Source organism: Streptomyces sp. NPDC096339 (assembly GCF_044762985.1).
GTDB lineage: Bacteria > Actinomycetota > Actinomycetes > Streptomycetales > Streptomycetaceae > Streptomyces.
Map to the genome: position 1 here is coordinate 1 of NZ_JBIWFI010000009.1, position 56,237 is coordinate 56,237.

Annotated in this window: 49 protein-coding genes and 6 pseudogenes; 29 read left to right on the top strand and 26 right to left on the bottom strand. The window is 69.5% G+C overall.

Features of this window, described 5'->3' with window-relative positions; genetic code table 11:
- Positions 1 to 2,939 (bottom strand): annotated as a pseudogene (locus ACIQ5Y_RS14565) (hypothetical protein); the annotation flags it as partial.
- Positions 2,940 to 3,310: 371 nt separating this feature from the next.
- Between ACIQ5Y_RS14565 and ACIQ5Y_RS14570 the strand changes: the two are divergent.
- Entirely contained in the window at positions 3,311 to 3,766 is a 456-nt protein-coding gene (locus tag ACIQ5Y_RS14570; protein WP_403879636.1) for a hypothetical protein, read from the top strand.
- Positions 3,767 to 3,795: 29 nt separating this feature from the next.
- On the opposite strand, the gene ACIQ5Y_RS14575 is transcribed toward ACIQ5Y_RS14570, so the two are convergent.
- Together ACIQ5Y_RS14575 and ACIQ5Y_RS14580 are read right to left on the bottom strand one after the other, a co-directional pair.
- Positions 3,796 to 4,104 (bottom strand): hypothetical protein, encoded by a 309-nt coding sequence (locus ACIQ5Y_RS14575; RefSeq protein WP_403879638.1) that lies wholly within the window; start codon positions 4,102 to 4,104, stop codon positions 3,796 to 3,798.
- A gap of 197 nt (positions 4,105 to 4,301) precedes the next feature.
- On the bottom strand, positions 4,302 to 4,556 hold the full coding sequence (locus ACIQ5Y_RS14580) for a hypothetical protein (RefSeq protein WP_403879640.1): 255 nt from the start codon (positions 4,554 to 4,556) through the stop codon (positions 4,302 to 4,304).
- A gap of 419 nt (positions 4,557 to 4,975) precedes the next feature.
- On the opposite strand from ACIQ5Y_RS14580, the gene ACIQ5Y_RS14585 reads away from it, so the two are divergent.
- Both ACIQ5Y_RS14585 and ACIQ5Y_RS14590 read left to right on the top strand, forming a co-directional pair.
- Positions 4,976 to 8,698 carry an NACHT domain-containing protein gene (locus ACIQ5Y_RS14585; protein ID WP_403879642.1) on the top strand — a complete coding sequence of 1,241 codons (3,723 nt, stop codon included), beginning with the start codon at positions 4,976 to 4,978 and terminating at the stop codon, positions 8,696 to 8,698.
- Positions 8,699 to 8,807: 109 nt separating this feature from the next.
- The gene (locus ACIQ5Y_RS14590; RefSeq protein WP_403879644.1) at positions 8,808 to 9,095 is read left to right on the top strand and encodes a hypothetical protein; all 288 of its coding nucleotides are present in this window, start codon (positions 8,808 to 8,810) and stop codon (positions 9,093 to 9,095) included.
- Between the two features lie 273 nt (positions 9,096 to 9,368).
- Here ACIQ5Y_RS14590 and ACIQ5Y_RS14595 read toward each other — a convergent pair whose 3' ends face one another.
- A complete protein-coding gene (locus ACIQ5Y_RS14595; RefSeq protein ID WP_403879646.1) occupies positions 9,369 to 9,989 on the bottom strand; it encodes a TetR/AcrR family transcriptional regulator in 621 nt (206 codons plus the stop codon).
- Positions 9,990 to 10,056: 67 nt separating this feature from the next.
- On the opposite strand from ACIQ5Y_RS14595, the gene ACIQ5Y_RS14600 reads away from it, so the two are divergent.
- Complete coding sequence (locus ACIQ5Y_RS14600; protein WP_403879648.1) at positions 10,057 to 11,277, top strand: amidohydrolase family protein; 1,221 nt, start codon at positions 10,057 to 10,059, stop codon at positions 11,275 to 11,277.
- Here ACIQ5Y_RS14600 and ACIQ5Y_RS14605 read toward each other — a convergent pair.
- The gene (locus ACIQ5Y_RS14605; RefSeq protein ID WP_403879650.1) at positions 11,255 to 11,692 is read right to left on the bottom strand and encodes a transposase; all 438 of its coding nucleotides are present in this window, start codon (positions 11,690 to 11,692) and stop codon (positions 11,255 to 11,257) included. The two genes, ACIQ5Y_RS14600 and ACIQ5Y_RS14605, sit on opposite strands and share 23 nt — an antisense overlap.
- On the opposite strand from ACIQ5Y_RS14605, the gene ACIQ5Y_RS14610 reads away from it, so the two are divergent.
- The 3 genes from ACIQ5Y_RS14610 to ACIQ5Y_RS14620 are packed head-to-tail and all read left to right on the top strand — an operon-like array spanning position 11,583 to position 13,201.
- Complete coding sequence (locus ACIQ5Y_RS14610; RefSeq protein ID WP_403880008.1) at positions 11,583 to 12,212, top strand: hypothetical protein; 630 nt, start codon at positions 11,583 to 11,585, stop codon at positions 12,210 to 12,212. The two genes, ACIQ5Y_RS14605 and ACIQ5Y_RS14610, sit on opposite strands and share 110 nt — an antisense overlap.
- Positions 12,213 to 12,233: 21 nt before the next feature.
- The gene (locus tag ACIQ5Y_RS14615) at positions 12,234 to 12,530 is read left to right on the top strand and encodes a DUF6087 family protein (protein ID WP_403879652.1); all 297 of its coding nucleotides are present in this window, start codon (positions 12,234 to 12,236) and stop codon (positions 12,528 to 12,530) included.
- Positions 12,527 to 13,201, top strand: a complete 675-nt coding sequence (locus ACIQ5Y_RS14620) for a pentapeptide repeat-containing protein (RefSeq protein ID WP_403879654.1) — start codon at positions 12,527 to 12,529, stop codon at positions 13,199 to 13,201. Before ACIQ5Y_RS14615 ends, ACIQ5Y_RS14620 begins: the two co-directional genes overlap by 4 nt.
- Positions 13,202 to 13,581: 380 nt before the next feature.
- On the opposite strand, the pseudogene ACIQ5Y_RS14625 reads toward ACIQ5Y_RS14620, so the two are convergent.
- Positions 13,582 to 13,746, bottom strand: a pseudogene (locus tag ACIQ5Y_RS14625) (TetR/AcrR family transcriptional regulator); the annotation flags it as partial.
- Between the two features lie 331 nt (positions 13,747 to 14,077).
- Here ACIQ5Y_RS14625 and ACIQ5Y_RS14630 point away from each other — a divergent pair.
- Entirely contained in the window at positions 14,078 to 14,629 is a 552-nt protein-coding gene (locus tag ACIQ5Y_RS14630; RefSeq protein WP_403879656.1) for a hypothetical protein, read from the top strand.
- Positions 14,630 to 15,422: 793 nt separating this feature from the next.
- Positions 15,423 to 15,836, top strand: coding sequence for a transposase family protein (locus ACIQ5Y_RS14635; protein ID WP_403879658.1), 414 nt, complete (start codon positions 15,423 to 15,425; stop codon positions 15,834 to 15,836).
- Between the two features lie 78 nt (positions 15,837 to 15,914).
- On the opposite strand, the gene ACIQ5Y_RS14640 is transcribed toward ACIQ5Y_RS14635, so the two are convergent.
- Entirely contained in the window at positions 15,915 to 16,076 is a 162-nt protein-coding gene (locus ACIQ5Y_RS14640) for a hypothetical protein (RefSeq protein ID WP_403879660.1), read from the bottom strand.
- 454 nt (positions 16,077 to 16,530) lie between these two features.
- On the opposite strand from ACIQ5Y_RS14640, the gene ACIQ5Y_RS14645 reads away from it, so the two are divergent.
- The 3 genes and pseudogenes from ACIQ5Y_RS14645 to ACIQ5Y_RS14655 all read left to right on the top strand — a co-directional run.
- Positions 16,531 to 16,881, top strand: a complete 351-nt coding sequence (locus tag ACIQ5Y_RS14645) for a hypothetical protein (protein WP_403879662.1) — start codon at positions 16,531 to 16,533, stop codon at positions 16,879 to 16,881.
- A 995-nt stretch (positions 16,882 to 17,876) separates the two neighbouring features.
- A complete protein-coding gene (locus ACIQ5Y_RS14650; RefSeq protein ID WP_403879664.1) occupies positions 17,877 to 19,139 on the top strand; it encodes a calcium-binding protein in 1,263 nt (420 codons plus the stop codon).
- Between the two features lie 198 nt (positions 19,140 to 19,337).
- Positions 19,338 to 19,814, top strand: a pseudogene (locus ACIQ5Y_RS14655) (alkene reductase); the annotation flags it as partial.
- A gap of 113 nt (positions 19,815 to 19,927) precedes the next feature.
- Here ACIQ5Y_RS14655 and ACIQ5Y_RS14660 read toward each other — a convergent pair.
- The 3 genes from ACIQ5Y_RS14660 to ACIQ5Y_RS14670 all read right to left on the bottom strand — a co-directional run bounded on the left by ACIQ5Y_RS14660 (position 19,928) and on the right by ACIQ5Y_RS14670 (position 21,022).
- Positions 19,928 to 20,335, bottom strand: a complete 408-nt coding sequence (locus tag ACIQ5Y_RS14660; RefSeq protein WP_403879994.1) for a hypothetical protein — start codon at positions 20,333 to 20,335, stop codon at positions 19,928 to 19,930.
- Between the two features lie 265 nt (positions 20,336 to 20,600).
- The gene (locus tag ACIQ5Y_RS14665) at positions 20,601 to 20,774 is read right to left on the bottom strand and encodes a hypothetical protein (RefSeq protein WP_403879666.1); all 174 of its coding nucleotides are present in this window, start codon (positions 20,772 to 20,774) and stop codon (positions 20,601 to 20,603) included.
- Entirely contained in the window at positions 20,753 to 21,022 is a 270-nt protein-coding gene (locus ACIQ5Y_RS14670) for a DUF5959 family protein (protein ID WP_403879996.1), read from the bottom strand. The genes ACIQ5Y_RS14665 and ACIQ5Y_RS14670 overlap by 22 nt, the downstream gene beginning before the upstream one ends.
- On the opposite strand from ACIQ5Y_RS14670, the gene ACIQ5Y_RS14675 reads away from it, so the two are divergent.
- The 4 genes from ACIQ5Y_RS14675 (at position 20,906) to ACIQ5Y_RS14690 (ending at position 24,547) form a co-directional block, all read left to right on the top strand.
- Entirely contained in the window at positions 20,906 to 21,733 is an 828-nt protein-coding gene (locus ACIQ5Y_RS14675; protein WP_403879668.1) for an SMI1/KNR4 family protein, read from the top strand. The genes ACIQ5Y_RS14670 and ACIQ5Y_RS14675 overlap by 117 nt on opposite strands.
- 652 nt (positions 21,734 to 22,385) lie before the next feature.
- Positions 22,386 to 23,150 carry a hypothetical protein gene (locus ACIQ5Y_RS14680; RefSeq protein WP_403879670.1) on the top strand — a complete coding sequence of 255 codons (765 nt, stop codon included), beginning with the start codon at positions 22,386 to 22,388 and terminating at the stop codon, positions 23,148 to 23,150.
- Between the two features lie 602 nt (positions 23,151 to 23,752).
- On the top strand, positions 23,753 to 23,962 hold the full coding sequence (locus ACIQ5Y_RS14685) for a hypothetical protein (protein WP_403879672.1): 210 nt from the start codon (positions 23,753 to 23,755) through the stop codon (positions 23,960 to 23,962).
- An 87-nt stretch (positions 23,963 to 24,049) separates the two neighbouring features.
- Positions 24,050 to 24,547: a DUF6069 family protein gene (locus tag ACIQ5Y_RS14690; protein WP_403879674.1), complete on the top strand. Its 498-nt coding sequence runs from the start codon at positions 24,050 to 24,052 to the stop codon at positions 24,545 to 24,547.
- A 45-nt stretch (positions 24,548 to 24,592) separates the two neighbouring features.
- On the opposite strand, the gene ACIQ5Y_RS14695 is transcribed toward ACIQ5Y_RS14690, so the two are convergent.
- Both ACIQ5Y_RS14695 and ACIQ5Y_RS14700 read right to left on the bottom strand, forming a co-directional pair.
- Positions 24,593 to 25,255 (bottom strand): response regulator, encoded by a 663-nt coding sequence (locus ACIQ5Y_RS14695; protein WP_403879676.1) that lies wholly within the window; start codon positions 25,253 to 25,255, stop codon positions 24,593 to 24,595.
- Positions 25,252 to 26,379, bottom strand: coding sequence for a sensor histidine kinase (locus ACIQ5Y_RS14700; protein ID WP_403879678.1), 1,128 nt, complete (start codon positions 26,377 to 26,379; stop codon positions 25,252 to 25,254). Before ACIQ5Y_RS14700 ends, ACIQ5Y_RS14695 begins: the two co-directional genes overlap by 4 nt.
- A 107-nt stretch (positions 26,380 to 26,486) precedes the next feature.
- Between ACIQ5Y_RS14700 and ACIQ5Y_RS14705 the strand changes: the two genes are divergently transcribed.
- Positions 26,487 to 27,026 (top strand): DUF6223 family protein, encoded by a 540-nt coding sequence (locus tag ACIQ5Y_RS14705; protein WP_403879680.1) that lies wholly within the window; start codon positions 26,487 to 26,489, stop codon positions 27,024 to 27,026.
- A gap of 41 nt (positions 27,027 to 27,067) precedes the next feature.
- A complete protein-coding gene (locus ACIQ5Y_RS14710) occupies positions 27,068 to 29,245 on the top strand; it encodes an MMPL family transporter (protein WP_403879682.1) in 2,178 nt (725 codons plus the stop codon).
- A 673-nt stretch (positions 29,246 to 29,918) separates the two neighbouring features.
- Here ACIQ5Y_RS14710 and ACIQ5Y_RS14715 read toward each other — a convergent pair.
- The 3 genes from ACIQ5Y_RS14715 to ACIQ5Y_RS14725 all read right to left on the bottom strand — a co-directional run bounded on the left by ACIQ5Y_RS14715 (position 29,919) and on the right by ACIQ5Y_RS14725 (position 32,427).
- Complete coding sequence (locus tag ACIQ5Y_RS14715; protein ID WP_403879684.1) at positions 29,919 to 30,125, bottom strand: hypothetical protein; 207 nt, start codon at positions 30,123 to 30,125, stop codon at positions 29,919 to 29,921.
- An 867-nt stretch (positions 30,126 to 30,992) separates the two neighbouring features.
- On the bottom strand, positions 30,993 to 31,622 hold the full coding sequence (locus tag ACIQ5Y_RS14720; protein WP_403879686.1) for an HAD-IA family hydrolase: 630 nt from the start codon (positions 31,620 to 31,622) through the stop codon (positions 30,993 to 30,995).
- 307 nt (positions 31,623 to 31,929) lie between these two features.
- Complete coding sequence (locus ACIQ5Y_RS14725) at positions 31,930 to 32,427, bottom strand: family 1 glycosylhydrolase (protein ID WP_403879688.1); 498 nt, start codon at positions 32,425 to 32,427, stop codon at positions 31,930 to 31,932.
- Between the two features lie 255 nt (positions 32,428 to 32,682).
- Here ACIQ5Y_RS14725 and ACIQ5Y_RS14730 point away from each other — a divergent pair, with 255 nt between their 5' ends.
- Positions 32,683 to 34,905: a helix-turn-helix domain-containing protein gene (locus tag ACIQ5Y_RS14730; protein ID WP_403879690.1), complete on the top strand. Its 2,223-nt coding sequence runs from the start codon at positions 32,683 to 32,685 to the stop codon at positions 34,903 to 34,905.
- Positions 34,906 to 35,226: 321 nt separating this feature from the next.
- Here ACIQ5Y_RS14730 and ACIQ5Y_RS14735 read toward each other — a convergent pair whose 3' ends face one another.
- Positions 35,227 to 35,643: a hypothetical protein gene (locus ACIQ5Y_RS14735; protein WP_403879692.1), complete on the bottom strand. Its 417-nt coding sequence runs from the start codon at positions 35,641 to 35,643 to the stop codon at positions 35,227 to 35,229.
- Between the two features lie 86 nt (positions 35,644 to 35,729).
- On the bottom strand, positions 35,730 to 36,143 hold the full coding sequence (locus ACIQ5Y_RS14740) for a hypothetical protein (protein WP_403879694.1): 414 nt from the start codon (positions 36,141 to 36,143) through the stop codon (positions 35,730 to 35,732).
- A gap of 1,149 nt (positions 36,144 to 37,292) precedes the next feature.
- On the opposite strand from ACIQ5Y_RS14740, the pseudogene ACIQ5Y_RS14745 reads away from it, so the two are divergent.
- A pseudogene (locus ACIQ5Y_RS14745) lies at positions 37,293 to 37,548 on the top strand (IS256 family transposase); the annotation flags it as partial.
- A 42-nt stretch (positions 37,549 to 37,590) separates the two neighbouring features.
- Positions 37,591 to 38,574, top strand: coding sequence for a GNAT family N-acetyltransferase (locus tag ACIQ5Y_RS14750; RefSeq protein WP_403879696.1), 984 nt, complete (start codon positions 37,591 to 37,593; stop codon positions 38,572 to 38,574).
- Here the strand turns inward: ACIQ5Y_RS14750 and ACIQ5Y_RS14755 are convergent.
- Positions 38,553 to 38,864: a hypothetical protein gene (locus ACIQ5Y_RS14755; protein ID WP_403880010.1), complete on the bottom strand. Its 312-nt coding sequence runs from the start codon at positions 38,862 to 38,864 to the stop codon at positions 38,553 to 38,555. The two genes, ACIQ5Y_RS14750 and ACIQ5Y_RS14755, sit on opposite strands and share 22 nt — an antisense overlap.
- 52 nt (positions 38,865 to 38,916) lie before the next feature.
- Between ACIQ5Y_RS14755 and ACIQ5Y_RS14760 the strand changes: the two are divergent.
- The 4 genes and pseudogenes from ACIQ5Y_RS14760 to ACIQ5Y_RS14775 all read left to right on the top strand — a co-directional run.
- Positions 38,917 to 39,150 (top strand): annotated as a pseudogene (locus ACIQ5Y_RS14760) (hypothetical protein); the annotation flags it as partial.
- A gap of 282 nt (positions 39,151 to 39,432) precedes the next feature.
- Positions 39,433 to 39,705, top strand: coding sequence for an acyl carrier protein (locus tag ACIQ5Y_RS14765; RefSeq protein ID WP_403879698.1), 273 nt, complete (start codon positions 39,433 to 39,435; stop codon positions 39,703 to 39,705).
- A 219-nt stretch (positions 39,706 to 39,924) separates the two neighbouring features.
- Positions 39,925 to 40,986, top strand: a complete 1,062-nt coding sequence (locus tag ACIQ5Y_RS14770) for a hypothetical protein (protein WP_403879700.1) — start codon at positions 39,925 to 39,927, stop codon at positions 40,984 to 40,986.
- Between the two features lie 57 nt (positions 40,987 to 41,043).
- A pseudogene (locus ACIQ5Y_RS14775) lies at positions 41,044 to 41,186 on the top strand (IS5/IS1182 family transposase); the annotation flags it as partial.
- Between the two features lie 680 nt (positions 41,187 to 41,866).
- Here the strand turns inward: ACIQ5Y_RS14775 and ACIQ5Y_RS14780 are convergent.
- Together ACIQ5Y_RS14780 and ACIQ5Y_RS14785 are read right to left on the bottom strand one after the other, a co-directional pair.
- Entirely contained in the window at positions 41,867 to 42,199 is a 333-nt protein-coding gene (locus ACIQ5Y_RS14780; protein ID WP_403879702.1) for a hypothetical protein, read from the bottom strand.
- A gap of 698 nt (positions 42,200 to 42,897) precedes the next feature.
- Positions 42,898 to 43,392, bottom strand: coding sequence for a hypothetical protein (locus tag ACIQ5Y_RS14785; protein WP_403879704.1), 495 nt, complete (start codon positions 43,390 to 43,392; stop codon positions 42,898 to 42,900).
- A 252-nt stretch (positions 43,393 to 43,644) separates the two neighbouring features.
- Here ACIQ5Y_RS14785 and ACIQ5Y_RS14790 point away from each other — a divergent pair, with 252 nt between their 5' ends.
- Positions 43,645 to 43,866, top strand: coding sequence for a hypothetical protein (locus tag ACIQ5Y_RS14790; protein WP_403879706.1), 222 nt, complete (start codon positions 43,645 to 43,647; stop codon positions 43,864 to 43,866).
- 323 nt (positions 43,867 to 44,189) lie between these two features.
- Here the strand turns inward: ACIQ5Y_RS14790 and ACIQ5Y_RS14795 are convergent, their stop codons facing one another.
- Positions 44,190 to 45,410: an alpha/beta hydrolase family protein gene (locus ACIQ5Y_RS14795; protein ID WP_403879708.1), complete on the bottom strand. Its 1,221-nt coding sequence runs from the start codon at positions 45,408 to 45,410 to the stop codon at positions 44,190 to 44,192.
- A 1,038-nt stretch (positions 45,411 to 46,448) separates the two neighbouring features.
- Here ACIQ5Y_RS14795 and ACIQ5Y_RS14800 point away from each other — a divergent pair.
- Positions 46,449 to 48,311 carry an ABC transporter ATP-binding protein gene (locus ACIQ5Y_RS14800; protein ID WP_403879710.1) on the top strand — a complete coding sequence of 621 codons (1,863 nt, stop codon included), beginning with the start codon at positions 46,449 to 46,451 and terminating at the stop codon, positions 48,309 to 48,311.
- Positions 48,308 to 49,216 carry a serine/threonine-protein kinase gene (locus ACIQ5Y_RS14805; RefSeq protein ID WP_403879712.1) on the top strand — a complete coding sequence of 303 codons (909 nt, stop codon included), beginning with the start codon at positions 48,308 to 48,310 and terminating at the stop codon, positions 49,214 to 49,216. The genes ACIQ5Y_RS14800 and ACIQ5Y_RS14805 overlap by 4 nt, the downstream gene beginning before the upstream one ends.
- A gap of 158 nt (positions 49,217 to 49,374) precedes the next feature.
- On the opposite strand, the gene ACIQ5Y_RS14810 is transcribed toward ACIQ5Y_RS14805, so the two are convergent.
- The 4 genes from ACIQ5Y_RS14810 to ACIQ5Y_RS14825 all read right to left on the bottom strand — a co-directional run bounded on the left by ACIQ5Y_RS14810 (position 49,375) and on the right by ACIQ5Y_RS14825 (position 52,173).
- Positions 49,375 to 50,346: an oxidoreductase gene (locus tag ACIQ5Y_RS14810; RefSeq protein WP_403879714.1), complete on the bottom strand. Its 972-nt coding sequence runs from the start codon at positions 50,344 to 50,346 to the stop codon at positions 49,375 to 49,377.
- Entirely contained in the window at positions 50,343 to 50,948 is a 606-nt protein-coding gene (locus ACIQ5Y_RS14815) for a TetR/AcrR family transcriptional regulator (protein ID WP_403879716.1), read from the bottom strand. Before ACIQ5Y_RS14815 ends, ACIQ5Y_RS14810 begins: the two co-directional genes overlap by 4 nt.
- Complete coding sequence (locus ACIQ5Y_RS14820) at positions 50,945 to 51,400, bottom strand: ester cyclase (protein WP_403879717.1); 456 nt, start codon at positions 51,398 to 51,400, stop codon at positions 50,945 to 50,947. Before ACIQ5Y_RS14820 ends, ACIQ5Y_RS14815 begins: the two co-directional genes overlap by 4 nt.
- 581 nt (positions 51,401 to 51,981) lie before the next feature.
- Positions 51,982 to 52,173 (bottom strand): hypothetical protein, encoded by a 192-nt coding sequence (locus ACIQ5Y_RS14825; protein WP_403879719.1) that lies wholly within the window; start codon positions 52,171 to 52,173, stop codon positions 51,982 to 51,984.
- Between the two features lie 322 nt (positions 52,174 to 52,495).
- Between ACIQ5Y_RS14825 and ACIQ5Y_RS14830 the strand changes: the two genes are divergently transcribed.
- Complete coding sequence (locus tag ACIQ5Y_RS14830) at positions 52,496 to 55,420, top strand: hypothetical protein (protein WP_403879721.1); 2,925 nt, start codon at positions 52,496 to 52,498, stop codon at positions 55,418 to 55,420.
- A 525-nt stretch (positions 55,421 to 55,945) separates the two neighbouring features.
- Here ACIQ5Y_RS14830 and ACIQ5Y_RS14835 read toward each other — a convergent pair.
- Positions 55,946 to 56,224: a hypothetical protein gene (locus tag ACIQ5Y_RS14835; RefSeq protein WP_403879722.1), complete on the bottom strand. Its 279-nt coding sequence runs from the start codon at positions 56,222 to 56,224 to the stop codon at positions 55,946 to 55,948.
- Positions 56,225 to 56,237: the final 13 nt, after the last annotated feature.

Consider the following 56,237-nt stretch of genomic DNA (forward strand, 5'->3'; position numbering starts at 1 on the left):
CGGCTCCATACGCCGAGCAGTGCCGCGAGCGCCTGTCGCTGCTCGTCGGGGGTGGCCGCGACGACGGTCCGCCAGGCCACGGCATCGATCCGGCCGGTCAGCACCGCCCACTCGGCGGGCGGCGCGGGCAGGGCGAGCACCCGCACCTCGTCGTCGATCTCGCCGCGCAGGTACCGGCCGTCGGCGGCGACCGAGGTGAGGAGGGCGGGCTGTGGCTGTGGCTGCCGTTCCTCGTAGGCGCGCAGCTGGGGCAGCAGGCCGTGGAGGGCCGGGACGAGCCGGTTGTCCGGCGCCGGGTCGGGCAGGTCGACGACCGGCCCGGCCCGCATGACGGTGACCCGGTGGGACAGCTCCTGGCGGCGGCGCAGTACGTCGGCGGCGAGGCGGACGGCGCGGTCGACGCCCTCCTGGACCCGCGGGTCGGTCACTCCGGGCAGGGCGCGCCCGATGCCCTGGTGCAGCAGCTCGCGCACCGCACTGTCCGTGACCGTCCGCAGAACGCGGGACGAGGGCTCGTCGCGCGGGGTGAGGAAGTGCCAGAAGGCAGGTGGCGGCACCGGCCCGGCCAGTTCGCCCAGGGTGGCCCGGCTCCGGGTCCGGTGGCGGCTGCCGGGGAAGCCCTGGACCTGCCAGAGCAGCGAGTTGTCGCCGGCGGCATGGCAGCGGATGGTGGTTCCTCCGGCCAGGACGGCGTCCTCGCCGCCGAGCGGCAGGGCGAGGATTCCCCACGGGCGTCGGCCCCAGGTGTTGCTGCGGTAGGAGGCGGTGCGTCCGTCGACGGACTCCAGCACGAACTCGCGCGGCGAGGGACCCGCGTACGGAGTGCGGTAGTCGACCCGGCAACCGGTGAGCGTGCCGTCCTGACCGAGCGGAGACGGCGGAGCACCGGGCGGCAGCGCGGCGAGGATCCGGTGGTCGGGGAAGGGCTTCGTGCCGGGCGGGGACCGGTCGGGGTCGTGGAAGGCGGGGAAGGTGCGGTCGGCGGTGGGAACGCCGGTGGCCGGGTCGATGCGGTTCCAGCCGCTGCGGTGCCCGCTGAACACCTGAGTGCTCCAGAAGGTGTGGCCGTCGTTCATCTGGTAGTCGCGGTGGCCGATGCCCTCGTGTCCGCCGGCCCGCAGGACGCGCTCGCCGTCGAACCGGCCGCCCCCGTCCGGGGTTTCGAACTGGTAGCCGAGGCCGCCCTGGATGCTGCCGCCGTAGGGGCGCAGCCCGTACGTCTGCTCCGGTTCGAACTTTTCACCGGGATGGTCGGACCAGTAGGCGGTGTCGGAAGAGTTCTCCTCGTGCTGCTCGTTCCAGGCGACGAGGAACTGGCCGCCGACCCAGTGCACGGTGTGGCCGCGTGCGCCGTCGGGGAGTTCCAGGGTGTGGTCTGCGCGGAGCCCGGCGTGGTCGACGGCGAGGGCGCGGGTCTCGCCGTACACGGTGAGCACCGGCCAGGTGCAGGTGACGTGCACGGTTTCGTCGGGCCGGAACGCGGCGAGGGCCTGGTCCAGGGCGGGCCAGCCCAGCTCCTCGGGGAGCCCGGCACGCAGGGCGCGGGCCAGCGGGCCGGTGAGGTCGAGTGCGTCGAGGGCCTCCTCGATGCCGTCCAGGGCGATGGCGGTGGGCCGGTCGAGGAGGCCGTGCAGCTCGTCGACGGCCTCGTCGGCGGCGGCGAGTCCCCCGCCGCGCAGGGCGTCGAGCAGCTTCTCGACGCGGGCGTGCACCTCGGCCGTGATGCCGGGATTGTGCGGGAGCCGGCTGATGGCGGTGCCGCTGATCGCAGCGCCGCCACGGGTGCGGAGCCCGGCGTGAACGGTGCCTTCCAGCCGGGGGCCGAACACCGGGTCGATGGCGAGTGCCTTGAGGTCGCGCTGGGAGTGCTCGCCCCAGAATTCCAGGCTGATCGCGGCACCGGGGTCGTGGACGGGTACGCCCTCGGCGAGGCAGAGGTCGAGGAGGTCGGCGTCCAGGTGCGGCCACCGGTAGCGGTCCTCGTGCAGCCGGACCGGGGTGGCGTGCGCGCGCAGCAGCGGAGCGAACCGGCCCACCAGGTCCAGGAGTTCCGCGGGCATGGGCTGGCGGGTCACTCCGCCGCCGCTGACCGTGCGGTGCGAGTATCCGGCGGCGTACCGGCGCAACCAGTCGCCGAGGCCGCCCTCCGGGGTGATCCGGCCGGCCGCGGCCGCGTCGGCGGCACCGCACGCGATGAGCAGCCGCAGCCAGGCGGCCGCGTCGTTCTTGGACTCGGGAAACAGGTCGAGGAGGGCGGTGGCCTGCTCGTCGGCGGGCGGGTGGTCGCCGAGCGGGCCGGCTGCCGCGTCGAGCAGCCGGTCGGGTACGGCCTTGCCGCGGGCCGCGGCCAGCACCCCGCCCAGCACCCGGGCCTCCTCCTCACTGCCGAGTCCGGCCGCACGGGCCGAGTCCCGGACCCGGCGGGCCAGATCGGCGGGAAGTTCGCCGGGGGACGCCGCCCAGGCGCTCAGCAGGTGGACGAACTCGTCGTGCGCTTCATCCGGTTCGAGGACACCGGCCAACCAGGCGGCCGCTCCGCTGAGTTCAGTGGCGGGCAGGGCGCCGAAGCGGGCGAACAGCAGCTGATTCGCCCTCCGCCAGTCGGGATCGACCGGCAGAGCGTGGGTGCGCTCGGCGGCGCGGGCCTGCGCGTAGGCGCGGGCGGCGGAGCGGCGGTGCGTCTCCAGCATCCAATGGCCGATGGTGTCCCAGAACCAGGGAAGGTGGGTGGCCGGCAGGCCCCGGGCCAGGCGCTCCGCGTCGTCGACGAACCGGCCGGGCTTCTCCCGGGCCCGGTGCCGGCTGCTGCCCGCCCGTTCCAGCGTGTCGCGGGCGTCGGATTCGACGCCCGGCCCCTGAGTACGTGCCCAGTCGGCGTACGACTCGGAGATGCGGTGATTGGCTGGGAGTGGAACAGGAGTTCCGGTGTTGCTGGTCATGCATGTGATCTTGCCAGGCGGTTCTGACAGCGGGCCCGGGGATTCCGGGGGGGGGAGATCTCTCGGTTTCATGTCAGTGCACCACCTGCACGAATGCCGCCCCGTGACAGTGGAATCACCCCGACCTCCCACACCCATGGCAGTGAACCGCACCCCGGAAACCGGCACTGATCTGCGCCAACACACAGACCCTCACTGTCTCTCACCCCACTGTCACAAAACCGAGAGATCGCAGGAAGCAGAGGAGGCCTCGCTGCCTGGAAACCGAGTGGTCGGTCGGCTCGACGTGCCGGTCCGCCGGCGCCACTGTCAGTGGCGGCGGTTAGGATCCGCTGTTTGTTCGAACAAGGAAAGCCGTGGGGGCGTAGGGGATGAGTGGGCAACTGAAGGACACCGCGTCGGAGTTGGCGGGTCTCCTGTGGCGGGAGCACACCGTCTACCGGGACCGTGCCGGCGGGGTCGTGATCCGCGGGGAGCACGTCCAGCGCTGGATCAGCCTGGCCGTCGGTGGCGGGCGCGACGAGGTGCTCGTGCGGGCCGGCCGGATCCTGGACGGCGGTACCACCGCCCCCGCCCGATCGGAGGCGGTCGTGGACCTGTCCGACGGGACCGCCGCACTGGCCACGGTCTGCCGCCGACTGCTGTCCGAGACCGCCGCCACCCCGACCGCCCCGCCGCACCGAGGCAGGAGCGCGGGCGGGCGACGCACGCCGCGCACGCGGGCCGCCACCCGGGGCAGACACACCAGCCTGGCGTCCTGGGCGGTCGTCGCAGCGGTGGTTGCGGTCATCGGCCTCTACGTCGCCACCACGACCGGGCGGATCTGAACCCGCCCAAGCCGTCAAGTCGACCTTGGTCATCCAGCCGCGAAGGCGGCCGGCAGGGTGTCCGCCCGGACCTCAAGTTCGGGCGTCAGGGGTCCCTTCACGGTCACCATGAGCTCGTCACCGCCGACCGCACGGGCAAGCCGAACCTCGACCTGTCGCTGCTCACCGACCAGGGGGTACGAGTACCAGCCATCGGGCCGCTCGTCGTCAGTCCCCTCAACCGCCAGTGCCACCGTCTCCCAGTCGGTGACATCGAAGCCGTGGCCCACGTAGTGCGACAGCAACTCCAGGAACGACCGCAGGTTGCGTTCCCAGATCCATCCCCCGACCTCTGCCATGACTCCCCCTCCGCGCTCGGAAGGGACAGCCTGTCATGGACCGCGATCACCCTGCCGAGGCAGGAGGGGGAACCGCGGTCACTTCATCGAAGCCGCTCAGCGGATTTGTTCAACTCGCCATGTGAAGCGCTCAGACACAGCCAGAGACGGGACGAGTCGTCCGCGGGCCCCGGCGGTCCGCGGACGACTCGTCCGCGCTATCGGCACTGGCTGACCATGTTGATGACGAAGAGCAGTACGGCCAGCAGGGGTCCGACCCAAGACACGGAGGCCATCAGTCCCTGCCGCAGTGCTTCCCAGGGCGTGTCGCCGGCGCGGTGGCTGATCCATCCGATGACGCCACCCATGATTGCTCCGGCAACGATGACGAGCAGGGCCCACGGCAGGAAGCTCAGCGCGAGGCCGGCGAGGCTGGGTGCGGTGCAGCCGCCGGCGGCGACTGCCAGGTGCATGGTGTTCAAGGTGCTCCCCCGATCGGGTGGTTGAGTTGTCGACGCCGGTTGGCGCCGACCTCGAACCTGCCCGTGTTCGGTGGTGTCCGGTGGCGTCCGGTGGGACGCTCGAGCGGAAATCTCCTGGTCAGGGGGCATGGAGAACGTGTCCGGCCGGATCCGGTGAGCGCTGGCGTGCGCAGGCGCCGGCGGGCAGTGCGGTAGAACTCCATGGGGAAGGCACGTGGGTGGGAGGAGTTCGGGACGTGATCGAGGGGACGAAGGCTGAGTTTGCGAGGCTGCTGAGGGAGCTCGTGTTCGACCTCCCTGGGCGGGCGCGCCGGCCGAAGCCGCCGCAGACACTACTGACGAAGCTGGCCGACCGGAGTACGTCGGCGGTCTCAGCGTGGTTCACCGGCGGGTCGGTTCCGTCTCCTGAGGTGCTGCGAAGGGTTCTGGACGGACTGAAGACGGACCCGTCGGTCAAGTACCCCTACTGGGGGCGTCTTGAGCAAGACCGGTTCAAGGAGATCGCCCGGCAGCTGATGCTGATCAGCAGAATCCATACCGACAACGTCACCGGGTACGGCGAGTACCTGCGGCTGTTGGAGCTGAGTGAGACCGCGCACCGGGACGCCTCGGTGGTTTCCCAGGAGGGTTTGAAGATCGGCGGCCACGTCGCGCTGGAGGACCTGTACGTGCGGCGGTCCCTCGAGCAGTCGATCCTCGAGATCGCCATGTCCAGGACGTCGGTGAGCGCCCAGCTCGTCACCGGCGAGCCGGGGTGTGGGAAGACGTCACTACTGTGGAGTCTGCACCGTCAGCTGGCGGAAGCCGACGGCGTCGAGCCGCTGTTCGTGCGGGCCAGCTACCTCATCGACGGGCTCACCCGGCCCGCGGACCCGAGTGCGGTGACCGCCGACGCCCTCGAGAGCGCGGTGGCCTGCTCCCTGCAGCTCAAGCACCGTCCAGTCGTGCTGATCGACACCCTGGACCTGCTGGTCGCGCATCCCCAAGGCGTTGCCGCAGTCCAGAAGGTGCTGGCCGCCATGGACGAGCGCGATGTCCCCGTGGTGCTCACCTGCCGCCCCGAGGAGGCCGTCGAACTGCAGTTCCCTCCTCAACCCGACGAGGATGGAGCGGAGTCAGACGCCGCAGCGGCCGAAGCGGTGGCGTTCCGTCGACCGCAGCTGGTCCTCGGCCTGTACTCGGACGACGAACGCACTCAGGCCGTCCGCCGACACGCCGCGGTGTTCTGCCCGGATTCCCAGAATGGAGCGGGCGCCGCGACGCGTCTGGCGCAAGACATCCTGGACGCCGTGTACCAGGGCCTTCCCGTCAAGGAGGTGTGTAGCAACCCGCTCTACCTGCGCCTGCTGTTCGACCTCTACACACCCAACCCGCCGTTGCAGCAGATCGACGCCGGCGGGCTGTTCGACCAGGTGCGTGTCAAGCGGGTGCTCTGCGACGACAGGGCCGGGGGTCGCGAGCACGACGAGCGGTCCGATTGGAACCTGACCGCGATCTCCCATGCCCTGGCCCGGTACATGCTCAGTGCGAACAGCATCGAATACCGGCCGCGGGAAGCAGCGGACGCCCTTGAGCGTCTTCTGCCGGGCGTCTCCCGCCGGGGCATCGACGCCGAACTGGCCGAGCTGCGTCGAAGGGGGCTGCTGGTGGACGCGCCCGCAGGCGGGCTGCGGTTCTTCCACCAGACCTTCTTCGAGTTCATGGCCGCCGAGTACCTGCGGACCGCCGGACGCGGCGCCGAGCTCGTCGCCCGCATGATCCTCCACCCGCAAGATCTGGTCCTGGCTGCGGTCGCCGGTCAGCTGATCCCCCGCGCGGATGCGGGAACCGGCGGAGCCCTACTGCGCCCTCTGCTGGAGCACGAGGTGTTGGCCGACCACGCCCTGGAGTGGTATGCCGACATGCGCGATCCCAGCGCCGACGACCTCGTTTCGGCCCGCGACGCGCTGCGCCAAGCCTCGACGCACGCCCTGAAGCGGTTCACGGAACGGCTCCCCGGTCATAAGCACTCATCGGCCCGGCGCTGGGTCGACGACCTGACGATCGTATGGGGGCGAAGCGAACAACAGCCGGCGCTCAGGCGCACGCTGTTCGCCACTGTGGGCCGTCTGGCCAGCCAACACCCCGACGAGGCCGTGCGGTTCTGCACGCGGCAGGGCGACCACGAGGCCGCGCCGCCGGACACGCAACAGCCGCGGCTGGCCTGGTGGGTGGACCAAGGACCGCAGTTCCTCAAAGCGCACAAGCTGGACTGGCTCTCCCTTTTCGCGGCCCTGTTCCCGCATGACGCCCGCCAGGCCCTCAGCTGGTTGGACCACCTCTCCCGGGCCCTGGCTGAGGCCCGCGCCTACGGCATCGTGGCCGACGCCGTCGCCCAGGTCGAGCGCAGCGTGGACCGCTCCCCCGCGAGACGACAGGCACATCTCAGGCTGCTCGCACTACCGACCTTCGAGGCCTTGCTGGACAACCGTCCCGCCAAGGTTCGGGGCGACATCTCGGACCTGGAGCAGTCGGTCGGCCGGCTGTGGGCCGGAGCCCAGCCGGAGACCGAAGACGCCGCAGCCGAACGCCTCACCGACGCCTTGGAAAAGAGCGACCGGGGATCGGGCCGGGCCCGGCTCCACGGAGCCGGTCTGCTCACCGCCGCCTTCACCGAGGAGCGAGCCCAGCAGGCTGTTGCCCAACTGCTCGACGTGCGCTCCGCCGGCGTCCAGGCGGTCCTGCTGACGCACGTGCTCGTGCCGGTCCTTCTCGGGCGGGCCACGGCCTTCCGGGACGCTCTTGCCGCAACATGCCGATCCGAGCTGGCTCGCCTTCCCCGTCCAGGCAAGGAGCCGGACGGCAGCCGCAACCGAGCCAGGTGGCTGGCGGAGGCCGTCGACAAGGCCATCGAGCAGGATCTCGCCCCAGACCGCCTCCTGGCGCTCCTCCCTTCCGAAGCGGAACCTTCGGTATGGCTCGCCCGGGACGGCCTGACCGGGCTGCTCGGCCCCGCGGCCGCCGTCGGCCACGCCTCGGCGCTGGCCGCGGTGAAGACCTGGGCTGTCTCCACTGCCACCGCCCGCGAGGCAGCCGGCTGGCCGGCCGAGGGCGTCCGCAAGAGCCTTCGCGCCCACCTGACCGACGAGGTGCTGGCGTCCCTGGTCACCGAGGCCCTCGACCAAGGGCAATGGGGCGAGCTCATCACGGTCATCGAGGCCGCCGACGCCGCCGGTCTCACCCCGCCCGCACCGGCTGCTCCCCGGCTCAAGAAGCTCACACGTACCCTCGCGGTATCCCAGCTGAAGGACCTGCCCCAGCCTCTTACCGCCTCCCGGCAGATCCAGCTATGGCGGGCCCTGATCCAGCATTGGGCCTGGACGCCGCCCACCCCCGACGAGGTGGCAAAGGCTCTGGGCGCCGACGACAGCACCTACACCAGCCTTCTGCTCCTGGTCGAGGACGCTGCCCAGCATCCAACCTGGGAGTGGCGCAACCTCGGGGATCTGGTCAAGCAGTTGCAGAAGGACATCGCGGCGCGGCCTGAACGGAAGGCCGGTGCGTCCTCGCCGCACCGCGCCCTCGCCACGCTGCTCGTGCGCCGGCACCCCCTGCCCGCCACGGAGGCCCGGACCGTGGTGGACACGATGCTCGACCTCACCCTCCCGGCAGGAGACGCCCTGGGCACGATCGACGTCTCATACGCGCGGCTGGCGACCGACCTGCTCGGCCGCCTCGCCAGTTGCAACCCTGACGAGGCCGCCCACGGGCTGGCCGAAGCAGGACGCCGACTTGGCTCGTGGCGCAACAGCATCAACGAACACTTCGCAAAGATCATCCCGCCGATCCTCGGCACGGTACTGGCACACCTGGACAAAGGCGGGCGCCAAGAGCTCGTCCTCGAGCTTGCCCACGCCGAGCCGGCAACAGGCCTCGCCGCCGTCACCGCCTTCTCCATGCTCGCCGGAACGAGCGCGCAGCCCCCATCCTGGTATCGGGACCTCGGCAGCGACACCACGCTCTCGCCGAGAGTGCGCTCCGCGGTCACCTCCCACCTCCACCGCTACGCCCGGGTTCGCTGTGGAGGTCCGTGGCCGGAGCTCCTCCGAACCGGTCCTGAGACCAGGCACTCCAGCCCGGGACGGTGCCGCTGACCGCTCCGCCAAGCGAAGCACTGTACCGGCGCCGACGCCATTGCCGGCGCCTCGCGCAGGGCCCGCACCGGGCTGACGACCTCGGCCTTCCGGAATGGCGGACTTGCACTTGAAGAACTGGACGAGCTCAGCCGACAACCTGGTCATGGGACTCGGCGGGCTCGCGCCCGCGTTCCAGCGTGACCGGGCGTGGTACGGCTCCCGCCTGGCCCACGCGTACGCGGCCGGCGGGGAGGCGGAGGCGGCCTTGGGTGCGGCGCTGCCGGTTGTGCTGGACGCTTCCGAGGTCGGCCGGCCGCACGCCTGGCAGGAGCTGCACAAGGTGGCGGGGATGCTGCTGCGGCAGCGGGCTCCGCAAGGACGCATGCTGTACGACGCACTCGCGACCCTGGACTGATCGGACCGCGTTGTGACGGCGGGCTGCCGGCCTCCCCCGCGCGGGTCCGTGTCGGCGTCACGCCGAGGTGAGCTGGTCAGTCCGCGGGCGCGTCGGGCGAATCCGTCTGCTCTTGCGTCGGCTCCCGGAGCAGCGCGATCAAGTCTGCGAACACCCATCTGTCCACAAGGTTCGGGTACGCGGAACAGTCCTCGCCGCCGCGGCAGCACCTCGCTGAAACCGAAGCGGCTGACTCCGCTCTCCCACGAGTGGCGCCACAGCCCCTCCGGTGCCTCAGCCCATGAGCCCCGCCAGCATTGCCGCCGTCGAGGTCAGCAGCTGCTCGGCGGCCGGGCCGCCCGCGGCCGTACGGGCGAGCAGGCCCTCTCGTGCGGCCAGGACCACCTCGGCAGCCTGCTCGGCCGCGGCGCCGACCGGTACCAACTCCGGCAGGACCCGCACCAGCAGAACCGCCACCGCCGCCGTCACCGTGCGGTCGTGTGCGGCAACCCGCTCGGCGAGCCCTGGCGTACGGGCGGCCAGCAGGCGGAACTCCAGGAAGAGCAGAATCCATCCGGTTTCGGCGTCCTCGACCCGCAGCAGCGCCTCGACCATGCGCCGCGCCCGCTCCCTGGGCTCCAACTGCCCGGCCACGGTGGCCAGTCGATCCAGTTCGGCCATCCGCTCGGCAGCCTGCTCGTCGAAGAGCTCCAGCAGCAGGTCTTCCTTGGTGGCGAAGTTCGAGTAGAAGGCACCGCGGGTGTAGCCGGCGGCGGTGCAGATGTCCTCGATGCTCGTGCGCGCGTACCCCGCGGACAGGAACAGCTCGCCCGCCGCAGACAGGATGCGGGCTTTCGTGTGGACGCGGCGCCGGGGAGGCCGGGGCGCGGCGGGTTCGGCTGGGAGGGAATTCACAACATCACGATACATGGTGTATTCAATACAGGTCGTATTGAAACGAGGTCGCGAAAGGACCACCCCCATGAGCCGGTTACTGATCACCGACGCCCACCTGGTCCACCCCGAGACCGGCACCCGCACCGACCCGGCCTGGATCGAGGTCGCCGACGGCAGGATCGCCGCCACCGGTACCGGGCGCCCGCCGGGCGCCGGACAGGACGTTCGGGTGCTCAGGGCAGCCGGCGCCACCGTGCTGCCCGGCCTGATCGACGCCCACGTCCACCTGCTGATCACCTCCCTCGACCTGCCCGCCATCGCCTCCTGGACGCCCGGATACCTGACCGTCCGGGCCCTCGCGGAGGCCGAACGGATGCTGCGCCGCGGCTTCACCACCGTCCGCGACGTCGGCGGCGCGGACCACGGCATGGCCCGGGCCCTGGCCGAAGGGCTGGCACTCGGCCCCCGGCTCGTCCACGGCGGAAAAGCACTCTCACAGACCGGCGGCCACGGCGACCTGCGCCCTCTGGGGGACAACTCGGCGCCGTGCTGCGAGACCCGGCCGAACTTCGCCCGGATCGCGGATGGCGTGGACGCCGTCCGCGCGGCGGCCCGGGACGAGTTCCGCAAGGGAGCCGCCCATCTGAAGGTGCTGCTCTCCGGCGGGGTGGCCTCGCCCCACGACGAGATAACGGCCGTCCAATACAGCGAGGAGGAGATCCGCACCGCCGTGGAAGAGGCGGAGAACCACAACCGGTACGTCACCGTGCACGCTTACCACCCGCGCGCCATAGACCGGGCCCTGCGGGCAGGTGTGCGCTGCGTCGAACACGGCAACCTGATCGATGACGCGACCGTCGGCCTGCTGCTGGAGCGGGACGCGTTCCTGGTGCCCACTCTGATCGCATACGAGCGGACGGCGGAGCTCGGCCGCCAGTCCGGCCTGCCCGAGTCGTCCCATCGCAAGCTCACCGAGGTCCGCGACCACGGGCTGGCCGCCCTGGAAAGAGCCCACCGGGCGGGGGCCAACCTGGTCTACGGCACCGACCTCCTCGGGCCGCTGCACTCGGCCCAGCTGGAGGAGTTCACGCTACGCGCCGAAGTCCAGCCCGCCGCGGACGTGATCCGTTCCGCCACCAGCACGGCGGCCCGCCTGCTGCGGATGGAGGGCGAGATCGGCACCCTCGCGCCGGGCGCGCACGCCGACCTTCTCGTCGTGGACGGAGACCCCCTGGCGGACCTGACCGTCCTCACACGCCCCGAGCGCCACCTCCGGCACGTGATCAAAGCCGGTGCCGTCCTCTGAGAGGTGTTCGATACCGTTTTAGGCTTGCACGAGGGGGTTTACGGGGAGGTATTGCCCGGTTCTGTTCCGGTGTGACGGTAAGTCGGGTGGTCATGGAGTTGACCATGGCCCAGTGGATCATCGAGCGTGACCGGTCGGGTACCTCTTCGTAGTCTCGGTGGAGGCGCCGGTAGCGGGACATGATTCCGAAGGTCTGCTGGACCCGCCATCGGACCGGCTGGACGCCGAAGTCTCTCTGTTCTTTGTCGCGGGCGACGATCTCAACATCGATGCGGAGGCCGACACCGTATCGGACGACACCGTTGTTGTGGGCGGCGTCGGCCCAGGCTTCCGTTGTCCTGCCGCCCCCCGACGAAGACCTCGCCGCTCTGAAACGCCGGCTTCCCCGCGCCCTGGCGCGCCTGGAGGACCCCACCGACCGTCAGGCCGTCCGCTCGTTCGCGACCTGGCATCACTTCAGGCGGCTGCGCGGGCTCGGCTCGCACGCCCTCACCACCGGCTACCAGGCCATGTCCGCCCGCACCCACGCGGCTCCGACCTTCGGCAACCCCGCCCACTGGGCGGCAGCCCTGACCGGGCGGCCACGCACGACCCGCCACCGCCCCGAGCGGATCACCGCCGCCACCGACGAGGCATTTCACCTGCGCTTCCTCGCCCAAACCGCCGTACCGTATGCCCAGATGACCACCGTCGACCAGACCGTGTTCCTGATCGACGACACCACCGGCTCCCACGCCACCCTCACCCCTGCGGGTGACACCTGGGAGGTACGCCAGGGCGGGGCCGGTTCCACTGTGGGATCGAATCGAAGCCGTCCTGATGCCTACGACATGGCGGGCTCACCCGGACCGGAATCCTTCACACTCCACGTCCACGACGGCGGTCAGCACCTGCGCGACCCGCAGATCCCCGCGATTCCGCTGCCCTTCCCCTGATGTCCTGGGACCATCGTCACCATGGCCAAGCACCGCCGCCCCGGACCTCCCAACCAGCCGTCTCGTGCTGCCCCCCGTATCGACAAGAGCGACCCTCTCGCCGCGTACGACGAGCGCCGTCGAGCCCCCATGGACGTGGCACGACGCCACCGCCCGGCCAACGGGGGCGCCGGCCACGTCCGCCCCGACGAGCCGCGCGTGCTGGAAGAGTGGGACGGCTTCGCCTACGTCGTGGTCGCCACCGCCCCCAATCTCGCGGCAGCCAAGGCGTGGCTCGCCAACCCCCAGTCGCCGGCCGAAGGAGGGAGCACCTCATGACGACGCGCGCCTTCGGCCACACCACGATCACTCTGCCCGAACTGGACGACCTCGGCCTCCACCTCTCCCGTGTCGACACCCTCGACAGCCCCCGCGGCACCGTCCGGGAGTTTACGTACGGGGACGCGGACCTGCGGTCACTCGACCTCGCGGACGCCCGGCTCGTCACCGGCCGCATCACCGGCGTGCACACCAAGCGGGCCGAGTTCGAGTCCCTCGATCTGCACCGCGTGGAGATCACCGGCAGCAACCTCGGCGCCGCCCGCTGGACCGAGGGCAAGCTGACCCGCGTCCACATCCGCGACTGCAAGCTGATGGGCGCCGCCCTGGACGGCCTGGTGCTCGATGACGTTCTCTTCGAGGGCTGCAAGTTCGACTACGCCACCTTCGAGAAGGTCCGCGCCACCGGCTCCGTCGCCTTCACCGACTGCGCGTTCACCGAGGCAGCGTTCACCGACTGCGACTTGGCCGACGCCGTGTTCTCCGAGTGCACGCTGCGTCTCACCGAGTTCGGTGCCGGCCAGTACCGGAACCTGGACCTGCGGGGCAACGACCTCTCACGAATCCGCGGCGTCGCCAACCTCACCAAGATCCGTATCGACCACGGGCAGCAGACCCAGCTGGCCGAGGCCCTCGTGGACGAACTCCAGATCGCCCTCGGCGACGAATGACCACGAGAAGCGCGTAGCCGCGTAGTGTGCTGCCCTCGCTCATCTGATCCGGCACCGTGCGCCCTACGGTCATCGACTACCCGATGACCATCGGGCCCGGATGTTCATTTGTTCCCGGCAGGGGGCCGCGCGTCCTGGCCCGCGACGAGCCGGTCATTTCGTGCGGCCAGCGGCAGCAGGTCCTCCGCTGCCACCCCGACTTCGGCCGCCGTACGGGCGGCTACACCCTCTTGTTCACCGTGTCGTCGCACAAGAAGGGACAGTGCCGCACCGGACACAACCACATCCCGTGTGCAACGGGACGCTGGGAGAGGCTTTGGATGCCGATGGGCGCTGCCCCCTCAAGTCCGAAGAGGTTCGACCGTTTGTGAGGACCGGGGTCAGTGCGTGCGTACGCCGTCGATGGCGATCGACAGCAGGAGGCCCGCCTCGGCCTGGCCGTCGGTCTCCCGCTCGGTGGCCAGTGCGATGGCGCCGACGAGCTTCAGCAGTGGGGCGATGGTGATCCCGGCGCGCACGGCACCTGCCGCTTGAGCGCACGCAAGGAGGGCATGCGTCGGCGGTGCGGCACGACAAGGCCGGTGCCTGGGTGTGGCCTACGCCTGCTCCACCTACTACAGCCCACTCTCCGGCCAGTGGGCAGTAACCCCCAGGTAGGCAGGGTAGGTTGGTACGCCACTCGGGTTCCTGCAGTCACCGGCGCAGCATCTGAGTGGCGCCACCTCCAACTCCGACTTCATCACGGGACGAGGAAGAGAAATCACCAACTCTCCACGCACTCACTTCACAGTCGCCGCAGCGTCGATGGGGTCGGGTTTGCTCCTCGGACTAATAGGCCCTGCTGCCGGGAAATTAGACAGTCCCGCCGGTGTCGCCGTGAGCACTGTTTTCTCCGGCGGCTGGTCGTGGGCATGCTACGCATTCATGGTGGGCTATCTCCGACGCTCCAAGATCGAGTCGGCCGTATTTTCGTCGCTCGGTTTGACCGTGGGCGTAGCCACGTACTATCTGTTCAAAAATATTAGCCCCGTCGTCCCGGCGGGGTTGGACGCCGGCGCCGTCGCACCCGGCGAAGGAATTCTCCAAAAAATCATCCCATGGACGATAGGGGCGTTCGTCCTCGGGGCGCCCGTCGGGCTCTTGGGCAACCTTGCCCGAGTGCCAGAATGGGGCGGGCTCCCATTCCGGCTGATCGTTCCGCTCATAGCCTTCTACGAAACTTCCATGCGGCTGGAAGTGGAGGCGAGCACCGCCGACCCTGTTACCGGAATGACCTGGGGCGCTGTTCGGTTCGTCGCAGGCGTTACCGCGTTGGCACTGGTGGGTCGCACCATCTGGAGCTGGTGGCACGGACGCCGTGGTGTTCGATCTGCACGTCAGGTCGTCCCCCCACGGTCGGCTTCGAACTACGAACATCCAACGGAGTGAGAAGGCTTCCGCATACCTCGGGGTCAGCTTTCTGCCCGGCCCTGCCAGGCGGCGCAGCTACTCGCGACAGTGGTTGACCCTGCCACTGCCCGGGCAACCACGCATGCGAAGGAAACCCCCTACCCAAACCACGCGGCCGGCGTGCCCAAGTTCCTCGATAACCTGGGCGTTCCTCGCCGGAGCCCGGCGCGCCACGGTGCCGTCCAGCGCCAGCCGCCGCGCCTGACCTCCTGGCGCCTGCTTCGCGGGGGGTGCCACATGAGCGACCCCACCACCGCCGGCCGGGCCACCGGTCCGGGAAGCAGTCGGGCACGCCCTCGACCTCGTCGGCGCCCGCATCGACTCGCCCGCACAAACCGTCCACGCCTCCCTGACGTCTGGCGACTTCGGGCCGGACACGAAGTCGTCCGCTGCGATCGCGCAGTCGTCCTCGTCGTGATTGTTCAGGATTGGCCGGAACCAGTCCCTCCGAACTGGGCAATCGGTGCTGCAGGGAAGCAGCGGGCTGGCCAAGGCCCGGCCGTGAATCCCGGCCAGGGGCGATCAATTCAACCCTGCCACGGAAGCAACTGCTGCTCAGCGCGGTGAGGCTGTCGGATTCTTACCGCTCTGGGCCTGCTTTACACGGTGCACCCACCATCTTGGTGACGGGCGGTCGGCGAGGTACGCCCGCTGCCGGCCGCTCGCGGCTTCGCGGTGCCGGATCGGCGCGGGATCACGGCTCAGGGCCCTTCCGGACCTGTTCGCCTATGCCCAGGCCGAAGGGTCTACGCTGCGGATCGACGGTACCGAAGTGCAGGTACGCCGCCCGAAGGCGGGGCGGCCGGGCCGTAAGGCGTTCGTGTCGGGCAAGATGAAGCAGAACACCGAGAAAGTCACGATGATCAGCGACGAGCAGGGTCGGGAGCTGTGGCTCGGGGCGGTCCGCCCAGGTCGGATGCACGATGTCACTGCAGTACGCACCGAGGGCCGCGAGGAGCAGTTGCGTCTGCACCCGAACCTGAATGCCGAAGTCGATTCCGGCTATGCCGGCCTGGCCCGCGACTTCCCCGGCCAGGTCTGTGCCCCGCCGAAGAAGCCGGCGACGGACGCCGGGCCGTCCGAGCGCGACTTCTCGCTACCCGTGCCGCGCTCATCCGGACACGGCGAGGCGAGGTTGCCGATGTCACGCTTGACCACCGGTTCACTCCGGGGCAGAAGCCTCTAAATCTCCAATGCCCGTCAAAGCGGACCAGGTCCAGCAAAAGCCCCGGCTCATCGGGCAGTTTCTGCGTGCGCCCTCGGGTCAGCGCAGGCCATCTGTGTCGTCGTACTCTTCGCCGATTGGGAGTGGCCGACGGTCGTCCTCCAGGGTCTCGCCATAGATGACCGAGGAGACGGCCTCGTCGTATGCCTCGTCGAGGCCGTTCCCGCTTGTGCCGAGCATGTTTTCCCAGTCAATTCCCATACCCATGATCCTATCCGAACCGCCCGACAGTGTCGGCGATTTGGGACACTGCGGCCGTGCGGCCGCACGGCCTGGAGCTACATCTGATCGACGGATCCATGGGCCCGTGGCCGGCCGAAGGCCAACCAGGACAATGTGGTTCTCGACGCCGCTGTCACACCGTCCGAGCCCGCACCATCAACCTGCGCGCCGTGCACGGTTCACCGGTGGGGCGCACTGGCGGCGGCCTCCACGACAGAAGATGCCAATGCGCGTCGGCGGACGATCATGCGGCATTCGTACGGGTGTCAACTCGACGCGCGCGTCTTTGGCGCCGCCGGCCACGCGGGGCTGATCAGCAGCGCGGACCTTGGTCGTCCACTCTTGCTGCGGGCGACGCCCCCCATTCGAAGGGACGCACGGATCCACACGACCGGCGTGAGCGGCGACGCGCTGCACGCGATGCTGCACCGTCGTGCTCCTGTCCCACACCGATGACGGCATCCCCTGCAGGGAAGGCATCTCCCGCAGCGACGGCGGCGAGAGTGAAACCAAGTGGCTGCCCCTCTCCCCGGCCCAGAGCGCTGCGCTCCTGCGGGACCGTCACCTCCAGTTCCTCTACCGCCCCGATCCCGTGTTCATGGAGGGCGGGGAGGAAAACATGGCAGCCGTGGGACTACCGCTGCTGGGGCACATCACCCTCGACCGGAATCTCAAGAACCTGCTGGAACAGCAGAACAACCCCTCAATGACGGCCACGGCCAAGCCCGACCACGGAGTGGTCGCGACAGCACAGGCCATCCGCCAGTACGGGGCTCATCAGTAAGTCCGCCAAAGCGGTCTTCATTGGAGTGGGACCCTCGCAACGCGCGGAACCGGTCGTCCTGATCGACGGTTCGCCGCTCATGAGCGGCGAGAGCGTGATCACGATCGAGATCCGGGGCCGCGAGCCGGGAGCGCGCATACCGCAGCGCGTGGCGCACCGCGACCGGTTCCGAGACCCAAGACTGCCTCGCCGTCGCGTGCGCCGGCCGGCCGCTCCGCGGCGACGCGCTCGTCGAACGGGCACGCCGCGAAAGCAAGGACCACCTGCCCTGGATTCCGAGCCAGGACTGGAAGTGGGGCACGGCGACAGCCCGGCAACGGCTGCTCCACCGGCTCGGTGTCGTCAGCCAGATGACCGCCGACCACACCTCTCTTAGCGGCGTGAGTAGCCTCACCGCCAGCATGCGTCAACGCATGCTCGCTCGCCGGCCTGCACTTCAGCCAGTCCCGACAAAGCGGCCATAGAGGTTGGCTGCCACCCCAAGTGGTCTGCGAGTCACAGACAGACCGACCCGTCTCTCGCTCAGAGAAGGCAGTTGGTCAACTGATCATCTACTGCTCGACGCGGGCGCGAGTTGAAGACGGACTGCTCCTGGACGTCATCTGGCCACTGAAGTGAGGCCACCGCAGGGTCGGCGCGGAAACGGTCATAGCCGAGGCCGCCATCTTCACGGCGTGCCATCAGCGAGCTGAGGTCACATAGATTCACGCCTCCAGATGTACAACGGATTCTCTGTGGTGTTCCTGACTCGCGCGGGGGTCAGGGGCGAGCCATCCGGGTGGGATTGCCGGACTGCAAGGCGCGTCTGCTGCGGGGACGGGCAAAGACGGTGCGAACGTCGCCCCGCCGGGGCTCTCCCTTCATCGTCCCGCCCAGGAGTAGATGTGATTTCCTCAAGGCCGACCGACTCGGTCGGTCGTACCGGCTTGTCGCTTCCCCGCCACTCGTCAGCCGACCGTGGTCAGCGGCTCCGAGCGCTGACCACGGCGGTCGCGGTGATCTGCGCCGGGTTCGCCCCGGTGACGCTCGCCGGCACCGCCCACGCGCAGGGCAGCTGCACCACGAGCGGCACCACCACCACCTGCGTCTTCGCCGACCCCGGCGAGCATACGTTCGTCGTCCCCAGCGGGGTGACGAGCCTGGCCGTCTCCGCCACGGGCGCCGCCGGCCAGAACGGCAGCACCCCGGCCAGCCTCGGTGGCACAGGCGCAAGAGTCGCTGGCACTCTTACCCCTCCCGCAGGAGTCACCACGCTCTATGTCAACGTCGGTACCGGTGGTGGCCGTGGCGGCGTCACCGGCTTCGGCACCTCTGGCGTTGGAGGCGGCGCGAGCGACGTCCGCACCTGCAGCACCTCCACGGCCGGCTGTGTACTCACCGGCAACACCGGTACTGATCCCCGTCTGATCGTGGCCGGTGGAGGCGGAGGCGGCGGAGCTGCCAGCGGCTTCGCCGGCTTCGGCGTCGGGGGAGCGGGTGGCGCAGCCGGGGATGTCGGGCTGGCCGGCGGTAGCCGTGGTCCCCAAAGCGGAGGCGGAGGTGGCGGTGGCACCGCCACCAGCGGCGGGGCGGGCGGTACGACGTGCAGCTTCGGCGCCAACAACGCAGCGAGCGCCGGTGTCGAGGGCGCAGGCGGTGTCGGCGGCGACGCGGGCATCTCGGGAGGTGGCGGCGGCGGGGCCGGCTGGTTCGGAGGCGGCGGTGGCGGCGGCTGCAACTTGGAGGGCATCAACAACCAGGGCGGCAGTGGTGGTGGCGGAGGCGGCTCGAACCGCGTTCCGTCGGGCGGCAGCTCCGGCCCCGGGACCGGACCGGCGCAGGTGACCATTACCTACGAGCTGGTCCCCCCGAACTGCGCGACCGCCACGCCCACCATCACGGGCACAAACGGCAACGACCTCATCACGGGCACACCGGGCAACGATGTGATCTTCGCGCTCGGCGGTAACGACGTCGTCAACGGCGCCGGCGGCAACGACCTCATCTGCGGCGGTGCGGGCAACGACAAGCTCAGCGGCAACGCCGGCAACGACCGCATCGAAGGCGGCACCGGGAACGACATCATCTACGGTGACGACAACGACGACACCCTCATCGGCGGTGACGGCAACGACATCGTCAACGGCGGCGCCGGCAACGACACCCTCCAGGGCAACAACGGCAACGACACCCTGAACGGCAACGCCGGCACCAACACCAACGACGGCGGAGCCGGCCACAACACCTGCACCAACCCCTCCACCGGCCCCGGCTGCTGAACCCGCACGCGATATGGGCATGGCAGAGGCCGATGGGATACCCATCGGCCTCTGACCAGGCCTGGACGATCGCCGGTATGGGACTCCTACCGAAGGCGCAGGTCAGAGGGCCGGGGCGCGCCGGTCCCCGGTTGGTATTTCGGGGCTCAGCGCGACGCGAGCGCGCCCCGGGCACTACGGACGGACGAGATCCCGCGCCTGACAGCCGAGTTCACCGACGCGGTAGCCCGCGCCACCCGGGCAGGCTTCGACGGAGTCGAACTCCACGGCGCACACGGCTTCCTCCTCGAACAGTTCCTCAACCAGCACCTCAACGACCGCACCGACCAATACGGCGGATCCATCGAGAACCGCGCCCGATTTCTCCTGGAAGCCCTCGACGCCCTGACCGACCGCGTCGGCGCGGACCGGGTCGGCGTGCGGCTGTCGCCGTTCACCCTGGCGAGCGACCTGCCCGCAGACGACCAGGCCGAAGCCATGTACGAGTACCTGGCATCAGAACTCGCCCGCCGCTGGCTTGCCTACGTGCACCTCAGCGACCTCCGTCTGGGCAGCACGGCGAACATCCCCGTGAATTTCCTCAAGACCTTCCGGGCCGCCTATGACGGAACGATCCTCCTGGCGGGCGGCCTGGACCAGACACGGGCAGAAGAACTCATCGCCTCAGACCTCATCGATCTCGCCGTCTTCGGCAAGCCGTTCATCTCCAACCCCGACCTGGTGGAGCGGATACGAACCCCGCCTCCCCCAAGCGACGGCTGCTTGAACCAGCTCACAGGCAGGTCAGGTCAACACCTTGTGCCGTCTGCCCACGCCGAGATCTCCGCGGCACCCTGCCGGACGGCTTCGTCCTCGTCCCGGGCGAGCTTCCCGCAGGCCGCTGCGACGTCCGGCACACCGTCCGGTCCCACGAGCGCGTCATGCACCCCGGTCTGCAGCCAGTCAGCCTGGTTGTCGTCAGCCTCGGCAACCGCGAGAGCAATGAGCCTTACAGCGGCCACCGTCCCCACCCGGGCCAGGGCCTCTGCCGTCTGCCGAGTCACCGCCGTGTCCTCGACGTCCAGCAGCAGCCCCACCAGGACTTCCGCAGCCTCAGGAACATCAGCGAAGGAAGCAAGGTCACGCCCGGCGCGAGCACGTTGCGTCCACGAAAGAGACGACGCCTCAGCCAAGGCCGCCTCCAACCCACTCATCATCTCTGGCACGACCAGACAGTCTCATGCCCACGAAGAAGATCGAACCTCGGGCCGAAGCTGCCCACACGCTTGACGAAGAACATAGAGGCACCCCCCGCTTCTCGCGTACAAAGCCAGGGCCCCGTCTTGAGGGCGGCGGGCTTGGCTGACGCCGGGGTCCTCCCCGAACGCGTCGGGCCCGCGCCACCCTCGAAGGGCGGCGCGGGCCCGCACCGTCAGGTTGCTGCGGTCGGTCTCGTCCCGGACGTCACCGAAGCCGTACGGGTCAGACCCTCTCGGGCAGACGCCGGACCTCCTCGGCCCCGGTCGGGCCGGTCCCGACCACCTGCGTACCAACGGGCATCCCGGCGACCACCCCGCCGGCCCGCAGACGCCACACGGCGACCTCCGGGGCCCAGTAATCACAGACCAGCTTGGTCAGCGGAACTCCGATGACCACCTGGGCCAGGTTGCTCGAACCTGGTCGAGTCGCTGGTGGTGGACCTGGATCCAGGTCTCCGTAGGTTCGATCCCGAGCATGAGGCTCACGCGGGCGGGGTCCTGGACCGTCAACGACAGCATGCGGTCCTCGTGCATGAAGAAGTCGAGACGCGGCCCGCAGCCGCCACCGATCGTCCCGTCTTTGCCCGGCGCAAGCAGGGTCAGGTCTTGCTGCCAGGTCTCAAGGTCCTGCCGGAACAGGTGGATCTCAAGCCTGGCACCGACGACGCTCGCGGTGACCAGGACATCGACTCGGAGAATGTAGCTCAGCGCCCCGAACCCAGTGAACGTCCCCGTCGCCGGCTCATGCAGAATCCAAGACGCCCCTCACCCCTGAGACGCTTTGGATCACAAACCATGTCGATCAGTATTCTGCTCACCGTGATGCCTCCGCGTGCTGGGGCCGGTTCTCAAGTCGACTGGGACGTGATGGACCGCGCATGGGGCTTCTCCTTTCCATCGGACTACAAGGCGTTCGTGGAGCACTACGGCGCAGGAGTCATCGAAAACTTCGTGAGCGTCTTCGAGCCGGCACTCGAGAGATCCGGCCAGCCGACAGGTCCCATGGCCGAGGAAAGTTCCGTGGCCGAGGAGCTCTGGGAAGAACTGCAGGGGATACCGGGAGTCGAAGCCCAGGCAGACCGGATCTCGGCCTGGGCTGCCGACGGTACGGGCGACCTCCTGTGCTGGCTGCGCGCCGGGGACGACCCGGACCAATGGCCCGTCCTCGTGTACGAGCGCGGCAAAGACGCGTTCCGGCTTTACCCCTGCGGGATGACGGAGTTCCTCGTCCGCGTCTTCCAGGCCCAGTTCCCCGAGCATCCGCTGTCCGGCACCCCGCTGTGGGGCGCCGCGGCTCCGCGGTTCCTCACCCATGCCCAAAAACGCCAAATCACAGGTCAAGACCCCTGGAAGTAGCCCGATACGGGCCCCGATCAACCGGTTCCCACGTCTCTTCGAATCAGGTGAAGTGCTGATGCAGAAGTCCGGTGACGTCGTACTGCGTCCCCATCAGGAAGAGGCAGTCATACGCGGGCTCGACTGTGAACAAGCACGCCCATGACAGCCGGCAGCCCTCGGCGAAGGCGCCACACGGTAGCGGCCTGGGCACCCCATGACAGCCATGATCAGCACCGAAGCACGGTGACAGCAGAGGCAATCCTCCCGGCTGGAGCGGTCTGCCACCCTTCTGGCCGCCTTGAGCGCGATTGCCGTTGTCGGCTTCGATTGGAAATCGATCAATCAGGTCAACAGCGAGCAGGCCCTTGCCCGCGAGGAACAGATCACCGATCGGTATACCGCTGCCGTGGAGAACCTCGGCAACAAGCGTTCCGAGGATGTGCGGGGTGTGACGACCCGTGGATTCGCCGGGCTACCGGTGCCCCGGATGACCTGCAGCCATAGCGACCCCCAGCGCTGGTTGCGGCGGACGGCGAAGCAGACGCCATACTGCTCGGCTCCCACTCGCGCACCGCCGAGCGCTTCCCCGCCGCCTCGCACGCCACGGTCCGGGCGATCCAGTGGAACCCGCCTGTGTCCACTGCCATAGCCGAGTACGAGAAGGACAACCATGGAGTTCAGGGAGGAGATAGCCGACGTCTGGACCGACGTGCACGAGGCGTACCATCCCAAGAGCGAAGAGCCCGATCACATGGCCGATTTGGTCGACAACCCGAGGGGACGGGCCATGGGCAAGGAAGTCGTCAAGGAGACGGCCGACGGGGTCGGGAAGTCGCGGATGGCGAGCGAACTCAAGAAGACCAACTACGAACCGCTCCTCGCCCGCGCTCGCGCCTACTCCAAGTCGAGTGGCACCGCGACCCAGGGACGATTTCGAGGAGTTCGGACAATGACGTCCTCATCCTCACGCACGTACCTCTGGGTCACCCTGACCCTTCTCGGCGGCATCGCGGTCGTGCTCGCCGTGGTCGCCAACGTGCTCCTTTCGCCCGAACCGGGCCGGTCCTCCGGCACCCATCAGGCGAAGGACGTCGCCGGGGTGTGGAGCAGCGAGGCGGGGGGCCGACTGGAGTTCACCGCAGCGGGGGAGTTCTCCGCGAGCAACGTCCGGCTCGAACCCCGCTGCGCGGACTCCTACGATGCCGGCCGCCGCGACGAGCGGTTCTCCGGCACGGGAAAGTGGAAGTTCGGGTCCTTTCCCGACGAGGCTGACGGCATGACGATGGAGTTCACGCCGACGGGATCCGCTCCCGACCTCCACACGTGCACGGTCTACTCCATGTTCAGAGGAACGCCCGCACGACCGGCGATCCAGCTCCACCAGGACATGGGGACACCGGAGCGGTACGAGCGAACCGAGCAGCTCGACCGCTGATCCAACCGCGCCCACCGTGACTCACCCACTGAAGGCTCCGCGCACCGCGCGGGGCCTTCAGTCGTCCACGCCGTCACGACCGGGCGCCGCCGCACGCCCCGGTACACCGTGTTCTTGCCCTCCGGCTATTCCATGACCTCGTATTCGACCCACAACAGCACGTCCCGCGCCGCGGCGAGCTTGTCGGCGTCGCTTCCCTGGGTGATTTCCAGCTCGACCCCGGCCGTCCCTCGGCCCGCTCAACGCCATCCACGGCAAAGCCCACGCCGCCTCGCCGTCCGCGAGCTGCGCGCAGCGCAAGCCGCCGCCGGGGTGCCACTCCATGACCGGGCCGGCCGCGTCGCCGTGTTCGGTGCACCAGGACACCGGGGCCAGGCCGCCGCAGTCGTATCGGCGGCACACGCACTCCTCGCCGGACCGCGCGTGCGGAACTCCGTGACGGACCACCCCGCCCACCGAACCATCCGCGGCGGCGCCCCGCAGGCCGGCGGGCCAGGACAGCGTCACCCGCAGGCCGCCCGATCCCGAACGGAACCGCTCGAGTACCCGCACCCTGCCCTGCACCGCAGGGCGCCGTCGAGCGGGAGATCGGTCTGACGCAGATGCTGCGGGCGCGGGGCTGGTCCAACCTCCAGGAGGCACGATCGGGACTGGCCTCCCAGATGGCCTGGCTCGTGAACACCGGCCGCTACCCGAACTACAACCTCTACATCGGCGAGGCCGCCCGCAAGGACGACCCGCAGTGGCAGTTCGAGACCGGCCTGGACTGTGTCCTCGACGGCATCGCGGCACGTCTGGCGTCTGGCCTCTGACGCCCACCGGCGCCCGGGAAACGCACTGACCACTTCACCAGGGGCCGTCGCTCACCGCCCCGGTCTGACACGACATCTGGAGGTCCCATGGCCAGTATCAAACCCGCCGCCACCCGCACCGCCCAGGGCCGAAGCCGGCTGCCGGCCTGGCAGGCCGTGGTCGGCGCCGCGGTCATCGCCGCGGTCCTCAACGTAGTCGTCCTGCTCGTCGGCAACGCCGCCGGAGCCGCGCTGGTCCTGGAGCTCAACGGCAAGCCGGACGAGATCGGCCCGGCCTACGTGATCATCATGTCAGTACTCGCGCCAGCGGTGGGCCTCACCGCCTCCGTCCTGCTGAAGCGGTGGCAGCCCGGCTTTCTGAGGGTGGCCCAAGTCCTGGCCGCAGCCGTGGCAATGGGGCAGCCTCATCGGTCCGCTGACCCTGGAAACCGACGGCGGCACCGCGAGCACGATCGCTGCGATGCACCTGCTCACCGGCGGCATCACGATAGCCGCGCTGGAGGCGATCCGCCGCTCGCAAGAGCGAGCCGGGACAGCTGGCGAGACGGCCCTTTCCGTGACCGCCGGCCTCCCGCGCCTTCGTGACAAGGGCAGTCAGTGAATGCGGTCCAGGGTGTTGCCGGGTGGATGTCAGGAGTTGTGTGGGGTTACCAGGCCGGATTCGTAGGCGAGGACCACGAGCTGGGCGCGGTCTCGGGCGTGGAGTTTGGTCATGGCCCGGTTGACGTGGGTTTTCGCGGTCAGGGGGCTGATCACCATGCGGTCGGCGATCTCGTCGTTGGACAGGCCCTGTGCGACCAGTACGACGGCTTCGCGTTCGCGGCTGGTGAGTTCTTCCAGGGCCGGCCCCGTGGTGCCGGGGAGCGGCTGGCTGACGTAGCGGTTGATGAGCTTGCGGGTGATCGAGGGTGCGAGGAGGGCGTCGCCGCGCGCGGCGACGCGTACGGCGTGCAGGAAGTCCTCCGGTTCGATGTCCTTGACGAGGAATCCGGCTGCGCCGGCGGACAGGGCGTCGAAGACGTATTCGTCCAGGCCGTAGTTGGTGAGGATGACGACGTGGATGCCGGTCAGTGCCGGGTCGGCCGCGATGCGCCGGGTTGTTTCGATGCCGTCGAGGACCGGCATCTGGATGTCGATGAGCGCGATGTCGGGTAGATGCACGCGGGCGAGCTCCAGGCCATCGAGCCCGTTGGCGGCCTCGGCCACGACCTCGATGTCGTCTTCGAGGTCGAGGAAGGCGCGGAATCCGCTGCGGATGAGGGGCTGGTCGTCGACCAGCAGGACACGGATCACGAGGCGCGCTCCACGGGAAGTTCGGCCTGGACGGTGAAGCCGCCCTCGTGCCGCGGTGCTGCCCGGAGTCGTCCGCCGAGGGCGGTGACGCGTTCGCGCATCCCGAGCAGGCCGATGCCGGGCACGGGGGCGGTGTCCGGCATGGCCTTGCCGTCGTCGTCGACCCGGAGGGTTATGGCGTTCGGGCGGTGGTCGATGCGGACCGATGCCGTGGTGGCGTCCGCGTGCCGGGCGATGTTGGTGAGCGACTCCTGGACGATCCGGTAGACGGTGCGGCCCACCGCGGCCGGTACGTCGTGCCCGTGGCCCTGGATCGTCAGTGTCGCCCGCAGACCGGTCTTGCCGGCCCGTTCCACCAGTTCGGAGACGTGGTCGAGGCCGTGCGGTGGGCTGGTGTCGTCGTCGCGGAGCGCCTCCAGGGTGGCGCGGAGCTCCCGGGACGCCTCCCGGCCGGCCTCCCGGATCGCCAGTAGGGCCTCCGGGACCGGTTCGCCCCGCTTCCTGGCCACGTGGACGGCGGCTTCGGACTGCACCTTGATGACCGAGATCTGGTGGGTGAGGGAGTCGTGGAGCTCTCGTGCGATGTGGAGCCGTTCCTCGTCGGCGCGGCGCCGTGCCGTCTCCTCGCGGGTGCGCTCTGCCTCGTCAGCCCGCTGCTCGGCCTGCCGCACCGCCTCCCCGGCGGCGAAGGCGGCGATGAGCCAGGCGATCTCCAGGGTGCCGCGGGCCTGTACCGATACCTCGGCCGCGGGCCCGTCGCGGAGGGCCAGTGCCGTGAGCTGGAGGGTCACCAGCAGGGTCACGGAGGTCGTCACCGCGAGGGCGCGGTGCCCGGCCCGGACCGCGTAGTACACGGCGACCAGGTAGGCGACGGAGAGGACATCGAACCCGGCCGCCTGGTAACCGATCGCGCACAGTCCGGTGACGGCCAGGACGACGACCGGAGCCCGGCGGTGCGCGGCCAGTGCCAGGCCGCCGGCGGTCAGCAGTGCGTGGCCGAGCAGGTCGGTTCCTGTGCCCGGGTGCGTCGCGGACCATCCGGTGCCCAGCATGAGCGCCGCCACTCCGACGGCGATCGCCCGGTCCCCGGCAGCGGGTGGTATTGCGAACCCTCGTTTCCCCATGTGCGCACCTTAGCCAGATGGTTTCGCGGGCGAGTCCCTCGCGTGGAGGAACGGCCTTCTACCGCGCTCGTGGTAGCTGCGCGGTTCCTGCGGCGTCCGTGGTAGCCGTGTACGCCGTCGGCGGCAGCGCGAAGTGCGTCCGTCTGCGGGACGACCGGCGGCGGGTGTGGCGGACAGGATCGGGCGACATCGATCGACAGAAGTCGTACGAGGAGAAGGAGTACTTCATGTCCGTCCGTTACGTGCTTGCCGCACCGGCGGCCGCGCACGCCTCACTCCAGCCGATCGCCGCCGATGCCTACGAGCTGACCTCCGGGCGGATGGTGGGCACCGGGGCCGCGCTGGTGGCGCTGGCCGGCGTGGTCGTTGGCGTCCTGTCCCTGGCCCGCTCCGCCGGCCGGATCGGCAACGGCGGGAGGAGGGGGGCCATCGCGGCCCTGGTGTCGGGGCTTGTCGGCATGGTCGTCGGCGCGGTGAATCTGGCCGTCGCCGACGGCGGTCCCGGCACCGGCAACGGAGTGGTCGGTGGCGCCGTGGCCCTGGTGCTGGGGCTGATCGCCGCGATCCTCGGCCGACTGGCCCTGGTCCGCTCCCGCCGCACTGGACGACCGGCAGACCGTCCCGTCCACCTGCGCGCGGCCGAGTGAGGAAGGAACAGGGACAGGGACAGGGAGTTGAGGAGACGATGATGGCAACGGACACCGCACCCGCGGGCGGGGCTCTGGCGGGGCTGGGCCGCTTCTGTTTCCGGCGCCGCCGCCTGGTCCTCCTGATCTGGATCATCGGTGTGATCGCCGTGGCGTTCGTGGGCTTCGGCTATGGCGCCGCCCCCGACAACGACTTCTCCGGAGGAGACTCGCAGTCGGCGAAGGCACGGCAACTGATGGAGAAGCACTTCCCCGAGGAGCAAGGGGACAGGCTGACCCTCGCGATCAAGGCCGACCAGGGGATCGACGAACCGGCCGCCAGGCAGAAGATCGAGAAGGTCATCGCCGATCTCGCCGATTCACCTGTGACCGGGCCGGTGACGTCGCCGTATGAGGACATGAGCCTGGTGACGCCGGATCGCCGGATCGCCCGTATGACCATTCCCCTGAGCGACAAGGAGGTGGAGAAGAGCGCGGTCAAGCCGTTGGTGGACACGGTCAAGGCCGCCTCCGACGGCAGCGTCACGCTTGCGCTGGGCGGGTACATGGCGGAAAAGGCGGAGACGCCCCCGCAGGGTCCGGCCGAGAGCGTGGGCCTCCTGGCCGCAGCGGTGATCCTGTTCATCGCTTTCGGGTCTCTGGTGGCCATGGGTCTGCCGATCGTGACCGCCCTCCTGGCCATCGTGGCCGGCCTCGCCCTGATGAAGTTGGTGGGGCATGTGGTGCCCGCGCCGAATTTCGCTCTGACCTTCGGCGCGATGATCGGGCTGGGCGTCGGCATCGACTACGCACTGTTCATCGTGACCCGTTACAAGGACGGTCTTCGGGACGGTGATGAGCCCGAGAGCGCCACGGTCAAGGCAATCAGCACCGCGGGGCACGCGGTGCTGTTCGCCGGCACGACCGTTGTGATCGCGCTGATGGGCTTGCTCGTCATGGGCCAGCGGCTGATGACCGGGGTGGCCGTCGCCACGTCGATCACGGTGCTGGTGACGATGATCGCCGCAGTCACGCTGCTGCCCGCGTTCCTGGGCTTCACCGGATACAAAATCAATTCACTGCGCCTGCCCCGCCGCGCGTCCCGCCGCAACCCGTCCGCCGGCACTCCGTCCCAGGAACCGCGTACACCCGCAGAACGTTGGGCCGGCGTGGTGCAGCGCCGGCCGCTGGTGTCCGCACTCACCGCCGGCGGGATCCTGCTGATCCTGGCCGCCCCCGTGCTGTCGATGCGGCTGAGCCAGCCCGACGCCAGCGTCCAGCCCCGTGATCGGAGCAGCTACATCTCGTACACGATCCTCTCCGAGGGCTTCGGTCCGGGCTACGGAGCACCCCTGGTCTTCGCCGCCGAGATCGACTCCAAGAATGCCGATCTCGGTCCCGTCGTCGAAGCGGTCGGCAAGACCAAGGGCATCGCCCATGCCACGCCGCCCCGGGTCAGTGAGGACGGGAAGGCCGTCACCTTCATCGCCTTCCCCACGACCGGGTACCAGGACGAGGCGACCGCGGACCTGGTGCACGATCTCCGCGACGACGTGCTGCCCCGTACATCGGGAGGCGAACGGGTCCTCGTCGGCGGACCGAACGCCGCCACCATCGATGTCGCCGAGGAGTCCGGCTCGCGCCTGCCCCTGATGATCGGGGTCGTCATCGCGATGTCCATACTGCTGCTCATCGCGCTGGTCCGGTCCGTCACGATCGCCTTGCAGGCCGCCGTGATGAACCTGCTGTCCATCGGAGCCGCCTACGGTGTGCTGGTGGGGGTCGTGCAGTGGGGCTGGCTCGGCACCGCCCTCGGGTTCCCGGCCGCCATGCCGGTCACGACCTGGGTCCCCATGATGATGTTCCCGGTCCTGTTCGGCCTGTCGATGGACTACCAGGTGTTCCTGATCTCACGGGTCCGCGAGGAGTACGAGCGCACCGGAGACACCCGCGAGGCCGTCGCCACGGGGCTGGCGCGGACCGCCAAGGTGATCACCGCCGCGGCCGCCATCATGATCGCCGTCTTCACCACCTCACTGCTCGGCCCCGACGTCGCCGTCAAGCAAGGAGGCCTCGGCATGGCCGTCGCCGTGCTCATCGACGCCACCATCGTCCGGATGGTCTTCGTCCCCGCGGTGATGGAACTGTGCGGCAAGGCCAACTGGTGGATACCCGGACGCCGGCCACCGAAGACGACCCCGACCGCACCGGCCCAGATCCGGGAAGGAGCCAAAGCCTGACACCCCATCAAGCCGCAGCAGGACCCCGACCTGATTCCGGGCCTGCCGGGGAACCCCTCACCCCGGCGCCCACAACGGAAGCCCACGGCGCCCAACCGGCCCTTCGGGCCGGGGTCCTCCGCTTCGCTGAGGACTGCTCTGGTTCCACCTCACTTCACCCACCAGAGCTGACCTCGTTTCACTCGGTTTACACCTTTGGCGTGTTGGGCCCCGCTGAGGCAGGGCCCAGCCGGCAGCAGCAGTCAGGGACGCTTCCTCATCCATGAAGTGTCCTCGCCACTGTGGCCCAACGACCCCGCCTCCCAAGCCCGCACATCACGGCGAGCCTCCCGAACATCCCTCCGCATGGCAGGACCATCACGGAACCGACTCCCACGCCGTCTCGCCCTCCAGTCAATCCACACGGCAAGCACGAGCATCAAGACAAGAGGCAGCAACAAAACCCACATGCCCACATCGTGCAGGCGTACCGCCACACCCACCAGAGGCTGCAAGCTCTTCACAACCCATACGCTCCGGACGCAACCCAACTCCGGGGCAAGGGCTGTCCCCCAAATGATCTCCGAGTCGCCTCGGGACTGCTCAGTGGTCGTGTGGCCCCCACACCTATCCGGCGAGCACGAGATTGTGCATCTGCGCCGCGGCTGACCGGACTACGGCTACCCGGTGCTGACTACCGACCAGATCCCGGCTCGATGAGCCGTGCGTCCATGGGCTTGCTGCGATGCGGACGCAAGACCTCCAGCCAGGTCACTCCATCGTCCAGGAGACGGCCCTTGTATCCGAAGCCGTTCCACCCCAGATCGACGAAACTACGCTCGGCCTGTTGCTCCCGGCCGAACAGCCGCTGACCGTGCAGCGTCACCTCCCCCAGATCCACGCCCCGCTCCTCCAACGCCACCGGGGCGCACGTCGCTGCGCGGCGCAGAGGGCCTTCGCCCACCTGACCAAGGTAACCAGGATGGATGGGGTCACTGCCCGCCGCCACATCGACACCGCGTTCGCGATGTGACGGCGCCGTTCGCAGGTCACCTGGAAGCCGGATTTGAGCATCCTCACCGATGCCGCGATCACCGCCCGACGGCCGCCCAGCGCGGAAAAGCGTCCCGGCATCGCCGCAGCAGCCCTCGCCGCTGAACGCGGCATCCCTCGGCTCCGCCTCGCTTGCGGCGGCGGATCTTTCGCCGCAGCAGCTGACCGAGCCGCATATCCGCTCGAGATGCCTCAGCCGCACCACCCGTGCGGAAGGGTGCTCAACTCGGTTCCTCGCGGGGCTTTCAGGGCAGCACGAAGAGCCCTCGGCAAAGGGCTGGAGGAGTGCTGTGGAGGTGGGAAGGTGGTGCCGTGACTGAGTGGTGGCTAGACAGCCATCAGAACAGGCTGGACACGGGTTGGGGCACCGGACTGTGGTGCAGGGGCGGTAGTCTGCCTGGAGGTATCGGGTTGCCGATGAGCATCTGATCTCGAACAGCCTGGTGTCCGAGATGGGCGGCCTGCCCCAACGTGGCTGGCGGGTGATATGCGTGCGGTTCCCGCCCCGGGCGGCCCCGGCGGTCGTTTCGAGACGGGCTGCGTCCTGTCGTGCCGTTGTGCTCACCGGGTGCTGACATCGGGTCCGGCTGATCAGCCCCTCCCGGATTCCATGTCCTCCGATGAGTCCGGCCTGCCTGCGGTGCCGCCACTTCTGACGCCACCGGAGCCTCCGGCCACGCGTTCTTCGGCACCCGTGAGCCGCTCACGGCTCGGATCAGCGGGCGCTGGTTAGCGGCACACCCAGCAGGTCTTCGAGCTGAGAGACCGTCTGTTCGGGCTGCAGCGCCTGCACTCCCGCGAAGCCGAGCTTCTCAGCCGCCCGCACGTACTCCTCGGTGTCGTCGACGAATACGCACTCGTCGGCCGACAGGCCCAGGACCTTCAGCATGACCTCGAAGAGTGCGGGGTCGGGCTTGCGCATCCCGTGACACTCGGAGATGACCACGCCGTGATAGAGGGCCTCGAGCTCGTAGCCGTCGTACAGGTTCCAGGGGGTAAGCCCCACCGAGTTGGACAATATGCCGACCTTGATCCCGGCCCGCTTCGCTGCGGCGGCCGCGTCGATCATGGTCTGCTCAGGCCGCAGGTCGGCGAAGATCCGGCCCATCAGATTGTCCGCAGAGACTTCCAGCTTGGGGGCAGCAGCCTCGTTCCATTCTGTCTGGGTGATCGCACCACGCTCCAGCTCGTGGGTGAGCCGAACGCCTTCTGCGTCCATGTACAGCGCCCTGATACACGCCCCCTGCGCCAACCCCTCGCGCTGCTCGAAGGCCAGCACGGCCGGCAGCAGCGGCGTGGTGAGCACCCCGCCGAAATCGAGGACGAGGCCGGTGCGGTGAGACATGCGGGAACTCCAGCAGTGTGAGGATCGGGCTGTGGGCCGGGGCGAAGGACACGCGTGTCAGCAGTGGGCCGAAACCCCCGTCATCGGGCGGCGGCAGCCGCACGGGGCGGAGGAGGTGGAACGAGTCCGCCTTCGCCTGGTGCACACAGGCCTTGTCCATACGGTACCAATCGCCCGGTCCGGGGCCGGAACGGACCCGGACGGGAGCAGCAGCGCACACCATGTACCGCACGACGCCGCGACGGTTGATCGTGCCCGGGCCACGAGCCTGCGAGCGGGCGACCGCCTGGGCGTGACCGGATGGCTGTCAGCCGCGGATGAAGGACTGGATGACGTGTGTGCTCTGCTTCGGGACTCGGTTGCAGTCGAACAGCCCGAAGGGGACGGCGTAGCCGTCCAGCCATTCGTAGTTGTCCACGCCCGTCCACAGGTGCACGCCCGTGATGTCCATGCCGCCTGCGATGGCGTCTCGGACTCGTTCCAGAGCGGCCGGCAGGTAGGCGGCCCGCTTGGTGTCGTCCTCACCGCCGAGGCCGATCTCTGAAACGAGGAACTTCTTGCCGGGCAGCTCGGAGTGCAGACGGGCGAGGACTTCGCCGAGGCCCGGTGCCCAGGACACGTATCGCTGCGTCCCCACGGGCTGCCCGGCGGGGTAGGGCAGGAGTTCTGCCGAGGAGTTGACCGCAGCGGTGAAGTAGTAGCTGAAACCGTACTGGTCGAAGGCGTCCTCGTAGCGCGGTGTCCGGGCGATGTTCAGCCAGGTGCCGCCAAGAGGCACCTGCCCGCCGCCCTGGTGCCGGTCCATCTCGCGACGTGGGCCGCGTACACGCTGGCCCAGCGGCCCCCGCTCTCCGGGCTGAGCGCTTGGTGGGCGGGGTTCTTCGAAGGTGTCCGGACGCCCTGTCCGCCACGGCGGCCTATGCGGTGGCGGACCGTGTGGCGGATGACCCGACTGCGCCGACCAGAACAGCGCGTTTCGCCTGCAAAAGTAGTTCGTGCATACTTTCACAGGCGGGGTAAGGCGTTCCGGCTGACCGCACTGACCAGGGGAAATGCAGACATGCACACCGGTACACCCGTCACCGGCGGCTTCAACACGCTTCTGCGCCGCCTGCGGACGGAGGCCGGGCTGAGTCAGGAGGAGCTGGCGCATGCTGCGGGGGTGAGCGTGCGGGCGCTGTCGTACATGGAGCGCGGACACTCCCGCGGGCCGCAGCGTCGCACCGTGCAGGCACTGGCTGCCGCCCTCGGCCTGGACGAGGCCGGCGTCCAGGAGCTGGAACACAGCGCGAGCCTGGGCCGTCCGCGGAAGGCCCGCACGATGGATCTGCCCCTGCCTACGGGCGTACCGGATGCTGCTGAGCAGATTCCTGCCCCCGATCTGCTGCCGCGCGCACCGCGCGGCTTCTACGGACGAACGGCGGAACTCGACGCCCTGTCCCACACCACCCAGGGCGAGGCGCCCGTCAGCCTGGTGGTCGGGCCCGCCGGGGTCGGGAAGACAGCCCTCGTGCTGCACTGGGCCCACCACCACCGTGCCGCCTTCCCCGACGGGCGGCTCTACGCCGACCTGCGAGGCTTCGGCGACGCGGGCGAGCCTGCACTCATTGAGGTGCTGCGAGAGTTCCTGCCGGCGCTCGGTGTGCCGCTCGGCCGGATACCGGAGTCGGCGAACGGCGCAGCTGCGCTGTTCCGGTCGCTCGCCACTGACCACCGGCTCCTCGTCGTGCTCGACAACGCGCGAAACTCCGAGCAGGTCAGGCCGCTCCTTCCGGGCGGTCGCCGCTGCGTGACCGTTGTCACCAGCAGGCACCGGCTGCCAGGGCTGATCGTCACCGACAACGCCCGCCCCGTCGCGGTGGATGTGTTCGGCCCGCAGGACGGCACAGGGCTCCTGGCCGTGGTACTCGGCACGGAACGGGTCATCGCAGAGCCGGTGGCCGCGCGACGGCTGGCCGAGCTCTGCGACGGACTCCCCCTCGCGCTGCGGGTCGTAGCTGCCCGGTTGACGCAACGCCCCGGCTTGTCCCTGGACGCGATGGCCGCTGAGCTCTCCGACGAGACGCGCAGGCTGAGCCTGCTGGATGTGGAAGACACCGGCGTGCAAGCGGCGCTGCGCCTGACGCTGCAACAGCTCCCGCAGGACGTCTCCCGTCACTTCGCCCACCTCGGCCGCCACCCCGGTACGCACATCGACCGGTATACGGCGGCAGCCCTGGCGGATACGACTGCGCCGGTCGCCGAGGCCGCCCTGGAGAGGCTGGCCGTCGCACACCTCGTCACGGAGACGGCGCCCGGCCGATGGACCATGCACGATCTCGTGCGGCTCTACGCACGGAGCCTGGACGTTACGCCCGAAGCCCTCAAACGCGTACTCGACCACTACATCACCACGGGCCTCGCGGCCGTGGCGGCGGCCGAGCCCGGCAACGAGGAGTGCTTCCCGCTGCCGGCGGACCATCTGCCGTCCGCTGCCGTCCGGGAGTTCGGCGATCGGTCCGCCGCTGTGGCCTGGTACGCGGCCGAGCGGGATGACCTCACGCTTGCGGTGGCCGCGGCGCACGCCGCCGGACTGCACGGCAGGACCTGGCGGATCGTCCTGACGCTGTGGCCGCTGATCGTGTGGCGCGTACGGGACGGCTGGGTCCCGCTCCTGGAGACCGGGCTCGAGGCGGCACGGGCCGACGCCGATCAGCACGGCGAGGCACGCGTGCTGAACGTGCTCGGCTGGGTGCTGATCGAGGAAGGGCGCATCGAGGAGGCGCTGACCCTGCTGAGGGCAGCCCACGCGCTCGCCTCCACGACGGGCGACCCGGTAGCCGAGGCGAACGCCCTGATCGTTCTGGCCATGACGCAATCGGCACTCGGCGGCCTGGACGATGCCGCGCAGGGGTGTGAGCGGGCGGTCGAACTGGCCCGCGAGGCTGACGACCGGACCATCGAAAGACTGGCCCTGCAGCACCTGGCCCGTCATCGAGCCGACGCGGGGAAATGGCGCGAGGCCCTCGGCACGGCGACCGAGGCATTGTCCTTCGACGACCGGTCCGGCACGGCCGACATCCCCCGGATACTGCTGCTCATGGTGAGAGGAGAGGCGCTGCTGGGCCTCGGGGACGAAGCCGAGGGCATCGCACAACTCGATCTCGCGGCCCGCGAGGCGGAGTCCTCCGGCTACGAGGACGGCGCGGTACGGGCGCTCGGCGTCCTGCTCAAGGTCTCGGCGGATGCGGGACTCCAGGCACGATACGACGCGGCGGTCGCGCGGCTCACCACGCGGACGTGAGGCCGGGCGATCGGCACCCGCACATCCCGGCGGCCAGGAGAAGTGGTCATCCGTCGCGCTTCCGGCCCGGGATCGTACGGCCGGGTCGAACAGCCTGCTGCGCGCGGCCCGAAACGGTGGCGACCGCGCGCAGCGGATGGCGGACGGCGCCCCCGTCCCGGGTCCGTCCGCGAGCTCTCGCCGGGAAGGCAGGACGGGACGGCACACCGGCCGGGAGGGCGACGACGGCCCCCGTGAACACATCCCGTTCGCGAGAACCGTCGTATGAGCCGAGGGAGTCCCGGCCGCAGCGATGGAGCCCTGCGGGCGGGCGCGCGGCGATCAGCCGTTGAGCGGGGTGTCGTAATGGATCCACAGAGGAGACCAGTTGCCGTCGTGGTCACGGTTGCGGCCCCAGTACTCCGCGGCCTGGTCGTAATAGAACACCCTGAAGGACCAGGGGTCGCTGGTGTCGTAGTCGTAGGCGCGCACCGTGCTGTACGCCTTGCCTCCCATGGACAGCCATCGCGACCAGTCCCCGTCGGTGTCGGTCCAGCGGGTCCACACCGCGCGGTCGGTGCCGACGACGAACTCCTGCTTCGTGCCGTTGGGCAGCGGGTAGCTGGTCACACCGTACTCACAGATGTAGACGCCGCCTCCGCGCGAGCAGTTGCTCGCCTCGGCCGGCGTGGCGGCCACCGCGACACTCGCGACCGCGGCAGCCGCGATCACGGCTGCCTTGAACGTACGGACCTGCATGACTCTCTCTTTCGTACGTGCGACCGGCCCGTGCGGGCAGAGACGCGGTGCTGACAGCAGACTTCTGATCGCGCCGCCGTCATCCACTACTGGGCTTGTTGGCGCGATGCTGCGGGGTTGCTGACGGTGTGCGGGGCTTCCACCTTGATCGTGGACATCGGTTGCCACGCGGCGACGGCACAGTGATTGATCTCTGTTCGAAGACAGGTCCGGCGTTCCCTCGACCGCGCGCGACCGTGGGGTCCACAAGCAGCGCAACGCCGTTGAACGCAGAGCGCCAAGGCGCGGGGCGTCCGCCGGTCCGCGGCCAATTCGCTGAGCGGTGCAGCGAGGCCGGAGTAGGACAGCCAGCAGCCGAAGACCACGGTGGCGTGCGGGGTGGGGGCCGAAACGGGCCGCCCGTGATCCACCTCGGACGCCTGACCGGTAGCCGCGGCCGCGATGATGACACAAGCGGCCACCACCATGACACCGGCAAGCGAAGTGATCTTCTGCTTCATGCTGGTTCTTACCTTGTGTTCTGCTTGACATTTCCCGCTCTTCATTCCTGGACCATCGATGGGGCCAGGCCGGGGCGCTGTGCGTTGGTGGTGGGGGTTGTCCGCCAATGCGCAGCGCCCCTGGGGCAGGCATAGTCGATCACGGTGGACGGGTACGGTCCCAGGCAGTTCCACCTGCAAAAGTAAGGTCGTGTTCTTCTGCTGAGGTTCAGGATCTGCGCACACCGCGGATCACGATCCGTCTTCAGCGCCCAAGGGAGGTAGGTCGGGCTCAGGGGGACCAGACAATGCCGTCCTCGACCGGGAGCCGCTCGAACATGGCTGGGGCACCGCCACACCAAGATCCGGACCATTTCCGGACCAGCCCCCCTGTACCAACAGGAGACGAAGAATCTGCTGCAGCGACGACCCCAGGGCCAACCCGTCGGGCGGCATCCGGTGAGTGAAGCCCCCCAACGACACCGCTCAGCCTGGGCTCGTTCCACAGCACCTGATCAAGATGGGCCACAGCCAGATACCTACGTGCCGCAGTGTGCGCTGACCGCTCACTGCGAGGAAGCGATGCCGCATCAGCCGGCCTACGCGGGGCTCGGCCCCAGATCGCTCCCCCGTTACCGCACCCGGCCCGTGTCCTTACGGGAGCACGTGCTGGCCGCGGGGCGCCACAAGGGCCGGGCCGTAACCTGCCGCAAGGGCTCGCAAGCGGCGATGAGCTCGCACTTCGTGCTGCTGGGGGTCCGCCTCGCGGGGCGGCGGCCCAAGCCTGCCGAGGAGGGCACGATCCCGCTGACCTGGCTGATCGCGCAGTGGCCCGAGGGCGAGGCCGAGCCGGTGAAGTACTGGATCTCGAACCTGCCCGCGAGCATTCCCGCCAGGGACCTGGTCCGCCTCGCGAAGTCGCGCCGGCGGATCGAGCACGACTGCCGCGAACTCAAGACAGCCCTGGGCCTGGACCACTTCGAAGGGCGCTCGTTCATCGGATGGCACCGCCACGTCCCGGTGTCGTCAGCGTCGATACCGCGAGTTGGGCGAAGGGCGCACGGCCGCGCTTGGCCTGGGTCCCGCTGTCGGCGATCGCGAAACCGGTCGTGCCGGCCACTACGAGAGCAGCGGCGACCGATCCGACCGTGACCGTCCGTCGGAACACTCGCCCAGCACTGCATCCACCGGCGGACAACCAACCCCATCGAGTCGACCTTCGCGACCGTCCGTCCGCCTGCGGACCAAGGTCACCAAGGGTGCCGGGTCCCGCGCCGCCGCCCTGGCGATGGTCTTCAAGTTCGTCGAGTCCATCCAGGCCCGCCGGCGAGCCGTGAACGCACCCCACCTCGTTGCCCTCGTCCGCGCTGAGGCCCGCTTTGAACGCGGCCGGCTCGTTGAACGGCCGCAGACGACCGCAGCGTGAACAGGGTAGCGGACCTGCCTCGAAGTTCGAGAACATCCGGTCATGTTGGATGGCACGGCAGGACAGGACCTTCCGGTCGGCTTCGGATTCCGGCCGTATCGCGGCGACGAAGACCACGACGCCATGGCCGCAGTGCGGCTGGGGTGTGTTGAACGGGACCGGGTCGATGTCCATTCGGTAGTGGAAGGGCTCCCGACCGCGGCCGAGATCGCCGAAGCTTCTGCCAAGTTGGAGGAGCCGCTCAAGAACCAGATCCTGGTGGTGCTCGACGGGAGTGTCGTCGGCTACTCGACGATCCGGTGGTGGCAAGAGCGGGACGATACGTGGCTGTACCTGCACCGCGGCCACCTCTTGCCCGAGCATCGCGGCCGGGGCATCGGCTCAGCCATGCTGAGCTGGGCCGAAGAGCGGATCCGCCGGCTCGTCGAACAGCATGGAACGGCGCGGACGGCGGTGATCGGCGCGAACGCCATGGCCTGCGAGCAGGACGCCACGGCACTTCTGGGCGCAGCAGGCTACCGACGTGTCTTCAGCCTGATCGAGCTGGAGCTGGGCGATCTTCAGCATGTGCCCGAGCCAGGCAGCGAGCTGCCGGCCGGGATACGGACAGGGCCGATCGGGACAAGCCACTACCGTGCGGCCTGGAGGACGGTCGTCGATTCGTACACGGACCCGGGTTTCACTCAGAGATGGCCCTTCCAGGACTTCGTCGACACCGCCGACCCGGCATGCTGGAGGGCTGCCTGGAACGGGCAGGACATGGTCGGCGTCGCCCTCTGCTCCATCCGCCGTCACGACCACACCGTGGGCGAGGTGGAAGAGCTGAGTGTCCGGACGGACCAGCGACGCCTCGGAATCGGCCGGGTCCTGCTGCTGGACGGGCTGCGGAGCCTTCGCGAGCAGGGTGCAACGACCGCTCGGCTGTTCACAGGCACGGCAAATCCGCACCGGTCCTACGACCTTTACGAGAGTGTGGGGTTCCGACGGCGGAACGAGCACGTCCGTTACCGCAAGCCGCTTGCTTGATCGACCGGCCATCGGGCTGTCGGGTCAGTCCACAGGATTTGACAATGCCTCATCTTCGAGCCGCCGCTCTTGCTGTTCAGGAAGGCGCGCCGGTAATCGACATACGACATGCCGAAGGGCCCGAGTTCGTGTTCGTACATGAAGTGGAGCACCCAGGCCGCGTCGGGCATCGCCGGCGGCATGAACCCAGTGAACCCGTCGTCATCGGCCAGCTCCCGCAGCCAGTCGGTCTCAGCGGACACGGCGAGCGGCCAGAGGGCGGCCGCCAGAGCCACTGCGGCCTCGCACATCAACCCAGGATATGGGCACACGACATGGGCTGACCGGGGATCACTGCGCCGTAGGCTCCTCGCGTATCGGCTCGCTCTCCTGCAGAGGCCCGATGAGCCAGCGCTGACGAGAGAGGCAGCGAACAGCCTTTACTGTCGCGGCCCTGACTGGGACGACATCGCCGCCGATCTCGAACGGCGGGCCGATGCTCTGGATCCGGCACCCAGGGCGCCCGCTCGTCATCGCCCTCGCCCTCGCCCTCGCCCTCGCCGGGAGCCTGGACCGCCGATGGCGGCCGCGGCGTGACCGGCGCCGCGCCCAGCACTCCCGGATGGCGGACAATCTGGACACCTCGCTGGATGCCCAATGCGCGTACGCCGCAGGCAGTGAGCGCGTTTGGGTAGAGGCCGGGGCCGAGATGACATCAAGGAGGTGCTGCCCGTACGTCACCGCCCTTCTCTCTGGGTCGTAACGACGTCGGTGGCTGCGCCGGTATGTGGGTGGGCTTGGCCAGCGCGACAGCGCCTGGGGGGCGCCGTGAGTTGAGGTACCAGGTCGCAGTCTCAGCCTCGTCATGGGCCCGTGACCGTGAGCGCCACTGGAACGTACGTGGCTCTCCTCGTCATCTCCCTGCTCGGCCCCGTCATGGAGATCGACACCAAGTCGATCAGTCCCGCTGAGCGGCTGTCGGACCTGGGCATGGACTCGTTGATGTCGATGCAGCTCAGCCAGTCCATCCAAGCCCACACCGGAGCCGAGCTCTCAGCGGCCGCACTCCTCAACAGCCGGATCGAGGACGTCGCCGCCTACGTCCTGACTCAACTACTGGGTGTGCCAGGCGCGTCGGAGGTCTCGGATTGACGGCCCTGCCTCACTCTCGATCATGACGGAGCGTCAAGTCACCGAGCAAACATTCGAGGGCGAGGAAGGGTGAACGCTGCGCGAATCCCGCGCGCCCTCGCGCGCCCCCGGGCGCCTCCGCACCCCCCTGCCCCGCGTCTCAGAGTTGGCGTTCACTGGAGGGCGGCCGTGGCATACGGGTGATCACAGTCGGGCCGTCGACCTTGAGGAAGGGCTCTCGTGAAACCTGTTTCCAAGCGCATCGCGAGCGCGGCGGCGATGTGCCTCTTCATCAGCGTCGGATCGGGTGCCACTGCGGTTGCGACGTCCCCCGCGCCGATTACCTACAGTGCGGGTGCCACCGCGTTGGCGTACACCGACGGCAACCAACTGCGCTTCTATTACCAGCTGGACGGAGATCCGATCTGCCGCGGACAGGCAGTACCAGGACCCGGCGCGTACTCCACGCCGGCCTTGGCCCGGGACAACACCGCCACGGTGATTGCAGCTCAGGGCCCGAGCAACAGCCTCCTTTTCTACTGGAACCTGCACAACACTCCGACTTGGACATCCCAAAAGGTCGCCGGCGAGTACACCACATATTCTGCCCCTGCGATCACCCGGAACAGCACCAGTACGGTGATCGCGGCCACGGATCTGAACGGCCGCTTGTATGCGTACACAAATGTGCATGGGAGCCCGGTCTGGACCAAGGAGCAGGTCGCGTCGGACTTCGCCGTAGGAGCTCCCTCGATCGCCCGGGACGGCACCACTACCGTTATCGCTGTCCGGGGAACCGCCAACAGCCTGTACTTCTACTGGAAGCGGAACGGCGACACCGTCTGGCAGCAGGATCTGGTCGCCTCTGCCGGCACGATTGCCTCAGACCCGACGATCGTCCGTGACAGCACCTCCACGGCGATTGTGGCGCGCGATGTGAACAACGGCGTGCGCTATTACCGGAACGTGCATGGGAGCCCCGGATGGCCCTGGACTCAAGTGAGCCCTGCTCAGTCCGTGGGCAACGCCAGCGACCCCCAGATTGCCGACGACGGTACGACTTCATCGATCGTTGCGCAGGCTGCGAACGGTGAAATCCACTTCTGGTGGAAGCCGAACGGCACGGGCTCGTGGACCCGGGACGTTGTCGAGTGGCCCAACATCGCAGGTAAACCGTCGCTCACCCGGAACACGACAGCCAGTCGGATCGCTGCCCCCGGGAACGCGGGCACCACGATCCGCGTTTACCTCAACTTCCATGGCCAACCAACCTGGTCCTCGACTGCCTGCAACATCCGCTGATCCGGGCCTCCAGCGCTCCTTCCCGGTAGTCGGGGCTGTACGGTCTCCGGTGTGACAACTCCCGATCACGCACCTGCCCGCACCCACCGGATCATCCCCATCTGCGAGCGCCAGTGCGTGCCCATCCTGGCCGATCTCGCCTACCGGGCGGCGGCCCCTGGCTGACCACGGGCATCAAACGCAGGCCGCTGCAGGAACTCCCCCACCACCAGCGATCTTCTCCGCCTTCCGAGCAGCCGCCTCCGCCCGTGGCCACGCCCGCGCAACCGCGCGCCCGGCTCCAGGTAGCGGGTACGCGCGTCCTTGCTCGCCGCGCACGCTGTCTCCAACCGCTCCGCCGCGGCCCGTACGTCGTCCTCGGCCGCCGTCACGGCGGCGGCCGCGCGGTCCGCCGACTCCTGCGGCCTGCTCCGCCTGGCTCCCGATGGCGGCCGCGGAGACGGCTTTGGCGCCAAGTGCCCCACCTGACGCTTCCGACCGACCAGTCCAGGTACCCCGGTTGTAGTCGGCGTCGCGCGTCAGGACGACGCCTCCCTGACCGACGCCGTAGACATGCATGACGTTCCCGACCATGGCGGAGGAGGGGCTGGTGAGCTGGGTGCCCCCGATCCTTCCCCACTCGCCGCTACAGCGCCCGGCCGCGTAGTCGGCGCGTCCGTGCCCCAGCAGCCGCCGTCGGCGCCGATGATCTGTGGGTGGACATTGTTCCCGTTGACTGCTGCGCTCACAGCGGTGGCGCCCGCCGCTCCGCCCGGTACCTCGACCCAGTCGGTCCACCGACCGCTGTTGTAGCCCGCATCGCGGGAGAACACCTGGCCGCCTTGGCCGAGGGCGTAGACGACCCTCGGGCGGCAATGCGCGCCCGCTGCAAGGCCGCCGTTTACAGGCCGAGGGCCAGCAGGATCGTGACCGTCGGAGGGAACGTCGCGACCCACCCCGCCCAGCGGCCCGTCCTGGCCAGGGCGGGGTGGCGCCGGCACAGCCAGAAGGCCACCACGAGCAGTGGAGTAGCCGTCCAGGACCCAAACCAGCAGACCGTGACGACCGCCACGGTCTGAGGATGAACCTCCGCGGCCATCCCGGCCAAAGCCCCGAAGACAAACGCCACCGGAATCAGGGCCATCGCCAAAGTCGTGACCCACATCAACACCACGTCGGTGGCAGCGGTCTCGACGGAGCGGTCGGTGGTCAGGGAGGGAGTCGTCTCGTGCATGGGTACAGCCAATCGACTCCGGCGCCGATTCGCTTGCGCGGACGTACTCAGGGGAGGCAGGTCTTCGTACTCATCATGCCCAGAGTCAGGAATTGGCCGGGACAACGGCAACGGGCGATCGGGAGGAGTTCGCAACGTCCAAGCCTTCCGGCACACGGACCGCGTTCCACCTTGACCCGTTGGTGTGCTGCGGTCTCGCAGCTCATCGCCTGGGCAGTGCTCCCGGAGGCACTGTGCGGCTGCGAGTGCGACGCTCAGCCCTCGCCGGTGACCTTCCCGATTCAGGCCCTGTGCGCAGAGGTTGAGGACTCAGCCGGCGAGTAGGACTCGACAAGGAAAGGGGCGCAGTCGCGGCAGACCACCTCGATAGCCAGGTGCCGTCACACGGGCGACGTCGACCACCGGCCGGGCGTCGGCGGCATCCTGCTGACAGGCGGCCGCCGGTTGCACCGTCGTGTCCAGGTCGAACGCACTGGAGCAGACGACCGCCGATACACCGTCCGGCTCCGGCCTCGCTGTCGCCCTCGGCGACTCCATGCATACCTCCCGATCCGGGCCGGGCCGGGCCGGGCCGGGCCGGGCCGGGCCGGGCCGGGCCGGGCCGGGCCGGGCCGGGCCGGGCCGGGCCGGAGGATCGTCCAGGTCTTCATGCGGGCGAAGACGTGCTCGACGCGGGCGCGGACCTGCTTGTGGGACCCTCAGACCCCAGCCGTGCAGAACACGCACGCCTGCCAGAACGGCAGCGCGTCGAGCACCCGGTGGCGTACGCATGAAGCCATCGCGGCCTCGTGCGGCCCGGGCAGGACGCCCGTGCCCGCCATCGAGGTCTCAGGGTCGAACTCCTCCACCATTGCTCGGTACGTGCGCAGGTACCCCTCGGCCCGTGGCGGCTCGTACGTCAGTTCCTCCCACCGGTGACGGGACAGCGCCAGATCGAGGACGCGCAGCAGGAAGTCCTTCGCCGTGGCCCGCTCCCGCGGCGTGTCCCCCCAGTCGAGCTCCGCCAAGCCGAAGCCGACCACCCCACGCCCCATCACGTTCTGGTCCTGGAGCGTCAGCAGGGCGGCGAAGCGGAAGTCCCACGGGTTGTGGGCCAGCGCCGACACGGCGAGCACCAACACGTCCACGAACACCGCTGTGCCACCGTTGGTCATCTCCAGGTACCGGCCGTCACCACCGCCAAACACGTTCATGTCTCGAGAATAAAGAGAGGGGAGGCCACACCCTGCGTCTCGTGTTCTGACACAGGTCCGACGGAACACTCGCGTCCGCCCCAACCACAGCGCCCAGAGTGCCAACTTGGACGGCCATGTCGACCGCGTACGACAAGTTTCAGCTCGGTCTGTGACCACATACGTTCACCGGCTTGCATGGGCAGGATCAGACTGTGCCGGCATCGATCGGGACCCCATCTTGCTCCCCAGATCAGTCGGATCAGAGTGCGATTGCCTCGATCTCTGGCTGAGTCAGCAGCTGCGGCCTGGGATCGTGAGGAACCGGGTCGGATCGGCGAGGAGAGCCGCGAAGAGTACGAACTACGTGACGATGCCGCCGAGCCGGCCTTGATCGGCCCGGCGATCTCCTCGCGCGGCGTGTGGGACGGCGAGGAGGCCCTCGTCGACCTGGATGTCACCCAGATCGCGGCGGCGTTGCAGGCCACGCAGTAGATCAGACTGCAGCAGCGGGGGATCGTCCGGCCGAGTCGTCGCGGGGCTCCGGGCGGTCACGTCATTCGGGCCATCATACGGAGACAAGCTCCCACCCATACCCGGAACCCCCGGGTCCGACGATCCTACGAATGACTGCGTCGGACCCACGCCTGGAAGGTAAATCAAGCTCAGCTTGTCATTTGACGTCTAACGTCGAACGTGGCTCGAACCTGGTCGCCATTTCCCAGTTCTGCCTGGTTCAGTGAGGAACGATCCGACTTGGCCTCCAGCCGCGCGACGTAGGCCTACGGCGGGGACTGCGGTGCTGCGGTCCCAGGCACTCACGGGAGGAACGTAACTGCCGGGAAGGCCGGGGACGGCCCATCGAGCAGGTGCTCCCGACGGTGGCGCAGGTGCTCGTCGAAGAACGCGAGCGGGTACGCCTGCTGGATCTTCACCGCCTGGTCGGGATCGAGGGTGCCGATCACGTCCTGGAGCTGCTGCCCGCTCCATCCCAACAGCTTCGCCACCTGTGGGAACAGCGCCTCGTTGTCCCCGCACGAGATGTGGACGGCGCCCTGCGCCTGGATGTTCAGCCGCCAGCCCCGCAGGTGCGACCAGAACGCGGCGGCCTCGGGATCCGTGGCCCGCGTGAACTCGGCGGACATCATCATGAACGGCCTGTCCAAGTCACCGGCCAGTGGCGGGTTCATCTGCATCGGGCCGTCGAGGCTGAGCCCGGCCCGGATGCGCTCGTCCGCGAGAGTGGCGCAAGCGGTGGCTGTCCCGCCCTTCGACCAACCGAACGCCCCCAGGCACCGTGGATCGAGGGAGCCGAGCAGCCCGGCCGGCAACTCCTTGTGGTCGACATCGGGATTGCACCCGGCGGCAAGCTGCTCGACACAATCGAGGACGAAGCGCAGGTCAGCGGCAAAATCTCCGGGCCGCGTCGGCGCCTGCCTGTCGCGCACCGGAACGGCGATCCGGCCGTCGGGAAACTCGGTGTACGTGTCGTACTGGTGAGCCACCGTCACGACCGCATATCCGTGGCTGGCGAGCTCTTGGACCACGACGGTGTGGTCGCCCTGGTGGCTGTGCGCGCCGTGCGAGAACACGACGACGGGCAACCGTCGGCCCGACCGCCGCACCGGAGCACCCACGTGGCCGGCAGTGAACGGTCCCAGGGAGGCCAGAGCGCCGAACCCCACGTCGTCGAGGAACGCCTGAAATGCGCCGGCCGGCATCCAGGGCGCCACCGGGTACCGCTCGACGTTCCGGGCGGGGTACCAGACGGTGGCCATCAGCTCACGGAAGTGCCCGGGGCCGGCGATGGCGTCCGGACGCGACCGGTCGACGAGATGCAGCTGGACCGTGCCCACCGGGTGCGGCCCGGTCGGCACGGGCAGCATGAGCCGCTTCGCGGCGTGGGCGGCCCCGGCCGGGGCCGCCCACGCCGGGTCGGCGACGACGGCCAGTGGTACGGCGGCCCCGGCGGCCAGCGCAGCTCCCAGCATGCTGCGGCGCGTCATGCCGTTCCGGCTGATCAACGGCGTGGGTGTCATGAGGCCCTCCTGTGGCGACGGATCGTCAACCGTGCCGCTACGGCCAGTCCGTGGGCACGAAGGGAAAGCTGTCATGTGTCCTTCCCACGCAGCATCGGCCCACCGATGTATTACCTCCGGGAGCATCGGCCCACGGGTTTACACCCCGGGGCCGATGCGGTCGGCGGTGTCGTCCGGTTGCCACGAGCCCCCGTGCTCACGCATCCCGGGCTTCAACTTGGAAGACCTGAACCACATCCTTCGAAACGCCTTCGTCGGGGGCCGAAGACCCTGCGGCACGGTCCGCAGCGACACGTGAACCACTGGAGGGAGGGGTCGTCGCCCCACAGCTCCCGGGAGCCACCCCCGACTGCCTCTCGCCCTGGGCGACATCCACGTGCTGAGCGCCAGGATCACCGAGGTCCACCACCAGTCGCGCGGCCTCTACGGAGCCCCACGCGTCCATGCCGCCCCCACACGGGACGGTCGTGCCTGAGGCCGGCGCCGGGTCCCCCGCCCGATGCGGGTCCGGCTTGCCGAGGTTCGCGCGGGGCGTCGGCGGGGTCCAGCTCGCAGGGGGTCGGCCGCCGACCGCTCAACAGATACGGAGTCGGCTCGTGGCAGATGACGCCGGACGCGGACAGTCCCGGGTGGCGTGGGCCATCGCGGAGGGCCGGTCGGCGGCCGCCGCCGTGGACCGCTACCTGACCGGCACGACGGCCCTTCCGGCAGCTGTGGGCGCCAAGGACCGGCCCCTATCGGCACGACGCGGACAAGAAATCTCCCGAGAAGGCAATCCCCCGAGCGCTCTGGAGCGTATGCCCTGTAGAAGCCTCTTCAGGAGGGAATCTCATGGCGATCTTCAGCCACATCGTCCCAGCCAAACACAGACACGAAAAGAGGAACATGACGTCGAGGCGCTCCGACAGCACCGGAAGGCGCCGTCGCCGCCGCCATCGCCGTACCACCACCCACGGTCACCACTGGTGACTGCACAGGACGGCTGAGCGGGTCCCTGACCTCGGCCCGCTCGGCCGGCGATCCTTGAGGAACGCGTCCATGAGGCGTGTCTCGCGGCATGTTCTGCGGCGCCTGCTGTCGGTGGCCGACGATCCCGACGCGGTCGTCGTCGCCGCCCCGCCCGTCGCCCCGAGCGAGGCATTCCGGCGCTTTTGGCCCTATACCCGCGGTGGCCGGCGCTGGCTCATTCCGATACTCGTCTTCAGCATGGTCAGCCCGGTCTTCGACGCAGCCGAGATATGGCTCTTCAAGATCGTGGTGGACGAGGTCCTCGTGCCGCGCGATCTGCGTCCCTTCCTCTGGATCGCGCTGGCCTACACGGGGCTCATCGTTTGTTCCGGCGTACTGGAGTTCGCCGACGACGTGATGTCCACCTGGGTCGGCGAGCGTTTCCTGCTGGCCCTTCGGTCGGATGTCTTCCGACACGTCCAGAGCCTCTCGCTCGGTTTCTTCGAAAGGCGCCGACTGGGGGACGTACTCTCGCGTATCACGGGCGATGTCGACGCGGTCGAGACGTTCCTGCTCTCGGGAGTGGCGAACGGCCTCTACCACGTGATGCGGTTGGGCGTCTTCCTCGGCCTGCTGTTCTACCTGCGGTGGGACCTGACCCTCCTCTCCCTCGTGATCGTGCCGCTCTTCTGGTGCGCGGCCCGGCGCTTCTCCCGGCTCATCAAGGCCGCGTCGCGCGAGCGGCGCCGCCGCAGCGGCTCGATCAGCGCGATCACCGAGGAGGCCCTCGGCAATGTCGCGCTGGTGCAGGCGTACAACCGGCAGGAGTCGGAGGAACGCCGATTCGCACGCGAGAGCGTGGGCAAGTTCCGCGCGGCGATGGCCTCGGCCCGCATCCGCGCCGTCTACGGCCCGATCGTCGAGATCATCGAGCTGACCGGTGCGCTGGCCGTCATGGGCCTGGGCACGTGGAAGTTGGCGCAGGGACAGCTCACCCTGGGCGAACTGCTGGTCTTCCTCGCGCTGCTGAGCAGGCTCTACAGCCCGATCCGCGACCTGTCCCACCTCACCGGCACCTTCTACACGGCGTCCGCCTCCGCCGAGCGGATCATCGAGTTGCTCGACCAGCGCCCCCAGGTCGCCGAGGCCGCCGATGCCCGGCGGATCGGGCGCGCCCGGGGCGAGATCGAGTTCCGCGGCGTCTCCTTCCGCTATCCGGGTACCTCACGATGGGCGCTCTGCGACGTGTCGTTCCGCGTGACGCCAGGCACGACGATGGCGCTGGTCGGCGCGAGCGGCGCCGGCAAGTCCACTGTCGGGAAACTGCAACTGCGCTTCTACGACCCGGATCAGGGGGCAGTCCTCCTCGACGGCACCGACCTCAGGGACCTTCGGCTGTCCGAGCTGCGGGCGAACGTCGCGGTGGTACTGCAGGAGACGCTCGTCTTCCACGGCACCGTTCGGGAGAACATCGCCTATGGCCGATCGGACGCGACAGAGGCGGACATCGTCGCTGCGGCCCGTGCCGCCGACGCCCATGACTTCATCCGACAGCTCCCCGATGGCTACGACACCATGGTGGGCCAGCGCGGCCGCACGCTGTCCGGCGGGCAGGCCCAGCGCCTCGCCATCGCCCGCGCGATGATCAGAGACGCACCCGTTCTGCTCCTGGACGAACCGACCACCGGCCTCGACGCCCGGTCGGGCCGCCGGATCATGGAACCGCTGCGCCGGCTCATGGCCGGGCGGACGACCATCGTCATCTCCCACAATCTCCTCACCGTCCGCGACGCCACCTCCACCGTGGTGCTGGACCACGGCCGGGTCGTCGAACGCGGCACGCACCAGGACCTGCTACTGCGCGGCGGGACCTACGCCCGGCTGCACCGGCTGAACGCGGTGACCAGCCCTGCGCCCGCGGGCTCCCCGCCCGTACGAGAGGTCCTCTCATGAACCGCGCCACGGCACGACAGGCCCCGGCCCTCGCGCCGGGAACTCACCCCGCCCCGGGGTATGAGGTCCTGGCGCACCTGGCACGGACCGGCTGGCTCGACCTCTACGACGCCTGGAGCGAGGAGCGGGACTGCCGATGCGTCGTGAAGGTCCTGCGCCCCGACCGGCGCCACGAGGAGCGGCTGCGCGACCGGCTGCTGCGCGAGGGTCACTGGCTTCGGGCCTTCACCCACCCGCACCTCGTCCGGGCGTACGAGACCTTCGAGTCGCCCGAACCGCTCGTCGTGCTGGAGACGCTGACGGGCGAAACGCTGTCCCACCTGATCGACCGGATGCCCCGGCGGGCGGCCGCCGCGGACGTGGCCCTCCTCGGCGTGCAACTGTGCTCCGCGGTCCACTACCTCCACGGTCACGGTCTGCTGCACCTGGACCTCAAGCCGTCCAACGTCGTGGTCGACTGCGGGCACGCCAAGGTGCTCGACCTCAGCGTGGCCCGCGTGCCCGGGATTGCGCCCCCGGGCGTCGGCACCTTCTGCTACCTGTCTCCCGAACAGGCGCGCGGCGGGCTGCTCTCGTCCGCCGCCGACGTATGGGGCATCGGCATCACGTTGTACGAACTCGCCACCGGCGACGTACCATTCGACAGCGGCGAGACCTTGGACGAGAGCAGCGACGGCAACGGCGACGCCGGCACGGGCGGCCAGGACGACTGGTATCCGCAGCTCGAAGAACCTCCTCCGCCGGTCAGGTCCCGCCGACGCCTCCCCCGCGACCTTGCCGAGGCGATCGACCGCTGCCTCCGCCTCGACCCGGCTGCCCGTCCCGCCATCCCCGAACTCGCCGCCGCCCTCGATCGGACTCTGCCGTGGCAGCGGCGCCACATCACTGCGCCATCGGGCTCGTGAGCTCCCCAGAGCCCTTCGTAGCGACTCCTCGGAGAAGTCCCCGCCCGCCGTGATCGACACCGAGCCCGTCGGAGTCTCGACCGAGGCTTTCTGCCGGCCGTGACACACTGCCCTTCTCCCGTACCGGGACGGAAGCTCGGAAGCCTCGGTTGAGGGGTTCAGGGCTTGGGGACGTCGGGGCCGTGCGGGGCGGCAGGCCGGATGGCGAAGTCGTAGCGGACTCCGGTGAGCTGCTCCGAGAGGTCCCACAGGCGTCGGGCGGTTTCGGGGTCCTTGGCGGATTCCACGGGTTGTACGAGGGTGGGGTGGCCCTTGGATTCGTTGCGTCCGTCGGGTCCGATGAACTGGCCGCCCTGGGTCTGCGGGGCAGCGGCGGCGTAGAGCTGGTTGAGCGCGCCCGTCTCGACGTCCTGGGCGACGTAGCGGTTGGTGACCTTGAGGATCGCCTTGAGCAGGCCGGTCGGTCCGGCGGACTGGAGGTTCGTGGCCGAGTAGCCGGGATGGGCCAGGAGGCTCAGGACGGGGAGGTCATTCGCACGCAGACGCCGGTCCAGTTCGAGGCCGAACAGCACGTTGGCGTACTTGGACTGGGCGTAGAACCCGCGCGGTGAGTAGGAGCGTTGGCCGTCGAGGTCGTCGAAGTGGATGGTTCCGTTCTTGTGCAGGGTCGAGGAGACCGTCACCACGCGTGGGTCGCGGCCGGCCCGCAGTCGTTCCAGCAGCAGGCCCGTCAGGGCGAAGTGTCCCAGGTGGTTGGTGCCGAACTGGGACTCGAACCCCTGCTTGGTGAGGGATCGCGGCGGCATCATGATGCCCGCGTTGTTGATGAGTACGTCCACGGGTGTGTCGAGGGCGTCGACGAAGGCGTGGACCGAGTCCAGGTCTGCCAGGTCCAGGGAGCGCAGTTCCACGGCGGATCCGGGGAGGTCGCCTCGGAGCCGGTCCAGCGCGGTTCTGCCTTTGTCCGCGTTTCGGGCGGTGAGGATGACGTGGGCGCCGTGGCGGGCGAGTTCCCGCGCGGTGACGTAGCCCAGGCCGCTGTTGGCGCCGGTCACCACGACAGTGCGGCCGCTCTGGTCCGGGATGTCGTCGGCCGTCCACCGGTTGGGGATGGTGAGAGGAGTGGTCATCGGGCGTCTCCCTCTGGCTGGTGCGGGGTACGGAGCAGGTCGTCGACGCTCGCGGCCAGCAGCCGGTGCAGGTGGGCGCGGTCGACGGGGAGCTTGCGGATGGCGTGCAGGGCGGCGAGGCCGTGTGCGGTGGCCCAGATGCGGGCGATGCGGTCGTCATAGGGGTCCGTGATCCCCAGGGCGTCCGCGATCACCGCGCCGACCGCTCCGCCTTCGGTGACGGTGTCGGCGGCCGGCACGTGAACGCCGCCGAGGCCGTACATCACCTGGTAGACGTCCGGCTCGTCCAATGCGAAGTCCAGGTAGGCGGCCGCCGCGGCCCGGACGGACGTACCGGCCGAGCGCATGCTTGCGGCGAGGCGGACGAAGCCGTCCTTGACGAAGGCCAGCAGGATGTCGTCGCGGCCCTTGAAGTAGCGGTAGGCGTAGTTGGCGGAGTAGCCGATGCGGTCGGCCAGGCGGCGCATGCTGACCGCCTCCCAGCCCTCGGCCCTGGCCAGCTCCCGGGCGGCCTGCAGGATCTCGGCCCGGGCCTCGGCACGTTCCCGCTCGCGTCGCTGCTGCGACACCGAGGGCTCGCGCTCCTTCGGAGGGGGCGTCATGCCGCATCGCCCCCTTCCCCGCCGCGTGCGGGGGTGGGCCCGCCGGGCATGGCCATCGGCGCCAGGAGGCCCAGCTGGGTGAAGAACTCGACGGTGTTGAGCTCGTCCCAGTGCTCCACGGCCATCCCGTCCTGGACCCGCCAGATGTCCAGCGACCTCATCTCCACCGCCCGCCCGGTCGGCTCCTCGCCGAGCAGCGAACCGAGGTGGGTGGCCCGGTAGGTGAACCTGCCGACCACCCGGTCACCGTCGACCACCACGTCCTCGAGGGTCACACGGGTGTCCGGGAAGGCTGCGAACCAGCGCGCCCAGAAGGCCCGGTTGGCCTCCCGTCCGTCCTCGACGTAGGGGTTGTGGTTGACGTACTCCTCGGCCACGAAGCCGTCCACGGCATCGGGGTCGTGACCGTTCATCAAAGCAGCGAACGCGTGCGCAACAGTCGGGTGGGACACCAGATCCTCCGATCAACGATTGGTTACACCGTACACGATGTGTACGGTGTAACCAACCTTGAATCGGCCCGGATGGACGGCGAGCCGGGCCACCCGAACGCCCTGAAGCGCGCCACGGAAGGCGGCGCGCAACGCGGCCGGCCTGATCCGCCCACCCCTCTCGCGCTGCCACGCGCTCGCCGATTGGACGCTTTGACGGCGGAGGCGCCGCTCATCTCCGCCGCGGGACGCAGGCCGGTTGAGGACACGAATCCGTCCCGCGCGGGCTCCGGTTGGGCCGCGGTGGGCGGTGCGGCGGCGGGTCCGGGCCCGGAAGCAGAGCGGGCGGCGGGAGCCGGCGCAGCAGCCGGAGCAGACCCCGCCGCCTGCGGGCCGCCCTGCTGGTTCAGGAGGGCGGCCACCGTCCGGTCGACGCCGCGGCCCTGACCGTGCGCGGCAGACAAGAAACCGGCGAAGTCGACGCCATGCTGGTCGAGGAGAGCCATCCTGGCGGCCATGTCCGGCCAGGCCGGGGAGACGAGGATCACCCCGCCGTCGAGCAGCGGGCGCAGTGCGTCGGCGGCCCAACCCGGCGCGAGCTTCTACTCGCCCTCGGCGAGTTCGGCCTCCTTGCCCTCGCGCAGTCTCTGGGCGGCGCGGCGCACGGCATCGGAGATGGTCAGCATCAGCCAGAAGGCCGCCGCTGCGGTCTGGGCGGCCTCCGCCAGAGCTTCGGCGAACCGATCGGGGGCGGGCGGGGCGGCTTCAGGGGTGGTCGACAGCGGGCTCCTCACGCCGAGGTCAACGGGACTTTCCCGGGCCCGACCTCGACGGGCGGGCCGGAGGGCTGGCGGCTCCTACGGAAGCTCCGCTGCAGCACCAACTGCATTGACCGCGATCGGCCAGGCTGCCGTACTCGTCCTTCATCTCGCGTCAGCGTGAGGTTGGAGAAGGCTCAATGATGGTCCGCAGCGCGGTCACGTAGCGGTCACGTAGTAGATCACCCGGACCCTGTCGATGTCGTCCGCGTAGTCGCGCAGGAGGTGCCGGGCACCTGGACGGCGCCCGCCGGCCCCGTGATCCACACGGCGGCTGCGGCAGGTAGCGTTTCATGGCGTGAGCACATCAGAAGTCGAAGAACCCGATGCCGCGTTCCTCCGCCTGTTCCAGTACGCCGGGAAGGAAGCCGCGGCGCAGGTCGCCGAAGCACTTGGTCCTCAGGGGCGCGCAGAGGTCCTGCACCAACGGTGGTGCGCGGTACCGGAGGGGTTGGGTGACTGGGTCGCCGAGCACGGCGAGAGCCAGGAAGTGGCGGCCGTCCTCGAGCACCGGGGACTGACCCGCCGCCAGGCCTCGCTCGTCGCCGCCCGGACTGACCTCACCCCCGCGCTCGCTGCTGCGGTGGGAACCGGGCAGGACGAAGTGGCAGCCGGGTGGGACGAGACACAGTGGCTCACCGCCCCCGCCGGGAAGCTCCGGAACGGCTTCGGATGGACCAGTGCGCCGTCGCCGGAGATGGAAAGACGTGTACGGGTTCGTCTGGGCAGCGACGAGCGGGCCTGGGAGCGGGCCTTCGAGCTGCTCGCATCCGGCTTCACGGGCAACGTGCCGGACCTCCTCGACGCTGCCGTACGCCCTGACGACGACGAGCTCGTCCCGGCCGTGGGCGTCAGCCCCGAGAAAGAGGTGGCCTGGCTGATCCGGCTCGCGCCCGGCGACCTGCCCCGACGGCTCCTGGCTCGCTTCGCCCCGTGGCCCCTGCACATGCTCGCCTCCGGCAGCGCCGGCACGGAGCTCGCACAGCCGCTGATCGACACCCGCGACCGCAAGGCCTGGGCGGACCTGTTCAACGTCACCTACCGCATGAAGTCCCGCACCGGTAACAAGGAGGCCGAGATCGAGCGTGCCTTCCTCTTCCGGGACGATCCCGAGATCAACGAATGGCTGCTCACCAGCCTGGTCAGCGCGGCGCGGGACAAGGGGTACGAGCTGGCTCCCGCCACCCGGCTGGCCCTGCTGGAGGGCCGTCCCTTCGAACCGGACGCCGCGGACCCGCTGCCGCGCACACCCGCCGTGCACGCCCTGATCGCGTCCCTGCCGTCCGCGCCGTGGGACGACGACCTGCTGCGGCTGTGCTTCGACTCGCGCGAACCGGGTCTGGCCGCACAAGCCTTGGCCGCCTCTTTCAAGGGTCCAAAGACCGAGGAGGCGCTGCTCACCCCGTATCAGCAGCTGACCGCCGGCATCCGGATGTGGGAGGCGGGCTGGGCCGACCGGCTGCGTACGCTGCTGGCCGCACTGGGCGGCGGCATCCGGGACGAGGACGTGCGCGAAGCCTTCGCCCGCGCGCTGGCGGAGGGCTCCGCGCAGCCGCTGGAAGCCGCCGCGAGGGCGCTCCGGGAGGGCGACCTCCTGGACGAGGCACTGCGCGTATGGGGGCTGCGTCTGCCGTCCGGTCTGCGACCTTACGCGCTGAGCCTGCTGAGCCGGGCCGAGCTCGCGGCCACGAGCCGGGCCATCACCGAGGACCCTTCGTACAGCGTGGACTGGGACCTCGTACGCAGTCGCCTCGCCGATCCGGACGTACGTCACCACCGCGCCCGCGCACGCGAACGGTACGGGGTCCTGCTGGCGCACGCCGACTGCCCGCCGGACGTCGCGACCGCCCTGGCTGAACCCGAGCCCAACGCGTTCGACCTGCTGCGGCTGTACACCGACCGGGACACCGCCCTCGCGACACTGACCCGTGGAAACCTCGGGCCGGGCCTCCCCGGCACCGAGGCCAGGCATTTCGTGGGACTGGCCGTCCCCCGGCCAGGCTGGGCGCCCGCGGTGACCCCCGAGGACGTACTGAGGCACGCGCGCCCGACGCAGGGCGTGCTCGGCGGCGCTCCGGGCGACGTGATCGGCCGGATCATCCAGGAGTGCTTCGGCAGCCTGGAGGCGGGAGCGGGCGGGCCGACGGCCGAGGCGGGGGCCTGGCTCGCGCTGCGGCGCCTCACCCGGTACTCCTCGGGCCCGCTGCCCCAACTGCTGCGCACCGCCGTCCGGCTGGCCGGGGGCGGCGCTCCGCTCGACGTGGTGCCCGCCGCCGACTTCCTCGTCGGACCGGAGCGGGACGACGCGGCGGACATGATCCGCGAGAGGCTGGGCGGGGCCGCCGGGCCCTGGGCGCACGCCGTACGCCTGCTTACCGCGGGTTTCGACGGAACACTGCCCGAACTCCTCGACGCCGCCGCGTCGGGGCTGCCTCTTGAGCCTGGCCCGGACACCCTCCTGCTGTGTGCGCCGGCCTCCCTCCTCGGGCTCGCCCCCCGTGAGGTGATCGACGCCGCCGTGGGTGAACTCGATGTGGCCACCCGCGTCGCACTGGTGCGGACCACCCGGAGCGCCGACACCCTGCCGGCCCTGGTCAAGCACGGCGACCGGCTCGTGTGGGACGCCCTGCTCGACGCCCCCAGGGTGCGCTGGCCGATCAAGACACCGGACTCCCGGAGCTTGCGGAACCTGCGTGAAGAGGTGGCTGTACCGGCACTGCTCGCCCAGGACGATCCCTGGCTCAACGCACGCCTCGTGCGCGGGACGTTCACCAGCGCGAGCCGCGAGGACGCCGCTCTGACGAGTGCCGTGCTGGCAGGACGTCCCTTCGGCCCGCGCGAGCGACTCGTACCGGTACTGCCCGGGCTGCGGGCCGATTTCGCCGACTGGAACCCCGACTCCGGCACCGAGCTGCCGAAGTGGACCGCCAACCCCCACTTCTACACGTCCCCCGAGCCCGTCCTGGCCATGCAGGCCATGATGTTCGTACGGCAGAGCAACTACCAGGACCCGCCGACCACCGTGCTCGGTGTCCGCCAGAGCCTGCAGGCTGCGTCGACGATCGCCAACGCGGGCCGCTTCGACCTCCTGGAGTACGTCGCCGCGCACTGGCACATCCTGTATCCGTTCGGACAGCGCCCCGAACTCAGGGACCTGTACGGCCGGGCCGTACAGCTGCGGTCGGCCGCCGAGATCGACGAGGAGCTGTCTGCGGCCGAGTGAGGTGGTCGGCCGTGCGCAGCGGGTCGTCCAGGGCTGGGAGCCCCGGCCGGTGCGTGCCCCGTCGGCTGGTGCCGGCGAGTCACAGGAGGCGGTCGTCGAGGTCGGCGGTGCCGGGCGGACGGGTGCCGAGGAACACGCAGAATGCGGGGCGTTGTTCGTGGTCCCTCCGAGCCTCGTACGGAGTGCGGCCTGGGTCGCCGCCTCCCACCGCCGGGACGGCGGCCCGTGGGTCGAGGCCGGGGGCGAGCCCGCGGCCAAGGCCGAGGGCCTGGGCCGCCGCGCCGGCTTCGGCGTGTGCTCGGCGGTAGCCGTGCGGGCCGCGGGCGGCGAGGTCGGCGGTCGAGGAGCATCCATGCCAGATCGTGCGCTCAGCTTGCCGTTTATGGTCGTCGGGCGTCGAACGAGGTTCGAACTTGTTCGGCGTTTCTCCAGTTCACCAGCCGCGTGAGGGGTAGGAAGCCGATCCTGTGCTGAGCGACAGCGCAGCACGGAGGCCGGGATCGTGGGACGGGTCGAACACGACGTTCAACGAGACGCGTTGACGGTGGTGGCGGAGTTCCGGTCGGAGCTGTAAGCGTGCCTGACCGCGCGGAGCGACGCCCTGTTCGAGCTGTGCGACGCGCAGCACAGCCGGGTGCCCGGGTGCTGCGCCGCGTCCAGGGCCCGCTCCAGAGTGAGCACCGGCGCTTCGGGCGGGTCCTCCGTGCAGTAGACGGCCTGGACGGTGCCGCGGCCGGGCCCGCGGCCGCCGGCCTTCGCGAGCACCCAGCCGGACGGGCGGCGCGGCCCCAGCTCCCGCGCCACGAGTGACGGCGGC

What these genes read in the sequence shown, in the direction of transcription:
- ACIQ5Y_RS14570 (WP_403879636.1), top strand. Translation starts at nt 3,311, where the DNA reads ATGAGTGGGCAACTGAAGGACACCGCGTCGGAGTTGGCGGGTCTCCTG.
- ACIQ5Y_RS14575 (WP_403879638.1), bottom strand. Translation starts at nt 4,104, where the DNA reads ATGGCAGAGGTCGGGGGATGGATCTGGGAACGCAACCTGCGGTCGTTC.
- ACIQ5Y_RS14580 (WP_403879640.1), bottom strand. Translation starts at nt 4,556, where the DNA reads ATGCACCTGGCAGTCGCCGCCGGCGGCTGCACCGCACCCAGCCTCGCC.
- ACIQ5Y_RS14600 (WP_403879648.1), top strand. Translation starts at nt 10,057, where the DNA reads ATGAGCCGGTTACTGATCACCGACGCCCACCTGGTCCACCCCGAGACC.
- ACIQ5Y_RS14615 (WP_403879652.1), top strand. Translation starts at nt 12,234, where the DNA reads ATGGCCAAGCACCGCCGCCCCGGACCTCCCAACCAGCCGTCTCGTGCT.
- ACIQ5Y_RS14620 (WP_403879654.1), top strand. Translation starts at nt 12,527, where the DNA reads ATGACGACGCGCGCCTTCGGCCACACCACGATCACTCTGCCCGAACTG.
- ACIQ5Y_RS14640 (WP_403879660.1), bottom strand. Translation starts at nt 16,076, where the DNA reads ATGGGAATTGACTGGGAAAACATGCTCGGCACAAGCGGGAACGGCCTC.
- ACIQ5Y_RS14660 (WP_403879994.1), bottom strand. Translation starts at nt 20,335, where the DNA reads ATGATGAGTGGGTTGGAGGCGGCCTTGGCTGAGGCGTCGTCTCTTTCG.
- ACIQ5Y_RS14680 (WP_403879670.1), top strand. Translation starts at nt 22,386, where the DNA reads ATGGAGTTCAGGGAGGAGATAGCCGACGTCTGGACCGACGTGCACGAG.
- ACIQ5Y_RS14685 (WP_403879672.1), top strand. Translation starts at nt 23,753, where the DNA reads ATGCTGCGGGCGCGGGGCTGGTCCAACCTCCAGGAGGCACGATCGGGA.
- ACIQ5Y_RS14690 (WP_403879674.1), top strand. Translation starts at nt 24,050, where the DNA reads ATGGCCAGTATCAAACCCGCCGCCACCCGCACCGCCCAGGGCCGAAGC.
- ACIQ5Y_RS14700 (WP_403879678.1), bottom strand. Translation starts at nt 26,379, where the DNA reads ATGGGGAAACGAGGGTTCGCAATACCACCCGCTGCCGGGGACCGGGCG.
- ACIQ5Y_RS14710 (WP_403879682.1), top strand. Translation starts at nt 27,068, where the DNA reads ATGGCAACGGACACCGCACCCGCGGGCGGGGCTCTGGCGGGGCTGGGC.
- ACIQ5Y_RS14720 (WP_403879686.1), bottom strand. Translation starts at nt 31,622, where the DNA reads ATGTCTCACCGCACCGGCCTCGTCCTCGATTTCGGCGGGGTGCTCACC.
- ACIQ5Y_RS14725 (WP_403879688.1), bottom strand. Translation starts at nt 32,427, where the DNA reads ATGGACCGGCACCAGGGCGGCGGGCAGGTGCCTCTTGGCGGCACCTGG.
- ACIQ5Y_RS14730 (WP_403879690.1), top strand. Translation starts at nt 32,683, where the DNA reads ATGCACACCGGTACACCCGTCACCGGCGGCTTCAACACGCTTCTGCGC.
- ACIQ5Y_RS14735 (WP_403879692.1), bottom strand. Translation starts at nt 35,643, where the DNA reads ATGCAGGTCCGTACGTTCAAGGCAGCCGTGATCGCGGCTGCCGCGGTC.
- ACIQ5Y_RS14740 (WP_403879694.1), bottom strand. Translation starts at nt 36,143, where the DNA reads ATGAAGCAGAAGATCACTTCGCTTGCCGGTGTCATGGTGGTGGCCGCT.
- ACIQ5Y_RS14750 (WP_403879696.1), top strand. Translation starts at nt 37,591, where the DNA reads ATGTTGGATGGCACGGCAGGACAGGACCTTCCGGTCGGCTTCGGATTC.
- ACIQ5Y_RS14755 (WP_403880010.1), bottom strand. Translation starts at nt 38,864, where the DNA reads ATGTGCGAGGCCGCAGTGGCTCTGGCGGCCGCCCTCTGGCCGCTCGCC.
- ACIQ5Y_RS14780 (WP_403879702.1), bottom strand. Translation starts at nt 42,199, where the DNA reads ATGCACGAGACGACTCCCTCCCTGACCACCGACCGCTCCGTCGAGACC.
- ACIQ5Y_RS14785 (WP_403879704.1), bottom strand. Translation starts at nt 43,392, where the DNA reads ATGAACGTGTTTGGCGGTGGTGACGGCCGGTACCTGGAGATGACCAAC.
- ACIQ5Y_RS14795 (WP_403879708.1), bottom strand. Translation starts at nt 45,410, where the DNA reads ATGACACCCACGCCGTTGATCAGCCGGAACGGCATGACGCGCCGCAGC.
- ACIQ5Y_RS14800 (WP_403879710.1), top strand. Translation starts at nt 46,449, where the DNA reads ATGAGGCGTGTCTCGCGGCATGTTCTGCGGCGCCTGCTGTCGGTGGCC.
- ACIQ5Y_RS14805 (WP_403879712.1), top strand. Translation starts at nt 48,308, where the DNA reads ATGAACCGCGCCACGGCACGACAGGCCCCGGCCCTCGCGCCGGGAACT.
- ACIQ5Y_RS14810 (WP_403879714.1), bottom strand. Translation starts at nt 50,346, where the DNA reads ATGACCACTCCTCTCACCATCCCCAACCGGTGGACGGCCGACGACATC.
- ACIQ5Y_RS14815 (WP_403879716.1), bottom strand. Translation starts at nt 50,948, where the DNA reads ATGACGCCCCCTCCGAAGGAGCGCGAGCCCTCGGTGTCGCAGCAGCGA.